Source organism: Pseudomonas sp. R43(2017) (genome assembly GCF_002112345.1).
Taxonomy (GTDB): Bacteria; Pseudomonadota; Gammaproteobacteria; order Pseudomonadales; family Pseudomonadaceae; genus Aquipseudomonas; species Aquipseudomonas kribbensis.
In genome coordinates, this window is the sequence record NZ_NEHJ01000002.1 from 57,672 (window position 1) to 115,342 (window position 57,671).

The following is a 57,671-nucleotide window of genomic DNA, read 5'->3' on the forward strand; positions in this document are numbered from 1 at the left end:
CTGCAACGCTTGCAGGCTGGCAGCATACGCAACCTGGAGATGCCCTTTCGTCGCAGCAACGGCCAGGTGTTCACCGGGCTGATTTCCGCCGAACCGTTCGAACTCGACACCACACCGGCGCTGGTCGTGGTGGTGCGCGACATTACCCAACTCAAGGAAACCCAACAGCAGTTGCAAACCTCCGAAGAAAAGTTCGCCAAGGCCTTCCACGCCTCGCCGGACGGCCTGCTCTTGTCGCGTCAGAGCGATGGCCTGCTGCTGGAGGTCAACGAAGGTTTCAGCCGCATCACCGGTTTCAACAGCGCCATGTCGGTGGACCGTTCGGCACTGGATCTGGGGATCTGGGTCAATCTCAACGAACGCAAACAGATGCTCGACCTGCTGCACCGTGACGGTTTCGTTCGCGACTTCACCTGCCACATCCGCCGCAGCGACGGGCAAATCCGCCTCTGCGAAGTGTCCAGCCGTCCGCTGCCGATCGGTGAAGAAGACTGCATGCTGACCATCGCCCGGGACATCACCGAACGCCACCTGATGCAGGAAAAACTGCAACAGGCCGCAACGGTGTTCGAGAGCACCGCCGAAGGTGTCTTGATCACCGATACGCAACAGCACATCAGTGCCGTGAACCGCGCCTTTACCGAAATAACCGGATACAGCGAAAGCGAGGCGCTCGGCCATACCCCGCGCCTGCTGGCTTCCGGCCTGCACGACAGCGCATTCTATGCAGCGATGTGGCATCAATTGACGGACGAAGGCCACTGGCAGGGCGAAATTTCCAACCGGCGCAAAAATGGCGAGCTGTACCCGAGCTGGCTGACCATCAGTGCCGTGCGCAACCGCGACCGGTTCATTACCCACTTCGTCGCGGTGTTTGCCGATATCTCCAGCCTCAAGCACGCCCAGGCCAAACTCGATTACCAGGCCCACCATGATCCGCTGACCGGCCTGCCGAATCGCACACTGTTCGAAAGCCGTCTGCTGACGGCGTTGAACGGTCAGCAAGAAAACGGCGGTCTGGGCGCGGTGCTGTTCCTCGACCTCGATCGCTTCAAACACATCAACGACAGCCTCGGCCATCCGGTTGGCGATTTGCTGCTCAAGGGCATCGCCGTACGCCTCAAGGAACAGTTACGCGATATCGATACCGTGGCGCGACTGGGTGGCGACGAATTCATCATCCTGCTGCCGGGGCTGCAACAGGCCGGAGATGCCGACAACATTGCCACCAAACTGCTGAACTGTTTCGGCGCACCGTTTCAGGCTGGCGAACACGAGTTTTTTATCAGTGCCAGCATCGGCACCAGCCTCTACCCGCGTGACGGTTGCGACGTCGCCACCCTGATCAAGAACGCCGACGCGGCGATGTACCGTTCCAAGGCCAAGGGCCGCAACCGTGTCGAAAGCTACACCCGCGACCTCACTGCCCAGGCCAGTGAACGAGTGGCGCTGGAGCATGAACTGCGCCGGGCCATCGAGCGCGAAGAGCTGTACCTCTACTACCAACCGAAAATCAGCCTCGACGATCACAGCCTGGTCGGGGCCGAAGCCCTGATCCGCTGGCGCCACCCGACCTTCGGCGAGGTGCCTCCGGAGCATTTCATTCCACTGGCGGAAGAGAACGGGATGATTCTGCAAATCGGCGACTGGGTGCTGGAAACCGCGTGCCGGCAGATGTTTGAGTGGGGCCAGATATACGAATCCCTGGGCCCGCTCTCGGTCAACCTCGCCGGCGCACAATTGCGCCAGCCGAACCTGTTGGGGCGCATCGAACAACTGCTCAAAGACAACCGCCTCAGGCCGGATTTACTGCAACTGGAAATTACCGAAAACTTCATCATGAGCCAGGCCGAAGAGGCGCTGGCCGTGTTGCACCAACTCAAACACCTCGGCGTGCAACTGGCCATCGACGACTTCGGCACCGGTTATTCCTCGCTGAGTTACCTCAAGCGCCTGCCGCTGGACATCCTCAAGATCGACCAGTCTTTTGTCCGCGGCCTGCCCGACGACCCCCACGACGCGGCGATTGTCCGCGCCATCATTGCCCTGGGCCGCAGCATGCAATTCACCGTGATCGCAGAAGGCGTGGAAACCCAGGCCCAACAACAATTCCTCGCCGCCGAAGGCTGCGAGCAGATCCAGGGCTACATCGTCAGCCTGCCGCTGCCACCCGAGGAATTCGCCGCGACGTTTCTTCGCATAGCCGTATCAGATTTTTCGGATAGCACAGCCGAGAAACCGTCGCTATAATCCGCGGCCTACTGAGGGCCTATAGCTCAGTTGGTTAGAGCAGAGGACTCATAATCCTTTGGTCCACGGTTCAAGTCCGTGTGGGCCCACCAAACATGAAAAAGCCGCGCTTATGTGCGGCTTTTTCGTACCTGCGTGGAGAAGTCCCTTGCCCGACATCCGCCCACCCGTGCTCGATGAAATCGACCGCCAGTTGATCGCTGCCCTGCAAATCAACGCCCGCGAGAGCGTGGCGATGCTGGCCCGGCAACTGGGGATCGCCCGTACGACCGTGACTTCGCGACTGGCGCGGCTGGAAAAGGCCAAAGTCATCACCGGCTACGGCGTGCGCCTGGGCCAACGCGTGGTGGATGGCGGGTTGCAGGCGTATGTCGGGATCAAGGTGCAGCCGCGCTCCGGCAAAGAGGTGTTGCGCCGGTTGAGTGCGATGGCCCAGGTGCAGCAATTGTGCGCGGTGAGTGGCGAATTCGATTATGTGGCGTGGCTGCGAACCGATTCGCCGGAACAGCTCGATCAACTTCTGGATCAGATCGGCAGCGTAGACGGCGTCGAGAAGACCACGACCTCGATCATCCTCAGCAGCAAGATTGATCGCGGACATCCAGTCTGATCATTACATTCGTCAGATTGCAGCATCAACGCTCAAAACGACGACACTTTGCGTCTTATTAACGTGTTCTACGCTCCCTAGAATGGCTGGCATCTTTTCCTATACTCAGACGCGCATCCGGCGTCGGGTCGCCAGCAAGGTCAGCCATGAACAAGAACAATCGCCATCCTGCAGACGGTAAAAAACCGATCACCATTTTCGGACCGGACTTTCCGTTCGCCTTCGACGACTGGATCGAACACCCCGCCGGTCTGGGCAGCATTCCCGAGCACAACCACGGTGCCGAAGTGGCGATTGTTGGCGCCGGCATCGCAGGTCTGGTGGCCGCTTACGAGCTGATGAAACTCGGCCTGAAACCCGTCGTCTACGAGGCCTCGAAGCTTGGCGGCCGTCTGCGTTCCCAGGCCTTCAACGGCACTGACGGCATCGTCGCCGAGCTTGGTGGCATGCGTTTCCCGGTGTCCTCCACCGCGTTCTATCACTACGTCGACAAACTCGGTCTGGAGACCAAGCCCTTCCCCAACCCGCTGACGCCAGCCTCCGGCAGCACCGTGATCGACCTGGAAGGCAAAACCCATTACGCACAGAGCCTGAAGGATCTTCCTGCACTGTTCCAGGAAGTAGCGGACGCCTGGGCCGATGCTCTGGAGGCCGGCTCGCAGTTCGCCGACATCCAGCAAGCCATCCGCGACCGTGACGTGCCACGCCTCAAGGAACTGTGGAACACATTGGTGCCGCTGTGGGACGACCGCACGTTCTACGACTTCGTCGCCACGTCGAAAGCCTTCGCCAAGCTGTCGTTCCATCACCGCGAAGTGTTCGGCCAGGTCGGTTTCGGTACCGGCGGCTGGGACTCGGACTTCCCCAACTCGATGCTGGAAATCTTCCGCGTGGTGATGACCAACTGCGACGATCATCAGCACCTGGTGGTCGGCGGTGTGGAACAAGTGCCGCAAGGCATCTGGCGTCATGCGCCGGAGCGCTGCGTACACTGGCCGCAAGGCACCAGCCTGAAATCGCTGCACCATGGCGCGCCGCGCTCCGGAGTGAAGAAAATCGCCCACGCGCCTGACGGACGTTTCGCGGTTACCGACAACAACGGCGACACTCGCGAATACGCCGCCGTACTGACCACCTGCCAGAGCTGGCTGCTGACCACCCAGATCGAATGCGACGAAACCCTGTTCTCGCAAAAGATGTGGATGGCCCTCGACCGTACGCGCTACATGCAATCGTCGAAGACCTTCGTGATGGTCGACCGCCCGTTCTGGAAGGACAAGGACCCGGAAACCGGCCGCGACCTGATGAGCATGACCCTCACCGATCGCCTGACCCGTGGCACCTACCTGTTCGACAACGGCGACGATAAACCGGGCGTGATCTGCCTGTCGTACTCATGGATGAGCGACGCGCTGAAGATGCTCCCGCATCCAGTGGAAAAACGCGTGAAACTGGCGCTGGATGCGTTGAAGAAGATCTACCCGAAAGTCGACATCGCCGCGCGGATCATCGGCGATCCGATCACCGTGTCGTGGGAAGCCGACCCGCATTTCCTCGGTGCGTTCAAGGGTGCCCTGCCCGGTCACTATCGCTACAACCAGCGCATGTACGCGCACTTCATGCAGGACGACATGCCGCCGGAGCAGCGCGGGATTTTCATCGCCGGCGATGACGTGTCGTGGACGCCGGCCTGGGTCGAGGGCGCGGTGCAGACATCGCTCAACGCGGTGTGGGGAATCATGAAGCACTTTGGCGGGTCCACACATAAAGAGAACCCCGGCCCGGGTGATGTGTTCAACGACATCGGCCCGATCGCCCTGCCCGAGTAAGAGGAATTCCCGATGCGTGTAGCCCTTTACCAATGCCCACCGCTGCCACTGGAACCGGCCGCCAACCTCCAGCGCCTGCATCAACTGGCGATGGAGGCCAAAGGTGCCGATTTGCTGGTGGTGCCGGAGATGTTCCTGACCGGCTACAACATCGGTAAGGAGGCGGTCGCGACATTGGCCGAGGTCTACAACGGTGAATGGGCGCAGCAAGTCGGACGGATCGCCAAGGCTGCCGGCCTGGCGATTCTCTACGGTTACCCGGAGCGTACCGCCGAAGGGCAGATCTACAACGCCGTACAGTTGATCGACTCGAACGGCGAGCGCCTGTGCAATTACCGCAAGACGCACCTGTTTGGTGATCTGGATCGTTCGATGTTCAGCCCCGGCGATGGCGAGTTCCCCATCGTCGAGCTCAACGGCTGGAAGCTTGGTTTCCTGATCTGCTACGACCTGGAGTTCCCGGAAAACGCGCGGCGCCTGGCCCTTGAAGGTGCCGAGCTTATTCTGGTGCCGACAGCGAACATGATTCCTTTCGATTTCATTGCCGACGTCTCGGTGCGCTCCCGCGCCTTTGAAAACCAGTGCTACGTGGCTTACGCCAACTACTGCGGCCACGAAGGCGACATCCATTACTGCGGGCAAAGCAGCATTGCCGCGCCTGATGGCAGCCGTATCGCCCAGGCCGGACTGGACGAAGCCTTGATCGTCGGTGAGCTGGATCGCCAGTTGATGGTCGACTCCCGCAGCGCCAACCGCTACTTCAACGACCGCCGCCCCGAACTTTACGACGCGCTCAACAAGCGCTAATCCGCTAGCATTGGCACTTCACTGTTCTGGAAGTGCCCATGTCTGCGCCGACTCATCCCCGTCCCCACACCGAAACCCTGGCCAACGGCTTGCGTGTAACCCTGCGTCACGTGCCCGGCCTGAAGCGCAGCGCCGCCGCGTTGCGGGTGGCTGCCGGCAGTCATGATGTGCCGTTGGCATGGCCGGGACTGGCGCACTTCCTTGAGCATCTACTGTTCCTCGGTACCGAGCGTTTTCCTGCACAGCAAGGGCTGATGGCCTACGTACAAGGTCACGGCGGCCAGGTGAATGCCAGCACTCGCGAGCGCACCACCGATTTCTTCTTTGAGTTGCCGCCAGCGTCCTTCAGCGACGGGCTTGAGCGTCTGTCAGACATGCTCGCCCATCCGCGTATGAATCCGGACGATCAATTGCGGGAAAGGGAAGTGCTGCAGGCAGAGTTTGTCGCATGGTCACAGGACACCGCTGCTCAGCAGAAAGAAGCGCTGTTCGAAGGGCTGTCAGCAGCGCATCCGTTGCGCGGCTTTCATGCCGGGAACCGCGACAGCCTGCCAGTAGAGCAGGCGGAGTTTCAGCAAGCGTTGAAAGACTTCCACCAGCAGTTTTATCGCACCGGGCAGATGACACTGAGCCTGGTCGGGCCGCAGAACATTGAAGAGCTGCGAACGCTGGCCGAGCAGTTTGCCGCTGTGCTGACACCTGGGGATAAAACTGCACAGGCAGCCCCCGTTCGCTTGATGGATAACCCACAGGCAAGTTATCAACAGGTTGGCGAGCGGCACGGCAATCTGCTGTTTGCACTGGAAGACCTGCCGAAGTCATCGGCCGAAGCGCTGGCGTTTCTCTGTCACTGGTTGAACAACGCCAAACCCGGTGGGTTGCTCGCGCATTTGCAGCAGCAGGGTCTGGCGCAAGGGTTACAGGCGTCTTTGCTCTATCAGTTTGCCGGGCAGGCTTTGCTGCACCTTCAATTCACTGCGGCATCCGGGTCACTCGATGCCATCCGTGCACAATCTCTAGACTGGCTGAGCTTCTTCGCAGCGCAGCAGGACTGGCCGTCATTGCGTGCGGAATACGCGGAACTGCTTCAGCGTCAGCAGCAAGTCAGCGGTGCACTGCAACTGGCGCGGCTCGACAGCGAACAACTCGAAAGCGGCCTTTCCGAATCGGCCGTTACGGCGCTCAAAGCGGTTCTCGGCAAAATCGGCACTGTGGATAACTTCAGCCCCCATTGGCGTCTGCCGAGCGCCAACCCGTTCCTGCGCACAGCCGAACCGCTGGCCAACGCCGGCCTGATCCGTGGCCAGACCAGCGCTCACCGGGGCCTGCGCACGTTTGCTCAGGATCGCTCGCGCAGCCGCCGTGAACGCTCGCCGATGCAGTTCAGTCAGGCGCTGCCGGATAACAGCGACGTAGGCGCGGTCTATGTGCGCTGGCAAACGAAAGCAGCGGCCACGGTCGAGCTGCAGGCGAAACTGCAACGCAGTCTGCAGGAAGTGTCTGGCGACGCACGTCAGGCCGGGGTCGAGTTGTCGTTCAGCACCACGGGGAATCAGTGGCTACTGAAAATGACCGGTCTGCAGGATACGCTGCCTGTTGTGCTGGAGCATGCGCTGAAATCTCTGACGCAAGTGGGCGCCAATTCCGCAAAGGAAGAGCCGCAACCACCGTTGATACCAATTCGCCAACTACTCAAGACATTGTCCGAACACTGCCTGCCAGCATTGAGCGAATCCGATGATGCCGCGCACCTGTGGACAACTTCCCGTTGGGATGGCTTGGCATTGGGCCTCAACCCACAGACCCAATCCGCCATGGGCCTGGCCCTGAGTCGCATCCCCGGCACACCGGACAATCAATTGCCCGCACCGTCGGCAATCAACGCCGGCTACCTGTGGCGCCAGATCGAAAGTGCGTCCAGCGAACACGCCTTGTTGCTGTTCTGCCCGACCGCCAGCCACGAAATCGCTGACGAAGCCGCGTGCCGCCTGCTTGCACACTTGTGCCAGACGCCGTTCTACCAACGCCTGCGAGTCGAGCTGCAACTGGGTTATGCGGTGTTCAGCGGGTTGCGTCAGATCCATGGCCGGAACGGATTGTTGTTCGGTGTGCAATCGCCAACGGCCAGCGCTGCGCAATTGCTCGAGCACATTCAGCAGTTTCTCGATGGCCTGCCGGCCGTTATCGAACAACTCGATGACGCCAGCCTCGACCAGCAACGCCAGACGCTTGCCGATCAGTTCGATGACAGCGTCCTGTCCGGCAAAGAGGCGGCCGAGCTCCTGTGGCAGGCCCGCCTCGCCGGCCACTCGTCGGATTATCTGCTGCAATTGCCTCGCGCCATCGCTCAACTGGGCCGCCCGGCATTGCTGGCCGCCGCACAACGCCTGATCCTCGCCGAAGGCGGCTGGCACGGTCTGTCCAGCGACCCTGCGCCAGGCGCGCCATGGCAAGCGGCAAAATGATCATTACCGGGGCTGCAAGGAGCTTTCTCAAAGATTCACGGGCCAACCCCCTGAAATTTTGAGTAACATAGCCACCTAACTATTTGGAACATCTCAGCGCTGCCGTGGACTATACCTATGGATAGCGCTATCTCACCCACCTGAAGAAGGAGTCACCCGATGGCTTGGACCAAACCTGCTTACACCGACCTGCGTATCGGCTTCGAAGTCACCATGTACTTCGCCAGCCGCTGAGTTCTGCCTCGTCAGAATTGCAGTGCAACGCCTCGGCTCGCCGGGGCGTTTTATTTTCAGCGTTGAAATGATGGAGCGTTCATGTTCGTCCAGATTCTGGGTTCGGCCGCCGGTGGCGGCTTTCCGCAGTGGAACTGCAACTGCGTCAATTGCGCCGGTTTTCGCGACGGCAGCCTGAATGCCAAGGCCCGCACCCAGTCGTCCATCGCGATTTCCGATGACGGCGTGAACTGGGTGCTGTGCAATGCCTCGCCGGACATCCGCGCGCAGCTCCAGAGCTTCGCCCCGATGCAACCGGGCCGCGCCCTGCGCGATACCGGCATCAGCGCGATCATCCTGATGGACAGCCAGATCGACCACACCACCGGCCTGCTCAGCCTGCGCGAAGGCTGCCCGCATCAGGTCTGGTGCACGGACATGGTCCACGAAGACCTGAGCACCGGTTTCCCGCTGTTCACCATGCTCAAGCACTGGAACGGCGGGCTGGACTGGAACCGCATCGAACTCGACCAGAGCTTCACCGTCGCCGCCTGCCCGAACCTGCGCTTCACCCCACTGCCGTTGCGCAGCGCTGCCCCGCCCTACTCGCCGCACCGCTTCGACCCGCATCCGGGCGACAACATCGGCCTGATCGTCGAAGACCTCAGCACCGGCGGCAAACTGTTCTACGCCCCGGGCCTGGGCAAAGTCGACGCGCCGTTGCTGGAAATCATGGCCGGCAGCGACTGCGTGCTGGTGGACGGGACAATGTGGGACGACGATGAAATGCAGCGTCGTGGTGTCGGTACCCGCACCGGTCGCGAAATGGGCCACCTGGCGCAGAACGGCCCCGGCGGCATGCTCGAAGTACTGCAACAGCTTCCCGAGCAGCGCAAGGTGCTTATCCACATCAACAACACCAACCCGATTCTCGACGAAGACTCGCCGGAGCGTGCGGAACTGGTGCGACGCAATGTTGAAGTGGCGTATGACGGCATGAGCATCGTCCTGTAACGAATGGCACGGAGAACTGCAATGACCGATACCCCGCTGTCCCCCGCCGAATTCGAAGCGGCCCTGCGCGCCAAGGGCGCCTACTACCACATCCATCACCCGTATCACGTGGCGATGTATGAAGGCCGGGCTACCCGCGAGCAGATCCAGGGCTGGGTCGCCAACCGTTTCTACTATCAGGTGAACATCCCCCTGAAAGACGCGGCGATCCTCGCCAACTGCCCGGATCGCGAAATCCGCCGCGAGTGGATCCAGCGCCTGCTCGACCACGACGGCGCCCCCGGCGAAGACGGCGGTATCGAAGCCTGGCTGCGTCTCGGCCAGGCCGTCGGCCTCGATCCGGATCAATTGCGCTCCCAGGAACTGGTGCTGCCCGGCGTGCGTTTTGCCGTGGACGCCTACGTCAACTTCGCCCGCCGCGCCAGTTGGCAGGAAGCCGCCAGCAGCTCGTTGACCGAACTGTTCGCGCCGCAGATCCACCAGTCGCGCCTCGACAGCTGGCCGCAGCATTACCCGTGGATCGACCCGGCCGGCTACGAATATTTCCGCACCCGTCTCGGTCAGGCCCGGCGCGATGTCGAGCATGGTCTGGCGATCACGCTGGAGCACTACAAGACGCGCGAAGGCCAGGAGCGCATGCTGGAAATTCTCCAGTTCAAACTGGACATCCTTTGGAGCATGCTCGATGCCATGAGCATGGCCTACGAACTGAACCGCCCGCCGTATCACAGCGTCACCGATCAACGGGTCTGGCATAAAGGAATCGCCTTATGAGTTTCGACCGCAGCAAGACCCCGAACTGGCGTCCCGGCTACCGCTTCCAGTACGAACCTGCCCAGAAAGGCCACGTGCTGCTGTACCCGGAAGGCATGATCAAGCTCAACGATAGTGCCGCACTGATCGGCGGCCTGATCGACGGTGAGCGGGATGTCGCCGCGATCATCGCCGAACTCGACAGACAGTTCCCCGGCGTACCCGAACTCGGTGACGACATCGAGCAATTCATGGAGGTTGCCCGTGCGCAGCACTGGATCGAACTTGCCTGAGTCATCGGTGCAAGTCCCGGCCAAACCGGAAATCGGCCTGCCGCTGTGGCTGCTCGCCGAGCTGACCTACCGCTGCCCGCTGCAATGCCCGTACTGCTCCAATCCGCTGGATTTCGCCGAGCAGGGCAAAGAGCTGAGCACCGAGCAATGGATCAAGGTGTTCCGCGAAGCGCGGGAGATGGGCGCGGCACAACTGGGCTTTTCCGGGGGCGAACCACTGGTGCGCCAGGACCTTGCCGAGCTGATCCGTGAAGCGCGCCAGTTGGGTTTCTACACCAACCTGATCACTTCCGGCATCGGCTTGACCGAACAGAAGATCAGCGACTTCAAGAAGGCCGGGCTCGATCACATCCAGATCAGTTTCCAGGCCAGCGATGAGCAAGTGAATAACCTGCTCGCGGGCTCGAAAAAAGCCTTTGCGCAGAAACTCGAAATGGCCCGCGCCGTGAAGGCCCACGGCTATCCGATGGTGCTGAACTTCGTCACCCATCGGCACAACATCGACAAGATCGACCGCATCATCGAGCTGTGCATCGCGCTGGAGGCCGACTTCGTCGAACTCGCCACCTGCCAGTTCTACGGCTGGGCGCAGCTCAATCGTGTCGGCCTGTTGCCGACCAAAGAGCAACTGGTCCGCGCCGAACGCATCACCAACGAATACCGCGCCAAGCTGGAAGCCGAAGGGCATCCGTGCAAACTGATTTTCGTCACCCCGGACTATTACGAAGAGCGCCCGAAAGCCTGCATGAACGGCTGGGGCAGCCTGTTTCTGACGGTCACCCCGGACGGCACCGCCCTGCCCTGTCATGGCGCCCGACAGCTGCCGGTACAATTTCCCAATGTGCGCGACCACAGCATGCAGCACATCTGGTACGACTCGTTCGGCTTCAACCGCTTTCGCGGTTATGACTGGATGCCCGAGCCGTGTCGCTCCTGTGACGAGAAAGAACAGGACTTCGGCGGCTGCCGCTGCCAGGCCTTCATGCTCACCGGCGATGCCAGCAATGCCGACCCGGTGTGCAGCAAGTCCGAACATCACGGCGTGATCCTCAAGGCCCGCGAAGAAGCCGAGCACGCCACCCAGACCATCGAACAACTGGCCTTTCGCAATGAACGAAACTCGCGCCTCATCGCCAAAGGCTGAGCCTTTCAGCGCCATTGCCGCGGTTGCTGCCGGCGTGGATTTCGCCGAATTGCAGCTCGGCGCACAGGGTCTGTTCTGGAATGAATACCGCCCTGCGGACGCCGCGTGCCGGATCTGGCACTGGCGCGATGGCGTGGCGAAATGTCTGACACCTGCGGGATTCAGCGTGCGCAGCCGGGTGTATGAATATGGCGGTGGGGCGTTTTGTCTGACGCCGGATGGCGTGGTTTTCGTCAACGAGGCGGATCAGCAGCTGTATCGCCAGACGCTGGATGGCGAGCCTGAGGCGTTGACGTCGAGCGAGTGTCGGTATGGCGATCTGCATTTTGCCGGCGGTCAAGTGCTGGCCGTTGAAGAGAACGGTGATCGCCATCATCTGGTGGCCATCGATCTGGTGACTGGCACCCGCCACATGCTGGTTGAAGGCGCAGACTTTTATGCGTCGCCGATCATCAGCCCGAATGGTCAGCGCCTGGCGTGGATCGAGTGGAGCCGCCCGCATCAGCCCTGGACGTCCACCCGTTTGATGCTCGCCGAGCGCACAGGTAATGGACTTTCTGCCCCACGTTGCGTGGCCGGTGACACGCTTGAAGAGTCGATCCAGCAACCGCGCTTCGATGCCAGTGGCCGACTGGGCTGCCTGACTGATCGTGGCGGATATTGGCAGCCGTGGATCGAGTCCGCAGACGGTTTGCGAATGCTGCCCTGTGCCGAAGCCGATCACGCACCAGCGCCGTGGCAACTCGGCGGCTGCACCTGGCTGCCCATCGGCGAAGGCTATTTGGCAAGTTGGAGCGAAGGCGGTTTCGGTCGTCTGGCACTCAACGATGAAGACTTCACCGGCGACTACAGTCGCTTCCGTCATCTGGCGGTCGATGATCAATTCATTTACTGCATCGCCGCTTCACCGATCAGCCCTTCAGCAGTACTCGCCATTGATTGCGAGTCGCGTGAAGTGAAAGTGCTGGCCGGAGGCGTCGCACCGTTGCCCCCCGAGCGCATCAGCCGACCGCAGACCCTGCGTTACCCTAGCGGTTCAGGTGAAGCGCACGGCTTCTTTTACCCGGCCACGAGTGGCGATGAGAAACCGCCTCTGGTGGTGTTCATTCACGGCGGCCCGACTTCAGCGTGCTACCCGATGCTCGACCCGCGCGTCCAGTACTGGACGCAACGCGGCTTCGCTGTCGCCGACCTCAACTACCGCGGCAGCAGCGGCTACGGCCGGGAATATCGGCAGGCGTTGCATCTGAGCTGGGGCGCGGTGGATGTCGAGGATGCCTGTGCGGTCGTCGCTTACCTGAATGATCGCGGCATGATCGATGGAGAGCGTGCGTTTATCCGCGGCGGCAGCGCCGGCGGTTACACGACGCTGTGCGCACTGGCGTTCCATCAAGTGTTCCGCGCCGGCGCCAGCCTGTACGGCGTCAGCGACCCGGTAGCCTTGGGCCGCGCGACACACAAATTCGAAGGCGATTACCTGGACTGGCTGATCGGCGATCCCGAGCAAGACGCCGAACGCTATGCCGCCCGCACACCGTTGCTGCACGCCGGCAACATTCGCGTGCCGGTGATTTTCTTTCAAGGTGAACTGGATGCCGTGGTCGTACCGCAACAGACCCGCGACATGGTCGCGGCCCTGGAGCACAACGGCATCGAGGTCGAGGCGCATTACTACGCCGACGAACGCCACGGCTTCCGCCGGGCCGTCAATCAGGCCCACGCGCTGGAGCAGGAATGGCGCTTCTATCGGCGAGTGATGGGCCTGGCGGATTGAAACTCAGCGCTTGGCGATGATGTACACCGCGTGCACGATCCCCGGGATGTAGCCGCACAGCGTCAGCAGAATATTCAGCCAGAACGCGCCGCCGAACCCGACCTGCAGAAACACACCCAGCGGCGGCAAGATAATGGCGATGATGATGCGGATGAAGTCCATGGGGCTGCTCCTGATTGGGGGCTGGCTCGACTGAGCCATACAAGCTAATCGACCTGTGCCGTTTGTCAGGGTTCAGTGCTATTACACTTAAGCCAGAATTTTCAGACCATGTTTCTGCACGATACTGAGCAGCTTCAAGGCCATGCCGCTTGGGTGCTTTTCTCCTGATTCCCATTGCTTGACGGTCGACGCACTGGTGTTCAAATAACGAGCGAACACTGGCTGACTGACGTTGTTGCGCTCGCGCAGTGCCTTGATCTGTTCCGCCGGGATCGCATCGGGAACCGCTGCAAGACACGACTCATCAAACTCACGCATCGTTGCCTTGCTGATCGCGCCGACTGCATACAGGGCATTGGCCGACTCGTGAACGGATTCAAACACGTCACTTTTGAATTTTTTACTCATGAGTTATCTCCACAAACGCCTTCATGACCAACAAGCCTTGAATCTGCTCTTCGGTAAGTTGCGCATAGGCTTTCGCCAGTTTGCGCAGCTCCTTCAGCTCCGCAGAATTGATGTTGCTCCGATCCTTTTTGGCGAACAGCACCTGATAAACCCAGTAGTGCCCGCCTTTGGCCAAAACAATCGAGCGGTGACGGTTTTCGTTCAGGCGCTTCTTCCAGACTCCGCCTCCCAGATTGACCGCTTGACCATCAAGCATCTCGGCAAAAGCCTCGCGGAGCTCTTCGTCGGTGATCCATGCTTTGCTGGCTTGTATCGCAAAACCTTTTGTCTTGAACAACCTGAACGACATCGGTATCCCTTCCAAAAAACATACCACTCAGTGGTATAGATTACAAAGCCCGTCTTTCGACAATGTTGGTCTGCTGGCCTCGGCAATCCTTGCCGAGGCCCACTAAAGAAACACCGCAGTTGCCAATCCTCAAGCACTAAACCGCGCTCGCAAAACCCGGCCACAAAAAAACGCCCCACGCCAAAAGAATCAGGCGTGGGGCGTGCGTTATACCGCGAGACGGTTCTTGAATTCGGGTGGGAAACTTCAGCTCAGACGGCAATCCCTTTTCGGCATTGCAGTTGCGCCGTGCGTACCCGGGAGAAGGCGCGAGCCAGGCGCAGGAGCATTTCGTCGATGTTGGCCTTGCTGACGGTGAGTGCCGGGGTGAAGCGCAGGCAGTTGGCTTGTGGGGCGTTGAGCAGCAAGCCTTCATGAAGCGCGGCTTTGACGACGGCCTCAGCGGAGTCTTCCGACAGGGTCAGTCCCCAGAACAGTCCTTGCCCCCGTAACTCGCCATGTTCATAACGATGGGCCAGACGGGCGAGCCCTTCGCGCAGATGCTGGCCGTTGTCCCGGATCTGTTCGAGGAATGCGCGGTCCTGCACGCTGTCGAGCACTACCAGGCCGGCGGCGGTCATCAGCGCATTGCCGTGATGAGTGCCGCCCAATTCGCCTGAGTCGAAACAGCAAGCCTTGCCTCGCGCCAGCAGCGCAGCCAGTGGAACGCCACCGCCAAGGCCCTTGCCGAGTACGACGATATCGGCGCGCACGCCGTAGGATTGTTCGGCGAGCAAGGTGCCACAGCGGCCGATGCCGGTCTGCACTTCGTCGAGGATCAACAGAATTCCCAGTTCACGGCACAGGCGCTCGACACCCTTGAGGTAATGCTCGGTCGCTGGAATGACACCGGCATCGCTCTGGATCGGTTCGAGCATGATCGCCACGGTCTGCGCATCGACGGCTGCATGCAGCGCCGGCAGGTCGTTGAATGGCACCAGATCGAAGCCCGGCAGCAGCGGGGCGAAGCGATTGTGCAGGTTGCAACTGTCCGACGCCGAAATCGTCGCCAGACTACGTCCGTGACAGCCTTGTCTGGCGACAATGATCCGCGAGGCGCCGCCGCGATACAGCTGGCCCCATTTGCGCGCCAGTTTGATCGCGGCTTCACAGGCTTCGCTGCCACTGTTGAGCAGATACGCCTGATCGCTGGAAGTGCTGGCACACAAACGCTCGGCGAGGCTGAGCATGCCGCGGTTGTGCAGATTGAATCCGGGATTGATCAGGGCCTGGGCCTGGCTGGCGATGGCTTTGACCAGCGCCGAAGGGCTGTGGCCGAGGCTGTTGGCGCCGCCGGCCTGGGAAAAGTCCAGGTAGGCGCGGTCATTGCTGTCCCACAACCAGGAACCCTGGCCGCGAACGAAAACCTGCTGCGGGCGCTCGACGCTGGGCATCAGCCGCTCGGCATTCAGGTCATCAGCGGCAACCGACTCAGGGGAGCTAAAAGCCAGGTCATCGAGACTCGGCGCCTGGCGCCGCAAGCTGAACAGATTCATTGAAAAAAACCTCGATCGAGATTTTTTGAACTGCCTATGTAAACACTTTCGAAGCAAACGCTGGTCATTGCGCTTTCCGGCCCTGTAAGCCTTGTGAATGCGGTTAGACTAGGCGTCTTCAGGGCGCCGAGCCATTTCGATTTCCCAGCATTTTCGATAAGTATCACTTATGGATTTCAAACAACTGCGTTATTTCGTCGCGGTCTACGAAGAAGGCCATGTCGGGCGTGCCGCCGAGCGCCTGTCGATCTCTCAACCCGCGTTGTCCCAGCAGATCCGCCATCTGGAACAGAACCTCGACGTCACCCTGTTCGAGCGCAGCAGCAAACGCCTGCTGCCGACCCTCGCCGCCCATACGCTGTACAACCACGCGCTGCCATTGCTCGACGGCATGCAGCGCGCCCGCGAGGCGCTGGGCAACTTCAAGGGGCAGGCGCTGCGTACGCTGGCGATCGGCGTACTGCAAACCGTGCACACCAGCCTGGTGCCGCAAATGCTTGAGCGGGTGCGCAAGGCCCAGCCGCATCTGGTGGTACAGATTTATGAACTGACGGGACTGGAGATCGAGCGGCGCCTGCTCAACGGTTCGCTGGACATCGGCATCAGCTATCTGCCGCCCCGCCAGCCGGGGCTGCACGGCGTGATGCTGTACGAAGATGAACTGACACTGGTCATCCCGGCAGATCATCCGTTGCGCGAATTCAAGAAAGTCTCGATGAGCCAGGCTGCAGAATTGCCCATGTTGCTGCTGGGCGAGGAATTTCAGATCCGCCAGATCTGGCAGGCGCAACTGGCGAGCCTCGGGCGCCGCCCGCAAGTACAGGCAGAACTGAACAACATGGTGGGGATTCTCGACAGCCTGCCGCACACACGGCTGGCGACGGTGCTGCCGGGGCGCTCACAGAAGGAGTACGACGATCAGGACTTGCTGTGGAAACCGATCAGTGAGCCCCGGGTGCCGCTAAAGGTGGGTCTGGTGTGTCGCGATGTGCAGCGTCAGCAGGCGTCATTGGCCTTGCTGCGCACGTTGCTGGAGGAAGTGATGCAGCGCGAGGAAAAACCGCTCAAAGCTGCGCCAGGTCTGGATTCGCTGAGCTGAAAACTTTTCTGCGGGCATAAGAAAACCCCGCCGAAGCGGGGCTTTGCAGACTGTTTCCCTGACATCCATTTCACTCCGCCACCCTGGCAGAATCCTTACGTGTCCGTGTTGTTGCTTTGCGCTTCCTGCGCGACGTCCATGGAAAGTAGATTAGCTCTGGATCCAATCTACGCCTATGGGAGAACAGCAGTACGTCATGTAAGAGATCGCTTACATGACGTTACATCATCAGAACTGCGCAGCATCCAGCAGGAACAGCGACTCGCTGCCAGCCTTCACCGACGCGCTCAACGAGTGAATCCGCGGCAGCAGACGGGCGAAGTAGAACCGCGCGGTGCCGAGCTTGCTCGCGTAGAAGTCGTCTTGCGCTTCTTTGCCCAGCGATGCCTTGGCCATCAACGCCCACATGTAGGCGTAAGCGGTGTAGCCGAAGGCTTGCAGATACTCGACCGACGCCGCACCGATTTCGTTCGGGTTGGTTTTCGCCCGGTCCAGCAGCCACGAGGTCAGCTCGTCGAGGTTGTCGACGGCGTCATTCAGCGGCTTGGTGAACTCGCCCAGATCAGCACTGGCAGTCGCGGTGAAATGGCGGATCTCGTCGGCGAACAACTTGTAGAATGCGCCGCCGCTGCCGACGATCTTGCGACCCACCAGGTCCAGCGCCTGGATGCCGTTGGTGCCTTCGTAAATCTGGGTGATGCGCACGTCACGTACCAGTTGCTCCTGGCCCCACTCACGGATGTAGCCGTGACCGCCAAAAATCTGCTGGCCGTGGACCGTGGTTTCCAGACCCAGATCGGTCAGAAACGCCTTGGCTACTGGCGTCAGCAAGGCAACCAGATCTTCCGCACGCTTGCGGGTCGCTGCGTCCTCGCTGAACTTGGCGGTATCGAGCTGCATCGCCACGTAGGTGGAGAACGCACGACCACCTTCGTTCGAGGCTTTCATGGTCAGCAGCATGCGACGCACGTCCGGGTGGACGATGATCGGATCGGCGACCTTGTCCTTGTTCTGCGCGCCGGTCGGCGAACGGCTTTGCAGACGATCGCGGGCGTATTCGAGGGCGTTCTGGTAGGAACGCTCGCCAGTGGCCAGGCCCTGGATACCGACGCCCAGACGCTCGTAGTTCATCATGGTGAACATTGCGGCCAGGCCTTTGTTCGGCTCGCCGACCAGGTAACCCACGGCTTCGTCGAAGTTCATCACGCAGGTGGCCGAAGCCTGGATGCCCATCTTGTGTTCGATCGAACCGCAGTTCGCCGGGTTGCGCGCACCCAGGCTACCATCGGCATTGACCATGAACTTCGGCACCAGGAACAGCGAAATGCCTTTCGGGCCCGCCGGTGCGTCCGGCAGTTTGGCCAGCACCAGGTGGATGATGTTTTCGGTCAGGTCGTGCTCACCGCCGGTGATGAAGATCTTGGTGCCGCTGACCTTGTAGGAACCGTCGGCCTGAGGCTCGGCCTTGGTGCGGATGATGCCCAGGTCGGTGCCGGCATGCGGTTCGGTCAGGCACATGGAACCGGCCCAGACGCCGGCGTACATGTTCGGCAGGTACGCGGCTTTCAGCTCTTCGCTGGCGTGGGCGTTGATCGACAGGCAGGCGCCGGCGGTCAGCATCGGGTACAGACCGAAGGACAGGCTGGCGGAGTTGACCATTTCCTCGACTTGAGCCGACACGGCTTTGGGCATGCCCATGCCGCCGTATTCCGGATCACCGCCAACCCCGACCCAGCCGCCTTCGGCATAAGTCTGATAGGCCTGTGGGAAACCGGCCGGGGTGGTGACGGCACCGTCGGCCCAGTGGCAGCCTTCTTCGTCGGCCGCACGGCTCAGGGGCGCGATGCTTTTGCTGGTGACCTTGCCGGCCTCTTCGAGAATGGCTTCAACGGTTTCCGCGTCGACGGTCTCGGCCAGGGCCGGCAGTTCGGCCCAGAGTTTGGCGACTTCGAACACTTCATTGAGGACGAAGCGCATATCGCGCAGCGGCGCTTTGTAGTCAGCCATGGCAAACCTCGCAAAGATCTAAACAGGTGATTCGTGGAAGGGTGATTTCGTTGAGCTGAGTGTAACCCAACAACTTTTGCGACACATAGGGTCAGGCCATGACTGCTTTGTTATTTTTAGTCACCGACTTGTACCCAAAAAGAAGCCCGCAATCAGCGGGCTCTTTTGTTTAACAGTGGCGTGTTACATCGAGAACAATTGCGCCGGCAGTTTCATCAGGCAATCACTGCCTGCCTCGATCGCCGCACGGTGCGCAGCAGTACGTGGCAACAACCGTTTGAAGTAGAACTCGCACGTCGCCAGTTTGCCCTGGCAGAAATCGCCATCACCCTCGCCCGACTCCAACTGCGCCTGGGCGACCAGCGCCATACGCAGCCACAAATAGCCGAGGACGATGTAACCGCTGTACATCAGGTAATCCACCGACGCGGCGCCGACTTCATCCGGATTCTTCATCGCTGCCATGCCGACCTGCATGGTCAGTTCGCCCCACTGCTGATTGAGGCCATCGAGCTGCGCCACAAACCCGCCCAATTGCGCATGCCCGGCGTTGGCGGCGCAGAACTTGTGGACGATCTTGGTGAAGTTGCGCAGCAGCTTGCCCTGGCTGCCAAGGACTTTGCGCCCCAGCAGATCCAGCGCCTGAATGCCGTTGGTACCCTCGTAGATTGGCGCAATGCGGCAGTCGCGAACCAGTTGTTCCATACCCCACTCACGGATGAAACCGTGGCCACCGAACACCTGCATGCCGTGGTTGGTCACCTCCAGCCCGGTGTCGGTCATGAACGCCTTGCAGATCGGCGTCAAAAACGCCAACAGGTCTTCGGCCTCCTGACGCGCCTCGGCGTCCGGGCTCAGGTGCGCGACATCGAGCATCTGCGCGGTGAAGTAAGTCAGTGCGCGGTTGCCCTCGTTGAACGCTTTCATGGTCAGCAGCATGCGCCGCACGTCCGGGTGGACGATGATCGGATCCGCCGGTTTGTCCGGAGCTTTGGCGCCGGTCAGGGCGCGCATCTGCAAGCGGTCGTTGGCATATTTGATTGCGCCCTGGAAACTCGCCTCGCCCAGACACAGACCCTGCATCCCGGTGCCGAGGCGCGCGTGGTTCATCATGGTGAACATGCAGTTGAGGCCCTTGTTCGGTTCGCCGATCAGGAAGCCTTTGGCGTCATCGAAGTTCAGCACGCAGGTGGCCGAGGCCTTGATGCCCATCTTGTGTTCGATAGAACCGCAGGAAACGCCGTTGCGCTCGCCTGCCTCGCCGGCTGCATCGGGCAGGAATTTCGGCACGATGAACAGCGATATCCCCTTGGTCCCGGCCGGGGCGTCCGGCAGTTTGGCCAGCACCAGATGAATGATGTTGTCGCTCATGTCGTGCTCGCCGGCGGAGATGAAAATCTTGCTGCCGGTGACTGCATAACTGCCGTCGGCCCGGGGCACGGCGCGGGTCTTGATGATGCCCAGATCGGTGCCGCAATGGGCTTCGGTCAGGCACATGGTGCCGGTCCACTGACCGGCGGTGAGTTTGCGCAGATAGGTGTTTTTCTGTTCCTCGGTGCCGTGGGCGTGGATCGCCGACATGGCGCCGTGGGTCAGGCCCGGGTACATGCCCCAGGAGGTGTTGCTGGACGCGACCATTTCGCTGATCACCAGCCCCAGCGAACTCGGCAGGCCCTGGCCGCCGTAGGCAGGATCTGCCGCCAGACCGTGCCAGCCGCCTTCCACGTATTGTGCGAAGGCTTGCTTGAAGCCTGTAGGCGTTGTCACCACGCCGTTGTCGAAATGGCAGCCTTCTTCGTCGCCGCTGCGATTGAGCGGTGCCAGAACGTTCTCACAGAACTTCGCGCCCTCGTCGAGGATCGCGTTGACCATGTCCGGGCTGGCGTCGTGGGCGCCGAGGGCCGCGTACTGGGTGTGGAAGTCGAAGACGTGGTCGATCAGAAAGCGCATGTCGCGCAGGGGAGCTTTGTACTCGGGCATGGTGGCTTCTCCGTCAGCAGATCGTTTCAACCTACTGCCGGCCACCCTGCCCCACAATCACTGTCCAGACGCTGAATGCGCCGTCATCACTCAACCTGCGGCGCTGTCCGTGCGCACTGCGCCACGGCGGTTCTGACCGAACGCCATCACGCAGTTGCGGCCCGCGCCCTTGGCGGCGTAGAGCGCCTCGTCGGCGGACTTGAGAACCTGCTCCGGGTTGCGCTGCTCCACTCGCTCGGCGACACCGATACTGACGGTGACCGACACGCTGGATGCACCGGAGCCACTGCGACGCTGACGCCCCTGTTGATCATCCTGCGGGCGGTTTTCCTGATTGCGCAGCTGGATGTTGTAGGACGCAATCGACTCGCGGATGACTTCCAGGTGCGGCATGCACTCTTCAAGGGTCTTGCCTGCAAACACCAGGGCGAATTCCTCGCCACCGTAGCGATACGCCCTACCGCCACCGCTGATTTTGGACAGCTTGCTGGCGACCAGTCGCAAGACCTGGTCACCCACGTCGTGACCATGGGTGTCGTTGAATTTCTTGAAGTGATCGACGTCGCTCATCGCCAGCACGTAGTTGCGACCCAGCCGCTGCATCCGTTCGTTGAGTGCGCGACGGCCCGGCAGACCGGTGAGCTCGTCACGGAAGGCCATTTGATAAGCCTCGTGCGCTACCGCAGCAGCGATCATCAACATCACCTGGCTGCACATGATGTTCAGGGTGAACGGCAGGATGAAGGTTTTCGGCAACATCCAGAACACCCCGAGCAACCCCACCAGTTGCGCCGCGTGCAGCGGACGCGGGTTGCGCCAATACTGCCAGGCCAGCAACAGAAACGCCGAGAGGAACACCGGATAGGACATCTGGATCAGGCTCATCCACGCGCCGTGCAAGGCCGGCCAGCGGATCTCCGAGAGCCACATCAGCAACGCCTGGGGATAACTTTGCTCAAGCCCCAGCGCCACGCTGCCAAACGCCAGCAGCACGGCGAACCGCGCCACCATGTCCTGAAACAGATGCGTGCGCTCCTGCCACGCCGCAAACAGACCGAACAACAAAGGCAGCAGCAGACACACCAGATGGAACACCACGGCCGCGTCTTCGCGGACCTTGCCATTGTCGCGGTAGTAGTCGGTCTGGGTGTCGAGCAGGAAGTAGGCGATGTACACCGTGACCATCAGAAACAGTTCGCGCTGGCGTCGGTAAACCGCGCAATACGAGCCGCCGAGCAACAGCACCAGGGTTGGCAACACGTTGAACAGCGAGGTGAAGAACACGTTGAGGTCTTTGACGTACGCAGCCGCCAACCCCGCAAGCAACAACAGCAGTGAAGGTATGAAATGACTGAAACGTACAGCGGAAGAACGCGGCAAGGGTAAAGCTCCGACCGTCTTGGCAAAGAGATGGCATTGTGCCTGCAATGTGGCCAGTTAAGCACACACAATGTGATCCAGATCACAGGTTGTCTCTTTAACGGCCGAAACCCTCGGTTTCTGAGCCTTCAATCAAGGTTTTTTCCTTGGCGGGCATGAAACTTTCGTCATGGCCACCATGCGTGATGGCCATGACGATCATTTCCACTCAAAGATCGTTGTAGAACGGCTGCAACGGTCCCTCCGCCGCCGGCCGGCCTTCAGCGCCATAAGGCTTGAGATTGAGCACTGCATCCGTTGCCTGGCGGGTCGTGACTTTCGGACTGGCCGGGCGCTGGGTCACGGCATTTTCATCACCGACATGACCCTGCGGAATCACCAGCGACGGATGATCGAAAGGCGCCCGTTCCCAGGCGACGCGCGGATCGGTCAGGCCGACCTCCATGAATTTCACCAGCGCGTCGATTTCGTCAGGCGTCAGGTTCAGCGCCGTCATGTCCGGATCGAGGTTGGAGGTGTTGTGCTGATTCACCGCCGGGTGCTCGAAGCCGCTGGTATTGTTGGCATCCTCACCGCGCCGGTCGCCGCCACGGTTGTAGAATTCCATGACCTGCTTGAGCGTGGCGCGACTGCCATTGTGGAAGTACGGGCCGGTCAGGGCAATGTTGCGCAGGGTCGGGGTCTTGAATGCGCCGTCGACTGAATCGCGGAACCCGACATTCGGCTTGAGCGTGGCATCGCACGGAATCGCTGCACTCAGCGGCGCTTCGAAGGTGCACACGTCGACATCCAGCGGATCGACGGATTTTCCGCCCTGCAACACCGTGTTGTACTGGCGGGTAAACGACCACGGATTACCCCAGGCATCCGCGCCACCGAGAGCCAGATCTTCCGAAGTCGGCCGGACGCCGGTGTTGTAGAAGCCGTTGTCGTAGAGCGTGGTCAGATTATCAGCCATCACCATCCGTTCGATGCGCTCGCGAGGGTGCATCAGCAAACGGCTGGCGGCATTGGTCAGCTCAGCGCCGCCGTGGCAATTGACGCATTTGCCCTTGCCGAGGAACAGGTTCATGCCCTCGACCTGTTGCGCGTTCATTGCAGTGTGGTCGCCTTGCAGGTAGGCATCGATCGGCGCCTGATCGGAGATCAGCGTGGCTTCGTACATCTGGATCGCCAGGCCGAAGAACAGCGGGAAGTTGGCTTCCATCTGGGTGTACGGCGCGCCGCCCACCAACACGTTTTGCGTGGCGTTCCACAACCGGGGCTGGAAGGCATTCTTGATCAGTTCGCGATAGGTCGGACGCCGCGCACCGGACACTGGGCCGAGCACTGAATCGCTGGACGAAATCCGCTGCTGCTTGAGCATCAGCGTGTCGAGCATCCGGCGACCGATGTCGGCAAAAGTACGGCCACCGCAGGACATTTCCACCGGGCTGCCGGGCGGGCCGACGGCTTGCGAGGCGGCGGAAGCATCGTTGAGCGCCAGCCTTACTTTGGTCGCGACCGTGCTGCGTTCGCTGGTCACGTAGATCCCCGCATCCGGGTCGCGATTGCCGAACGGCGAAAACCCGTTGAACACGTTGTTGGCCCGGCCGTCCCAGAAGTTGCGCACGTTGAATGCGGCGTTGATCACCGACGGCGCATTGCGTCCGGTGCTGCGGCGAACGTTTATGCCGCCGACCTGAAACAGGCCGTCCGGCTGTTGGGTGCATTTGTCGAAACGCGGCTGGTTGGGTTTGACGAAGTTGGCATCGAACACGCCTTGGGAACCGACCACATCGTCAGTCGAGAAAACGATCGGTGAGTTGCGCTCCAGCGGATTGCTCAGCACATGAGTCGGAAAGTCGGTTTTCTTCAGCGTGTAGTTCGGCCCGCCCTTGCCACCGGACAACGTTGAGTAGGTCGCCACATCACCGGGAATGTCGGAGGCCGCAAACGGCTTGTTGAAAATCGACGCGACGTTGGCGTTGGTGTTGGCCTGGCCGGGGTTGATCTGGTTGGTGATGCGGTGATCGACGCCGGCATGGTAGTGGCAGGAGGCGCATGCAGTCGCGCCGTCGCTGCCGATCTCCATGTCCCAGAACAACGCCTTGCCCAACAGGATTGCGGCAGAGCGGTTGAGCACGTAGTCGGTCATCAGATCGACCTTGCGTCCGCCTTCGGTCCCGGACGGATCGGGCGGCACCATCCCGCGCAACGACTGCAGCGACGGAACCTCCGGCACGGGAGGATCGACTTCGGCGGGGTCGGCGGCCCATGCGCTGTGGACTGACAGCGCGACGGGTAACCAGAAGGTCAAACGAGCGAGTCGACTGATGTTCATAGGCTTCACCCTGACTGTTGTTGTTAAGTCCCGGGCGTCATGCTTCTTTGAGCAGGCAGTTCTGGTCAGCACCGGTAATTCGGGCAGTGCAATTAATTGGCCATTCCTCCTGGAAACATCTTGAATCAATCAGGACAGGGGATCGGCTAAGCAAAGCCGTCATCAGTGCTGGGGTATCAGCCCCGGGATTGGGGAAATCCGGGCACAAAAAAACCGCTGCCCCCGAAGGAGCAGCGGTTTTCAGAACGACCGCGTTAAGGCTTAGTAGCCCAGCGAGAAGTTCTCTTCCTTCATGTCCATCAGGTTGTTGGCACCCGACAGCATGGTTGCCACGTGCGTACGGGTACGCGGCAGGATGCGCTGGAAGTAGAAGCGCGCGGTTTGCAGCTTGGCGGTGTAGAACGCCTCGTCGGTGGTGCCGGCAGCCAGTTTTTCAGCAGCCAGACGCGCCATGTCGGCCCAGAAGTAGGCCAGGCAGGCGTAACCGGAGTACATCAGGTAGTCCACGGAGGCCGCGCCGACTTCTTCGCGGTCTTTCATGGCGGCCATACCGACCTTCATGGTCAGTTCGCCCCACTCTTTGTTCAGTGCAGCCAACGGGGCGACGAATTCCTTGACGGCTTCGTTGCCTTCGTTGTTCTGGCAGAACTTGTGGACGATCTTGGTGAAGCCTTTCAGAGCCTCGCCTTGAGTCATCAGCACTTTACGGCCCAGCAGGTCGAGTGCCTGGATGCCGGTGGTGCCTTCGTACAGCATCGAGATGCGGCTGTCGCGAACGTTCTGCTCCATGCCCCACTCGGCGATGAAACCGTGGCCGCCGTAGATCTGCACGCCGTGGTTGGCGGATTCGAAACCGACTTCGGTCATGAACGCCTTGGCGATCGGAGTCATGAAGGCCAGCAGAGCGTCGGCTTTCTTCTTCTCTTCTTCGTCCACGCCGTATTTGACGATGTCGACCTGTTTGGCGGTGAAGTACACCATCGCGCGGTTGCCTTCGGCGAATGCCTTCATGGTCAACAGCATGCGGCGCACGTCTGGGTGCACGATGATCGGGTCAGCGGCTTTGTCCGGCGCTTTCGGGCCAGTCAGGGAGCGCATTTGCAGACGATCGCGAGCGTATTTCAGGCCACCCTGGAAGCCGATTTCGGCGTGGGCCAGACCTTGCAGCGCGGTACCCAGACGTGCGGTGTTCATGAAGGTGAACATGCAGTTCAGGCCTTTGTTCGCCGGGCCGATCAGGAAACCGGTCGCGCCGTCGAAGTTCATCACGCAAGTGGCGTTGCCGTGGATGCCCATCTTGTGTTCCAGCGAACCGCAGCTCACCGCGTTACGTGCGCCAACGGTGCCGTCGGCGTTCGGCAGGAACTTCGGAACGATGAACAGGGAAATGCCTTTGGTGCCGGCCGGTGCGTCCGGCAGGCGGGCCAGTACGATGTGGACGATGTTGTCGGCCATGTCGTGTTCACCGGCCGAGATGAAGATCTTGGTGCCGGAAACTTTGTAGGAACCGTCGGCCTGAGGTTCAGCCTTGGTGCGCAGCATGCCCAGGTCGGTGCCGCAGTGCGGCTCGGTCAGGCACATGGTGCCGGTCCATTCGCCGGAGACCAGTTTGGTCAGATAGGCTTCCTGCTGCTCTGGGGTGCCGTGCTCGGAGATGGTGTTCATCGCGCCGTGCGACAGGCCCGGGTACATGCCCCACGACCAGTTGGCTTCGCCGACCATTTCGCTTACAGCCAGGCCCAGCGACTCAGGCAGGCCTTGACCGCCGTGCTCCACGTCATGGGCCAGGCTTGGCCAGCCGCCTTCGACGAATTGCTTGTAGGCCTCTTTGAAGCCAGTCGGGGTTTTCACGCCGGACTCGCTCCAGGTGCAACCTTCGATGTCGCCCACGCGGTTCAGCGGTGCCAGCACCTGCTCACAAAACTTGGCGCCCTCTTCGAGAATGGCGTCAACCATGTCCGGCGTTGCCTCTGCGCACGCTGGAAGGCTCTGATAGTGCGCTTCGTAGCCGAGCAGTTCGTCACGAACGAAGCGAATATCACGCAAGGGGGCCTTGTAGTCAGGCATAGCGATAAACCTCTGCTGATGTAACCGGGAATGAACGACCGCATTGATTTGTTGTGACGGTCAAACAGTTGTTTGAAACATACGTTTACGCCGAAATCTTGTCAAGCGTCGATCTTTTGCCGTTCGTCATCACATTTTTCAAACGCCGGACACAGCACCGCGACATGCGCCCGAACGAGCCACGCGCAATAAAAAAGATTAGTTGAGGGAGAAGGACTTACAACGAAAAACGCCGCGAACAGTCGCGGCGTCTGGGAAAGCACAGATCAGAAAATCAGGCGAACGTATCGATGATCGTACCGAGCATTTCATCGGATGCCTTGGCGACTTTTGTGCCCAGCTCCACTTGAAACTTGCCCTGGGCCATCTCGGCCATGGCGCTGCCCGGATCCATTTGCTGGCTGCGATCGATACCGCGCAGGCGATCGATCTGGGCCTCGGAAGACTGGCTGGTGACCGAACGCTCGATGGTGTTGTTGGCGATCTGGCTGGCGGCCTGATCGACGCGGTTCTGCCCGGTCTGAATGGTGCTCAGACCTGCATAAAATGCTGTGTTTCCGGAGATTTCCATGGGAGCTCTCATCCTTGGGAAGGATCAATGGGTGCCATTGAACCAGAGGCGTCAGAAAAACACCCGTCAAAAACACTAATGGCACAGTGCCTTGTCATAGCCAAAATCATTCGAGCAGATCCAGTTGCAAATGCTCAGCGACCGCCTCGGCGCTGACAGCCTTGAGTTTCGGCACTCGCCCAAGGCACGGCGCCGGAATCCGTTCGGCCAGCGTCGCGAGGTTTTCCTCCAGCCGCGAAGTCTTAGGATCAATGATGTTCGCCACCCAACCGGCCAGTTGCAGCCCGTCACGGGCAATCGCTTCAGCAGTCAGCAATGCATGACTGATACACCCCAGACGAACGCCCACCACCAGAATCACCGGCAGCTGCAACGCAATGGCCAGGTCCGAAAGATTGTCCTGATCCGCCAACGGCACCCGCCAGCCACCCGCGCCTTCAATCAACGTGAAGTCGGCGTTCATGGCCAGAATCTCGCGCATCGGCCCCAGCAGCGATTGCACGGTGAGCGCCACACCTGCCTCTCGCGCCGCCAGATGCGGTGCGATCGCCGGCTCGAACGCTACCGGATTGACCTGTTGATAAGTCAGCGGCAAAGAGCACTCGGCCTGCAATGCCAGAGCATCGGAGTTGCGCAGGCCTTTGGGTGTCACGACACAACCGGACGCCACCGGTTTACCCGCCGCCGTACTCAACCCTGCCGATCTTGCGGCATGCAGCAACCCGGCGGCGACAGTCGTCTTGCCGACGTCAGTGTCGGTTCCGGTGATGAAATAGGCTGCGCTCATAAGGGTTTCTCCAACACGGCGTAGACCACCTGATAAGTCGCCGGCAAGCCTTGTTGCTGACGGAACTGCTCGTAAGCCTCGACCAGCCCCAGAATCCGCGCCCGCCCGGTCAGCCCCCCCGGTCGGCCAGGGTTCAGGTTATGCGCGCCCAAGGCCTTGAGTTCATGAGTCAGGCTGCGCACATCCGGGTAATGCAGCACATGCGGCCGATTCTCCAGACTGACCGTGCGCAAACCACTGGCCGCGCACAATTGTTCGTAGCGGGCGAACTCGCGGAAGCGGTTGACGTGCACCAGGCCATCGACCTGACGCCAGCTGTCGCGCAATTCATACAGCGTCCCTACACAAAGACTAGCAAACGCGAAAATCCCCCCCGGTTTCAGCACCCGAAAGACTTCGCCGAGCACCGATTCGAAGTCTGCACACCACTGCACGGCGAGGCTGGAGAAGATCAGATCGCAGGTCGAATCCTGCAACGGCAAGCGTTCGGCATCGCCGGCAATAAAGTGCGTGGCCCCGCCCAACGGCCGGGCGTGATTGAGCATGCCTTCGGCGATGTCCAGCGCCAGCCCTTCGTTACCCGCAAAACGTTCGGCCAGCGCCCGGGTGAAATAGCCGGTGCCGCAACCCAGATCCAGCCAGCGCGACGGCAAAAAGTCCACCGGCAAGCGATTCAACAACTGCGTACCAACATCACGCTGCAACTCGGCGACGCTGTCGTAGCTGGCCGCTGCGCGAGAAAAGGAAGCCGCTACCTGGCGCTTGTCAGGCAAGCCGCCAGGCAGCGCAGCAAGAGACAAATCAGTCATCACCACACTCACTTAAAAACGCCTGGATAGCACCGGCCACACCGTGGGGGTCTTCCAGAAGAAACGCATGACTGGCCTGCTCGATCAGCCCGACCTCGACATCCGCCAGCAACGCGAACAGCTCGCCCGCAGCCTCCGCCGGCACCAGCCCGTCCAGCCCGGCAAACAGATGCAATTGCGGACCTCGAAACACCTGCAAGGCATTGCGCGTATCGATCTGCGCCAACAACTCCAGCCCCGCCATCAGCGCCGCCGGCGAAGTGTTCGGCGCGCCGCCGAGCAACAGCCGCGACACGCCGCGCGGGTCTTGCGCACCTTGAGCACACAGCAGAGAAAAACGTTTGAGGGTCTGGCGCGGGTCAGCACTGCAACCGGCCAGAAACGCATCGAAGGTTTCCGCCGGCATCGCGCTCGGCCATTGTTCATGGGCAACAAAAGAAGGATTGCTCGCCAGCGTCAGCAAGCCGCAGCAATGTTCGCCACGCCGCGCCGCCAGCTCAGTGGCCAGCATCCCGCCCAGCGACCAGCCACCGAGCCAGGCGTCCTGGGGAATGCGCTCATCGAGTTCGTCGAGCCAGTCAGCGGGATCGCTGGACTCCAGCTCCGGCAACGGTTCGATTTCCACCGTCAGGTGTTCGTCGAGCCCGTGCAGCGCCGCCGCCAGCGGCTCCAGTGGGGAAACCCCCAGGCCCCAGCCGGGGAGCAGAATCAGTCGATCACGCATGGCTTGGCTCCGACTTCAGTTGGGCAAAGCAATCGGCCAGTCCTTCTAACAATAGTTGCACCTGCGCCTCGCTGTGAGCGGCGGTCAGGGTGACCCGCAGCCGCGCACTGCCGGCAGGCACGGTCGGCGGACGGATCGCGGTGACCATCAGCCCACGCTCGCGCAGCATCTGCGACAAGCGCACGGCGCGGCCGGCATCGCCAATCATGATCGGCTGGATAGGCGTAAAGCTGTCCATCAGTTCCAGTCCGATCTGCTCGGCACCGTGGCGGAACTGGCGGATCAACGTCTGCAAATGTTCGCGACGCCAGTGTTCGCTGCGCAGCAACTCGAGGCTCTTCAGGGTCGCGCAGGCCAGCGCCGGCGGCTGGCTGGTGGTGTAGATGTACGGGCGGGCGAACTGAATCAGGCTTTCGATCAACTCTTCACTGCCGGCAACAAACGCGCCCGCCGTGCCGAACGCTTTGCCAAGAGTGCCGACCAGCACCGGCACATCCTCCTGGCTCAAACCGAAATGCTCGACGATCCCGCCACCGTTCGCTCCCAGCGGGCCGAAACCGTGGGCGTCATCGACCATCAACCAAGCGCCTTTGGCCTTGGCTTCCCGGGCCAGCGCCGGCAGGTCGGCGAGATCGCCGTCCATGCTAAACACACCGTCAGTGACCACCAGCGTATTGCCGGTGGCTTTCTCCAGACGCTTGGCGAGGCTATCGGCGTCGTTGTGCAGATAGCGATTGAAGCGCGCACCGGACAACAATCCGGCATCCAGCAACGACGCGTGATTGAGCCGGTCCTCCAGCACCGTGTCGCCCTGCCCGACCAGCGCCGTGACCGCGCCGAGGTTGGCCATGTAGCCGGTGGTGAACAACAGCGCGCGGGGCCGTCCGGTAAGGTCGGCCAGGGCTTCCTCCAACTCATGATGCGGGCCACTGTGGCCGATCACCAGATGCGAAGCTCCGCCGCCGACGCCCCACTTCGAAGCACCGGCGCGCCAGGCTTCGATCACTTGCGGGTGGTTGGCCAGGCCCAGGTAATCGTTGTTGCAGAACGCCAGCAACGGCTGACCGTCGACCACCACTTCTGGCCCTTGTGGGCTTTCAAGCAGCGGTCGCTGGCGATAGAGATTTTCGGCACGACGGGCAGCAAGGCGTGCGGCGAGATCGAAAGACATGCAAGCCTCACGGGTGGCAAATGAATCAGCAGGCGCCGCCCGAGGCAGCGCCTGAGAAGAACGGGCGGTCAGACAGCGGCGTTGTAGAACTGCTCGCTGCTCTTCTGCTCCACCAGCGCCTGCTCGATGGCGGCCTGATGCACTTCGTCGGCATGTTCTTCACGGGCTTCCGGTTGAATGCCCAGACGTGCAAACAGCTGCATGTCCTTGTCGGCCTGCGGGTTGGCGGTGGTCAGCAGTTTGTCGCCGTAGAAAATCGAGTTGGCGCCGGCGAAGAACGCCAGGGCCTGCATCTGCTCGTTCATCGCCTCGCGGCCGGCGGACAGGCGCACGTGGGATTGCGGCATGAGGATGCGCGCCACGGCGAGCATGCGGATGAAGTCGAACGGATCGACGTCGTCAGCGTTTTCCAGCGGCGTGCCGGCCACTTTCACCAGCATGTTGATCGGCACCGATTCCGGATGCTCCGGCAGATTGGCCAGCTGGATCAGCAGGTTCGCGCGGTCATCGAGGGACTCACCCATGCCGAGGATGCCGCCGGAGCAGATTTTCATGCCCGCATCACGCACGTAGGCCAGAGTCTGCAGACGCTCGCTGTAGGTGCGAGTGGTGATGATGCTGCCGTAGAACTCCGGCGAGGTGTCGAGGTTGTGGTTGTAGTAGTCGAGGCCGGCCTTGGCCAGCGCCTCGGTTTGATCCTGATCGAGACGACCGAGGGTCATGCAGGTTTCCAGGCCCATGGCCTTCACGCCTTCGACCATCTTCAACACGTACGGCATGTCCTTGGCCGACGGGTGCTTCCACGCCGCGCCCATGCAGAAACGGGTCGAGCCGATGGCCTTGGCGCGGGCAGCCTCTTCGAGGACTTTCTGCACTTCCATCAGCTTTTCTTTTTCCAGGCCGGTGTTGTAGTGACCGGACTGCGGACAATATTTGCAATCTTCCGGGCAGGCGCCGGTCTTGATCGACAGCAGGGTGGAAACCTGGACGCGATTGGCGTCGAAATGCGCGCGGTGCACCGTCTGCGCCTGGAACAGCAAATCGTTGAATGGCTGAACGAAGAGTGCTTTGACTTCGGCCAAAGTCCAGTCGTGACGCAGGGTGGCAGTGGTGCTGGCGCTCATGGGCGATTCCTTGGTTATGCTTGGCTTGCGCCTGTGGAAACGGAATACCCACAGGCACGACACGGATGTTCGGCATATTTAAGGAAGAGTCATGCACTGTCAACCACATCAAGATAGACCGGTTTACATCTGGTTAAATAATAACCATCGCTGTTTGATTTGCGATGAGCCGGCGGAAACTGAAACGCCGCTCTGCGTAGCCTGCGAAACCGACCTGCCCTGGCTTGGTGATCAATGCATGACTTGCGCATTGCCGCTGCCCGCAGCAAGCCTGACATGCGGTGATTGCCTGAAAGATCCGCCCGCCTTCGAACAGGTGGTAGTGCCGTGGTCCTACGGCTTCCCGGTGGACAGCCTGATCACCCGGTTCAAGCACAATGCAAAATGGCCGTTTGGTCGCCTGTTGGGCGAGGTTCTCGGGCAATTCCTGCAACATCGCTTCGACGAAGGCCTGCCCCGCCCGGACGCCTTGTTACCGGTGCCGTTGGCGAACAAGCGTCTGCGGCAGCGCGGATTCAATCAGGCAGCCATGCTGGCGCGGTGGCTCGGCAAGCAACTGGATCTGCCCTGCGAAGAACATGTCCTGCGCCGTATTCAGGACACCAGCGCCCAGCAGGCACTCGACGCCAAGGCGCGCAAACGCAATCTGCGCAATGCCTTCGAACTTTTGCCAGACGCTCACATACAAGGTCGGCATCTGGCCTTGGTAGATGATGTGCTGACCACCGGCGCCACCGCCCAGGCGCTGGCCCGGCTGCTGGTGGACGCTGGCGCCATGCGGGTCGACGTCTACTGCCTGGCCCGAACACCGAAACCTGGCGACGCGGCTTGACTCACACGCGCCAAGCGGCCAACTTCCTCCTCCATCAACCCAGCACAAAGCACCCGACATGTCCTTGCCTTCCCTGTTGTCCCAGCACATCGTCCGCCGCCCGCAGCGCATCGCCCTGCTGCAACACATTGCCGAACAGGGCTCGATCACCCGCGCCGCGAAAAGCGCGGGCCTGAGTTACAAGGCGGCGTGGGATGCCATCGATGAGTTGAACAATCTGGCGCAGAAACCCTTGGTCGAACGGGCTGTCGGCGGCAAGGGCGGCGGTGGCGCGAAACTGTCCAGCGAAGGCGAACGGGTGCTGCGTCTTTACCAGAAGCTGCAAGCCTTGCAGGCGCAGGTGCTGGAAGCTGCCGAAGACGCCAGCGATCTGGATCTGCTGGGGCGTTTGATGCTCCGGACCAGCGCCCGCAATCAGTTGCACGGCAAAGTCATCAGCATCGAGCCTCAGGGCCGCAATGACCTGATCCGTCTCGAACTCGCCGAAGGCCTGTGCATCGATGCACAGATCACCCACGACAGCACCGTGCATCTGGAACTGCAACCGGGCACCGAAGTGGTGGCACTGATCAAGGCGGGTTGGCTCGAATTGCTGGGTCGCGATCAGCCTGCAACATCCGGTCACAATCTTCTGAGCGGTACCCTCGAAGCCATTCTCGATGCCGAAGACGGCCCCAGCGAAGTGCGCATCGCCCTGCCCAATGGCCAGACACTCTGCGCCCTGGCTGAGCCGCTGCACCTGCGCACCCATAAACTGACCGTCGACCAACCGGTACAAGTGCAGTTCTCGCCGTCCAATGTGCTGATCGGCACACCGCTCTAGCCCGGATCCCTGCAACAAAAGCTTCATCGCCTCTCATTAAGGTGGCTGCCAAAACCAAGCAGGGAGCCTGATGTGAGCCTATTAGAAGAAAACCAATCCACTGACCTGGAAAAAATGGTCGGCATGAGCCGTCGTGGTTTCATCGGTGCCGGCGCACTGTGCGGCGCGGCGATGTTTCTCGGTGGCAGTCTGTTGAGCCGCAGCGCCCTGGCCACCGGTGTCAGCGCCGGCAACAGCCGCCTGCTGGGCTTCGACAGTATTCCGGCCGCCACGACCGACGTCATCAGCTTGCCCAAGGGCTACAAGTCGTCGGTGCTGATCAGCTGGGGCCAGCCCCTGCACAAGAACGGCCCGGCCTTCGACCCGAGCGGCAACGGCACCGCGGCTGCACAGGAAGTGCAGTTCGGCGACAACAACGACGGCATGAGCCTGTTCGCCTTCCCGGATGACAAAAATCGCGCGCTGATGGCGATCAACAACGAATACACCAACTACCGCTACCTCTACCCCCACGGCGGCCTGCCACAGTCGGCGGAAGACGTGCGCAAGGCCCTGGCCTGCGAAGGTGTGTCGGTGATCGAAGTGGCACGCAAGAACGGTCAGTGGCAGTTCGTCCAGGGCTCGCGCTACAACCGGCGCATCCACGGCAACTCGCCGCTGCGCATCAGCGGTCCGGCGGCTGGTCATGAATTGATGAAAACCAGCGCCGACAAGCACGGCAAGAAAGTCCTCGGCACCTTCCAGAACTGCGCCAACGGCAAGACCCCGTGGGGCACTTACCTGACCTGCGAAGAGAACTTCACCGACTGCTTCGGCAGCAGCAACGCCCAGCAGCAGTTCGACTCGGCGCAGAAACGCTACGGCGTGACAGCCGCCAGCCGCGAGATCAACTGGCATCCGTTCGATCCGCGCTTCGACATGGCGAAGAACCCGAACGAGCTGAACCGTCACGGCTGGGTGGTGGAGATCGACCCGTTCGACCCACAATCGACGCCGGTCAAACGCACCGCCCTCGGTCGCTTCAAACATGAAAACGCCGCCCTGGCCGAAACCGACGACGGTCGCGCCGTGGTGTACATGGGCGACGACGAACGTGGCGAGTTCATTTACAAATTCGTCAGCCGCGATCGCATCAACCACCGCAACGCCAAAGCCAACCGCGACATCCTCGATCACGGCACCCTGTACGTGGCGAAGTTCGACGCTGGCGACGGCAATCCCGACCACCCGAAAGGTCAGGGCCAGTGGATCGAACTGACCCACGGCAAAAACGGTATCGACGCCAGCAGCGGTTTTGCCGATCAGGCTGAAGTGCTGATTCATGCGCGACTCGCCGCCAGTGTGGTCGGCGCCACGCGCATGGACCGCCCGGAATGGATCGTGGTCAGCCCGAAGGACGGCCAGGTCTATTGCACCCTGACCAACAACGCCAAGCGCGGTGAAGACGGTCAACCGGTGGGCGGGCCGAACCCGCGCGAGAAGAACGTCTACGGGCAGATTCTGCGCTGGCGTACCGACCGCGACGATCACGGTTCGAAGACTTTCGGCTGGGATCTGTTCGTGGTGGCCGGCAACCCGAGCGTACACGCCGGGACGCCGAAGGGCGGCTCGTCGAACATCACTCCGCAGAACATGTTCAACAGCCCGGACGGCCTCGGTTTCGACAAGGCCGGACGGTTGTGGATTCTCACCGACGGTGATTCGAGCAACGCCGGAGACTTTGCCGGGATGGGCAACAACCAGATGCTCTGCGCCGACCCCAAGACCGGCGAGATTCGCCGCTTCATGGTCGGGCCGATCGGCTGTGAAGTCACCGGGATCAGTTTCTCGCCGGACCAGAAAACCCTGTTCGTCGGGATTCAGCACCCGGGCGAGAACGGCGGTTCGACCTTCCCCGAGCATTTGCCAAACGGCAAGCCGCGCTCTTCGGTGATGGCGATTACCCGTGAGGATGGCGGGATCGTCGGCGCCTGATTGGGCCTCATCGCGAGCAAGCTCGCTCCCACAGGGGATTGCATTCCAAATGTGGGAGCGAGCCTGCTCGCGAAGACCCGATCAGACACCGACCAACTAACCCGCTGCCATCTGCGCTACCATGCTGGGCCGGACGCGGCAGCCTGCCGCGCGCAGGAGTCAGCATGGCCCACCCGTTTGAAACCCTCACCCCAGACCTCGTGCTCGATGCCGTCGAAAGCATCGGATTTCTGAGCGACGCGCGCATTCTGGCGCTCAACAGCTACGAAAACCGCGTCTATCAGGTCGGCATCGAAGACTCCGAGCCGCTGATCGCCAAGTTCTATCGCCCGCAGCGCTGGACCAACGAAGCAATTCTCGAAGAACACCAGTTCACCTTCGAACTGGCCGACGTCGAGATCCCGGTGGTGGCGCCACTGGTCCACAACGGCCAGACCCTGCACGAACACGCCGGTTTCCGTTTCACCCTGTTTCCCCGTCGCGGTGGCCGGGCGCCGGAGCCGGGCAATCTCGATCAGTTGTATCGCCTCGGCCAGTTGCTCGGGCGCATGCACGCGGTTGGCGAAACCAAACCATTCGAACACCGCGAAGCGCTGGCCGTGCAGAACTTCGGCCACGCGTCGCTGACCACTCTGCTGGAAGGCAACTTCATTCCGAAAAGTCTGCTGCCGGCCTACGAGTCTGTCGCCCGCGACCTGCTCAAGCGTGTGGAAGACGTTTACGCCGCCACGCCGCACCAGAACATTCGCATGCACGGCGACTGCCACCCCGGCAACATGATGTGCCGCGACGAGATGTTCCACATCGTCGACCTCGACGACTGCCGCATGGGCCCGGCGGTGCAGGACATCTGGATGATGCTCGCCGGCGACCGTCAGGATTGTCTCGGACAACTGTCGGAATTGATGGACGGCTACAACGAATTCCACGATTTCGACCCGCGGGAGCTGGCGCTGATCGAACCGCTGCGCGCCCTGCGCCTGATGCACTACAGCGCCTGGCTGGCGCGACGCTGGGACGATCCGGCGTTTCCTCGCAGTTTTCCGTGGTTCGGCAGCGAACGGTATTGGGGCGATCAGGTGCTGGCGTTGCGTGAGCAACTGTCGGCGTTGAATGAAGAGCCGTTGAAGCTTTTCTGACACGACACGTCTATACAACTGCCCGTACAATCGCTGCTTTGTTAGCTGCCTAAGCAAGGATTCTGCATGCATGCCGCCAACCCGCGTCGCGGGTACATTCTGGGCCTGAGTGCCTACATCATCTGGGGACTGTTCCCGCTCTACTTCAAAGCCATCGCCGAAGTCCCGGCGGTGGAGATCATCATCCACCGGGTGCTGTGGTCGGCACTGTTCGGCGGGCTGCTGTTGCTGGTCTGGAAGCATCCGGGCTGGTGGCAGGAGCTGCGCGACAATCCAAAACGCCTGGCGATTCTTGCCCTGAGCGGTACCTTGATCGCGGCCAACTGGCTGACTTACGTCTGGTCGGTGAACAACGGGCGGATGCTGGAAGCGAGCCTCGGTTACTACATCAACCCGCTGGTGAACGTGCTGCTGGGCATGCTGATCCTCGGCGAACGCCTGCGCCGCATGCAGTGGCTGGCGGTCGGTCTGGCAGCGGTTGGTGTGGCGCAGCAGGTGTGGCAGGTCGGCAGTCTGCCGTGGGTGTCGCTGGTGCTGGCACTGACCTTCGGTTTCTACGGGCTGATCCGCAAGCAGGCGCCGGTCAAGGCATTGCCGGGGCTGGTGGTGGAAACCTGGATGCTGGTGCCGATCGCCCTCGCGTGGCTGCTGTTCAATCCGACCGCCACCAGTGCACAGGCCGCGTTCTGGACCACCTCCGAAGCCTGGTGGCTGGTGGCGGCCGGTCCGGTGACGCTGGTGCCGCTAGTGTGCTTCAACGCGGCGGCCCGACACCTGCCTTACACCACCCTCGGTTTCCTGCAATACCTGGCGCCGACCCTGGTGCTGCTGCAAGCCGTGCTGCTGTTCGGCGAGCATTTGTCGTCCAGCACGCTGATCGCCTTCATGTTTATCTGGGCTGGTCTGGCGGTGTACAGCGTCGATGCGTGGATAAGTCTGCGTCGGCGCAGCTGATCAAAAAACGCACAAACCTCCACAGGCCACGGTTCTCGTGGCCTGTATCGTTCCTTCCCAAGGTTATCCACAGCGTGATCCCCGCCGTTTGTGCGCAAGTCACTGAATGCTGGCGGTTTTTTGATCAATCCACGCAAAGTCACGGCGGACGTGGCCTGGAAGGCAGTCTCTACAGGTTATCCACAGGCAGGTGCACGTTTAAACTGGATAACCCGATCCGTCTTCACAGGTCGGTGCGCAGCACCAGCTCCACCATCAAGTCATCGGCCAGGGTTTCCAGGCGCGATTGCAGCACGTCCAGTGAAAGAGTCAGGGGCACCGCCAGAATGGCTTCGGCGTGGAACAGCGGCTCGCTGCTCATCGGCGCAGGACGCACCTCGGTCACCAGCCGTTCGAGGTTGACGCCCTGCTCGCTCAGCAACCGGGTGATGTCGCGCACGATGCCCGGACGATCATTCCCCACCAGTTCCATGGCAATCGGCTTCCAGGTGCACGCCTGCTCGATGCCGCTTTCGGCCACCAGCACGCGGATACCCTGCGCCGACAGCGCTTGTAAGGCATCGACTAATTCGTCGTAAGCCTCCGCCGGCACACCGACTCGCAGAATCCCGGCGAACTGCCCGGCCATTCGCGACATGCGGCTTTCCAGCCAGTTGCCGCCGTGCTCGGCGATGCATTGGGCGATGCGCTCGACCTGCCCGGGCTTGTCCGGCGCGAAGACGGTGAGTACGAGGTGATCCATGGCGCAGCCCTCTTGTCATGACTTTTGTTATAGAAAAGCAAGTATAGGCAAGCCGGCCGGCACTGCCGTGATGACGGCAAACGAGGGGCCATAGCAGACACATAGTATTTATGTGTACAACTTTTGATATTTAGCTGGAACAATCCATTGGTTTTTTGAGAACATCCCGTTCCGCGCCGTGACCGCAATGCGTCATGGGGTCGCAGAACGACGTAATTAGTCTGATTTTCACAACCGCAAGTCATCATGTAGTATGCCGCAGCGCGCACTACATAACGTTGGATCGATGTCTGCCCAAGGCACGTTCGCAACCCTGAAAGCCCCGTCAGCAAGGCCCCCAAGCCGTTGATTGGTCCCAGCCCAGCCGCCAGCGATGGCATGTACTGGTCGAGGGGTTTGTGGTTTAAATGGCCAGAGGCTTCATTGTTAAATTGAAGAGCTGAAAAGCGAAATAGCTGAGCAGAGTGAGGCAAGCAATGACTGAACACGTTCAAGTCGGTGGCCTGCAGGTCGCCAAAGTCCTGTTCGACTTCGTGAACAACGAAGCCATTCCCGGTACCGGCCTCACCGCCGACAAATTCTGGGAAGGTGCCGACAAGGTCATTCACGACCTGGCGCCGAAGAACAAAGCCCTACTCGCCAAACGCGATGACTTCCAGGCCCGTATCGATGGCTGGCACCAGACCCGTGCCGGTCAGCCGCACGACGCCGTGGCCTACAAAGCCTTCCTGCAAGAGATCGGTTATCTGCTGCCAGAAGCGGCTGATTTCCAGGCAACGACGCAAAACGTCGATGACGAAATCGCCCGTACCGCCGGCCCGCAACTCGTGGTTCCGGTGATGAACGCCCGCTTCGCCCTCAACGCCTCGAACGCCCGCTGGGGTTCGCTGTACGACGCCCTGTATGGCACCGACGCCATCAGCGAAGCCGGCGGCGCGGAAAAAGGCAAAGGCTACAACAAGGTGCGCGGCGACAAAGTCATCGCCTTCGCCCGTGCATTCCTCGACGAAGCAGCGCCACTGGCGGCCGGCTCCCACGTCGACTCTACCGGCTACAAGATCGCTGACGGCAAACTGGTCGTCACCCTCAAGGGTGGCAGCAACAGCGGCCTGCGCAACGATGCACAACTGATCGGTTTCCAGGGCGACGCCAATGCGCCGATCGCGATCCTGCTGAAGAACAACGGTCTGCATTTCGAAATCCAGATCGACGCCAGCACCCCGGTCGGCCAGACCGACGCAGCCGGCGTCAAAGACATCCTGATGGAAGCGGCGCTGACCACCATCATGGACTGCGAAGACTCCGTGGCCGCCGTCGATGCCGACGACAAGGTTGTGATCTACCGCAACTGGCTGGGCCTGATGAAAGGCGACCTGGCGGAATCCGTTTCCAAGGGCGGCCAGACCTTCACCCGCACCATGAACCCGGACCGCACCTACACCAAGGTCGACGGCAGCGAACTGACTCTGCACGGCCGCTCGCTGCTGTTCGTGCGTAACGTCGGTCACCTGATGACTATCGATGCGATCCTCGACAAGCATGGCAACGAAGTGCCGGAAGGCATCCTCGACGGTCTGGTGACTTGCCTCGCGGCGATGCACAACCTGAGCGGCAACACCTCGCGCAAGAACACCCGCACCGGTTCGGTCTACATCGTCAAACCGAAGATGCACGGCCCGGAAGAAGCGGCGTTCACCAACGAACTGTTCGGTCGCATCGAAGACGTGCTGGGCCTCAAGCGCAACACCCTGAAAGTCGGGATCATGGACGAGGAACGCCGCACCACGGTCAACCTCAAGGCCTGCATCCAGGCGGCCAGCGAGCGCGTGGTGTTCATCAACACCGGTTTCCTCGACCGCACCGGCGACGAAATCCACACCTCCATGGAAGCCGGCCCGATGGTGCGCAAGGCTGACATGAAGGCCGAGAAGTGGATTGGCGCCTACGAGAACTGGAACGTCGATATCGGTCTGAGCACCGGCCTGCAGGGTCGTGCGCAAATCGGTAAAGGCATGTGGGCGATGCCCGACCTGATGGCGGCGATGCTCGAACAGAAAATCGCTCACCCGCTGGCCGGTGCCAACACCGCATGGGTTCCATCGCCGACCGCCGCTGCGCTGCACGCGCTGCACTACCACAAGGTCGACGTGTTCGCCCGTCAGGCCGAGCTGGCCAAACGTGCCCGTGCTTCGGTCGATGACATTCTGACCATCCCGCTGGCGGTCAACCCGAACTGGACGCCGGAGCAAATCAAGAACGAACTGGACAACAACGCCCAGGGCATTCTCGGTTACGTGGTGCGCTGGATCGACCAGGGCGTGGGTTGCTCGAAAGTGCCGGACATCAACGACGTCGGCCTGATGGAAGACCGTGCAACGCTGCGTATCTCCAGCCAGCACATCGCCAACTGGCTGCGCCACGGCATCGTGACCGAAGCGCAAGTGATGGAAAGCCTCAAGCGCATGGCGCCGGTGGTGGACCGTCAGAACGCCAACGACCCGCTGTACCGTCCGCTGGCACCGAACTTCGACAGCAACATCGCCTTCCAGGCGGCGGTCGAACTGGTGATCGAAGGCACCAAGCAGCCGAACGGCTACACCGAGCCGGTCCTGCACCGTCGTCGTCGCGAGTTCAAGGCTGCCAACGGCCTGTAACCTGCGCGAATGCCGGACATGAAAAAGCCCTGATCTTTTGATCAGGGCTTTTTATTAAGCGAAATATTGCTAGGGAAACGTGTAAGAAAAACGGCCTTCCAAATCGAGATCTTTTATACCGTTGCTCAGCTTACCTTTAATGATCGTCCCAGTAATTACGTAATACTCATTATCGACCACTTCTACTTCGAGTTCCAAATCGCCTGATTGGGCGATTCTGTATTCATCACGAATGGTAAAAGCAAACAGAACGCCTGGAAGATTCTTCAAAGGGTAAGTATTTTTACCCTTGGGCACTTTGTCCGTAGGGAATTGGAAGGAGACAGTCTTGGGCTGAGGTTCCTCAGAAAAAACCAACACATATTGTGTTGAACCTGAGACTCTTTTTGTGGAGAACGAGTGTTTTGTGCCATCCAGGGTGTAACTAATATTTGCTCCGACCTGATTCTTAGCATTACTCATGGTGCCTCCCTGTTCATAGGTGCTGGAACGCCAACCACACGCCAGCGCTCTCAAAACCAGTGAACACTCCTTACCTGATCTCGCCTACTGTCAGATCTGACAGTTCGGGCTAAAAGCAGACAAACGGACATTACGCTTCAATCCCCAACTCATGCCTGACCAGTCCAAGCAATTTGGCGGTATCAATCGGCTTGAGCAAAAAGTCCACCACGCTCAAATGCATTGCCGCAATCGCATCCTTCACATCGGCATCGCCGGACACAATGATGATCGGCATCGCCGCCCGCGCCGACTCTCGCACCTGACGAATCAGGTCCAGCCCGTCGACATGCCCCATCCGCAGATCGGTGATCACCAGGCCGATGGAAGGTTTTTCCTCGATCATCTTCAGCGCGGACTCGCCACTGGCCGCGGTCATGCAACGAATGCCATCCAGCCCGAGGATCTCCGACAGCAACTCGCGGGCGTCCTTGTCGTCATCAACGATCAGTACCCGCTGCGGCGGCAGGTCGGGTTCCAGCATGACGGCGCTGAGCGCTTCCCGCTCGGCGTCGCTCAAAATATCGTGGTCGGACATGGCGTTCTCTACGTTTTCAAAATCGATCCCCTGGCACAGTGGTCAGACATCGCTGGGCAGAGCTTCAATGTGCACTTCGTCGGATTTTTTTCCAAGGGGCGAACCCGAGAATTTCCGACTGTTTGTGTAGGGCATATCCGAAAACTACCCAACGGCATGCCAAACCTAGACTTACGTCCAATGGGCACCCTGCGCGCCGGGGTCGACCATGGCTGCAACGATCCAATAACAACAATTCGAAAAAGACTGCGGTAATGGTTATGAGTAAAGCGGACGCCTTCACCCAGGCAGGGAAAACCGCGGTGTTGCAGAACATTCAGGGCACATTGCAATTCCTCCAGCGCTTCCCCCCTTTCAATCAGATGGAACACGCCCACCTCGCCTATCTGGTGGAGCAATGCCAGCTGCGTTTCTACGGTCAGGGCGAGAGCATCATCAAACCCGCCGACGGGCCGGTCGAACACTTCTATATCGTCAAGCAGGGCCGAGTGGTCGGCGAGCGCCCGCATACGGCCAAGGGCGGCACCGAAACCACGTTTGAAATCACCACCGGCGAGTGCTTCCCCCTTGCCGCGCTGCTTGGCGAACGGGCGACCCGCACCGAACACCTGGCCGGCGAAGACACCTTCTGCCTGCAACTGAACAAACTGGCGTTCATCAAGCTGTTCGCCCTCTCCAACACCTTCCGCGACTTCGCCCTGCGCGGGGTCAGCAGCCTGCTCGATCAGGTCAACCAGCAAGTCCAGCAGAAAGCCGTGGAAACCCTCGGCACCCAATATTCGCTGAACACCCGCCTCGGCGAATTGGCCATGCGCCATCCGGTAACCTGCAGCCCGAACACGCCGTTGCGCGAAGCGGTGAAGCTGATGCACGAACAACAGGTCGGCAGCATCGTCGCAGTGGATGAACACAAGGCGCCGCTGGGGATTTTCACCCTGCGCGACCTGCGGCATGTGGTGGCGGAAGGTGTCGGCGATTTCAACGAACCCATCGAACGCCACATGACGCCCTCACCGTTTTATCTGTCGCCGGATCACAGCGCCTTCGACGCGGCGATCGCCATGACCGAGCGGCATATCGCCCACGTCTGCCTGGTCAAAGATCAGCGCTTGTGCGGCGTGGTTTCCGAGCGTGATCTGTTCTCGCTGCAACGGGTCGATCTGGTGCACCTGGCGCGGACCATCCGCAGCGCCCAGCGGGTTGAACAACTGGTGACCCTGCGCGGCGAGATCGGCCAACTGGTGGAGCGCATGCTTGCTCACGGCGCCTCTTCGACACAGATCACTCACATCATCACCCTGCTCAACGATCACACCGTGTGCCGGGTGATCGAACTGACCCTCGCCGAGAAAGGCGACCCCGGTGTGCCGTTCAGTTGGCTGTGCTTCGGCAGCGAAGGCCGGCGCGAGCAGACCCTGCACACCGATCAGGACAACGGCATTCTGTTCGAAGCCCGGGATGCGGCCCATGCCGCCGAGATTCGCGGCAAGTTGCTGCCCATCGCCCAGCAGATCAATAACAGCCTGGCGCAATGCGGCTTCACCCTGTGCAAGGGCAACGTCATGGCCGGCAATCCGCAGCTGTGTTTGTCCCGTGCAGAATGGGCCCGGCGCTTTGCCGCGTTCATTCGCGAGGCAACGCCGGAGAACCTGCTGGGCTCCAGCATCTATTTCGACCTGCGGGTGGTCTGGGGCGATGAACAGGGTTGCGAGCAATTGCGCCGGGGCATTCTCGATCAGGTCGGCGACAATCGACTGTTCCAGCGGATGATGGCCGAGAACGCCCTGCGCAACCGCCCTCCGGTGGGGCGTTTCCGTGAATTTGTGCTGACGAAAAAGAACGGCGAGAAAGCCACGCTGGACCTGAAGATCCAGGGCCTGACGCCGTTTGTCGATGGCGCACGTCTGTTGGCACTGGCCAACGGCATCGATGCGAACAACACCCTCGAACGTTTCCGCCAGTTGGTGGAGAAAGAAGTCATCGACCGACTGGACGGCGCTGCATACGAAGAGGCTTATCACTTTATCCAGCAGACGCGCATGCAGCAGCATCAGCTCCAGACCCGGGAAAACCTGCCGTATTCCAACCGGGTCGATCCCGACAGCCTCAATCATCTGGACCGGCGCATCCTGCGTGAATCCCTGCGCCAGGCCCAACGCCTGCAAAGCAGCCTGACCCTGCGGTATCAGCTATGAGCCTGTTCTCGTGGCTGCGTCCGGCCAGCCCGGTATTGCCGGACGATCTGCAACAACGCCTGACGAAACTGCCGGCAATCGGCGAACTGAGCGAATGCAGCCTGCGTGAACAGCGCTGGGTGGTGCTGGATCTGGAAACTACCGGGCTCAACCTGAACAAGGATCGGGTGCTGTCGATTGGCGCGGTGGTGATCGAGGACGGCGCCATCGACTTCAGCCAGCAGTTCGAGCGCACGCTGCAATGTCGTGAACTCAAGGTCAGCCCCAGCGTGTTGATCCATGGCTTGGGGCCGAATGCGATTGCCGCCGGCAGCGAGCCGGCCGAGGCATTGCTCGAACTGCTGGAGTTTATTGGCGACAGTCCGGTGCTGGCATTCCACGCGCCGTTCGATCAACACATGCTGGGCCGGGCCGTGAAGGAACACTTGGGCCACAAGTTGCAGCAGGTGTTTCTCGATGTCGCCGACATTGCACCGCTGGTTTGCCCGCAGGCTCACATTCGCGAGGCGGGTCTGGATGAGTGGATCAACTGGTTCAGGCTCGAAGTGTTCGAGCGCCACCACGCCAGCGCCGACGCACTGGCCACGGCAGAGCTGGCGTTGATTCTGTTCAGCCGGGCACGGCAGCAGCAGATTCACAGCCCACTGAATTTGCAACAACGCCTGAGCCAGTGGAAGCGCCGCCAGCAGACACATTCGTTCTGAGCCCCGGGTTGTCGCCCGACAACCCGACCGGTGGCCAATTGCTAACCATTCCCACCTCTGCCACAATCGCGAACAATTCTCGTTGGTTAACATTTCCCAGTCGGTGTCTTCGTGTCGTCAGCCCAAAGCCCTCACAGTGAGCTCGTCGGTGCGTTGTATCGCGACCATCGCGGCTGGCTGCTGGCCTGGCTGCGGCGCAACGTGGCCTGCCCGCAACGCGCCGAAGACCTGAGCCAGGACACTTTCGTGCGCCTGCTCGGCCGCGAGGAACTGCTGACACCTCGCGAACCCCGGGCCTTTCTGGTGGCCATCGCCAAGGGTCTGCTGTTCGACTACTTCCGTCGCGCCGCGCTGGAGCAGGCCTATCTCGCCGAACTGATGCTGATTCCCGAAGGCGAACAGCCGTCGGTCGAAGAGCAGCAACTGATTCTCGAAGACCTCAAAGCCATCGACCGCCTGCTCGGCAAGCTGTCGACCAAGGCCCGCGCCGCTTTCCTCTATAACCGTCTCGATGGCCTGACCCATGCCGAGATCGCCGACAAACTCGGCGTGTCGGTGCCGCGGGTGCGCCAGTATCTGGCTCAGGGTATTCGCCAGTGCTACATCGCCTTGTACGGTGAACCAACATGAATCCGGCCAGTTCCAGACCGGTGCCGGCTCATGTGCTGGACGCGGCAATTGCATGGCAATTGACCCTCGATTCCAGCACGCCACTGGAGCGCGAAGAATTCGCCAAATGGCACGCCGCCAACGAAGAACACGCTCGCGCCTGGCGCCAGTTGGGCATGCTCGACCAGCGTTTCAGCGTGGCCAGCGGTCCGGCCCGCGCCGCGTTGCTGCAATCGCGCGAAGGCATTCGCCGGCGTGTACGCAAGCTTGGCAGTGGTCTGGCCAGTGTTGTCGCGGTGATCGGCCTGTCGCTGTTTGCCGCAGAACACTATCTGCCGCTGGATTACTGGCTCGCCGACCAACGTACCGCTACCGGTGAACAACGCACCGTGCGGCTGGCAGACGGCACCGTGGTCAATCTCAACACCCACAGCGCCATGGATGTGCGGTTCGATGAAAAGCAGCGCCTGGTGGTGTTGCAGGAAGGCGAAATCCTTATCGAGACCGGCCATGGCGATGCGCGACCGTTCATCGTCGAAACCCGCGAAGGCCGCATGCGTGCGCTGGGTACGCGGTTTCTGGTCAAACGCGAAGAACAGGGCACGCGCCTGAGCGTGCTGCAGTCTGCCGTCGCGGCGCATCCGCAATCCGATCCGCAGGAACAGATCCTGCGTGAAGGCCAGCAAGTGCTGATCCGCAACAACGGTCTGGATTCGGTGGTGGCGCTCAACCCCGGCGCCGATGCCTGGACGCGCGGCATGCTGGTGGTGGACAACGCGCGTCTGGAAGACCTGGTGCACGAACTCGGCCGCTATCGTCGCGGCCACCTGGGCATTGCGCCGGAAGTGGCCGACCTGCGCATCACCGGCAGCTTCCCGCTGCACGATACCGACAAAGCGTTGAGCGCCCTGCTCCCGACCCTGCCGGTGCAGATCGAGCAGCACACGCCGTGGTGGGTCACCGTGGCCAAGGCCGATCCGAAGCCCTGACACAACGCGTTACCTGCTCGCCCCCCATGAAAACGGACTTTCAGCTGACTTCAGCCGCCATGCCGTCCGTTAATCGAAATTATTTTCATCCAGCCCTATCACTTTTCGAATCTCGTCCGGCACACAGGCAATTGAGAAATATTTCCATTCAGGAGCCGCCGTATGTCCCGTTCGCTAGACACCTTGTTGCGCCCCAGTTTGCTGGCGGTCGCCATTGCCCTCTGCACCCCGCTGGCCAGCAGCCAGTTGATCGCCGCTGAACAGGCGTCGAGCGTACGCGCCTACAACCTGCCGGCCGCGCCGCTGTCCACCACCCTGAACCAGATCGCCAGCCAGGGCGGTCTCACGCTGTCGCTGAATCCGTCGCTGGCAGCCGGCAAGACCTCGGCACCGGTCAACGGCCAATATGATGCAGCGGGTGCACTGAGCGCTGCCCTGCGTGGCACCGGCCTGCAACTGGAGCAGAGCAGCACCGGCACTTACACCCTGGTCGCCGTGCCGGAGGGCGTGATGGCCCTGCCGGAGACTTCGGTGATCGGTGTGGAAAACACTGAAAGTGCCTGGGGTCCGGTCGAAGGCTACACCGCCACCCGCACCGCCGCCGGCACCAAGACCGACACCGCGCTGGTCGAAGCGCCGCGCTCGATCTCCGTCGCCACCCGCCAGCAGATGGACGACCGCAGCGTGCACAGCCTCGATGATGCCGTGCGCTACATGCCGGGCATCACCGCCAGCAGCTACGGCAGCGACACCCGCGCCGACTGGCTGCGCGTGCGTGGCTTCGAACCGACCCAATTCCTCGACGGCCTGCCGCTGCCAAAAGGCGTGTACGCCAACCCGAAACAGGAAACCTGGAACCTCGACCGCCTCGCCCTGCTGCGCGGGCCGGCCTCGTCGGTTTACGGCCAGACCCCGCCGGGCGGCCTGCTGGACATGGTCAGCCGTCGCCCGAGCGATGTGCAGAGCAGTGAAATCCAGCTGCAATACGGCAGCGACAACCACCGTCAGATCAACTTCGCCAGCACCGGCAAGATCGACGACGCCGGCCAGTTCCTCTACGGCCTCAGCGGCGTGGTGCGTGACAGCGGCACGCAGGTCGATCACGTCGACAACAAGCGCTACAACATCGCGCCGAGCCTGACCTGGAACATCGACGACGACACCAAATTCACCCTGCTGACCCAGTTCACCCGCGACGATACCGGCATCACCAGCCAGTTCCTGCCGGTGCAGGGCACCAAGATCGACATGCCGTTCGGCAAGGTTTCCCATCACAAGAACCTCGGCGATCCGGACTGGGAATACTACGACCGCACCTACTACGCGCTCGGTTATGCCTTCGAACATCGCCTGAACGATGTGTGGCAGTTCAAGCAGAATCTGCGCTACACCAAGTCGGAGCTGTCGTTCCAGAGCCTGACCCCGGGTTCGTATCCGTACACCCAGGTGGACAACGCCGGCAACGTCGGCCGCACTAGCACCAGTGTCAATGAGGACATCAGCCAGTTCGCCGTGGACAACAACTTCCAGGCCGACTTTGCCACCGGCGACATCCGCCACACCCTGCTGCTGGGTCTGGATCACCAGCGCAGCAACAACAACTACACCTCGATCTTCGGTGACGGCCTGACCACCAACGTGCTCAACCCGATCTACGGTCAGCCGATCGTGCGCCCGGCGCGCTCCACCGCCTTCTACGACTATGAGCAGAAGACCAACCAGACCGGCCTGTACGTGCAGGACCAGATGGCCCTCGACCAATGGCGCCTGACCCTCGGTGGCCGTGAAGACTGGGTGCACACCGGTACGAAGTTCATCAACAAGGCCGACGCGACCAACACCGACCGCGACAAGGCCTTCAGCGGCAACGCGGCACTGAGCTACGTGTTCGACTCGGGTTTCGTGCCGTACATTTCCTACGCCGAATCCTTCCAGCCCACCAGTGGCGCCGACGCCTCCTCCACGGAGTCGCTCAAGCCGACCGAAGGCAAGCAGTGGGAGCTGGGCATCAAGTACCAGCCGCCCGGCAGCAAGACCCTGCTGTCCGCCGCCGTGTATGACCTGACCCAGAAAAACGTTTCGGTAAGCTCCTTCGTCAACGGCGTATCGATCACCAGCCAGACCGGCGAAGTGAAAGTCAAAGGTCTGGAGCTGGAAGCCACGTCCGACGTCACCGAAAACCTGAAAGTCATCGCCGCCTACACCCTGGCCAAGTCCGAAGTGCAGAACGGCGTCGACAAGGGCAACCGCCTGCAACTGATGCCGAACCAGCAAGCCTCGCTGTGGACCGACTACACCTGGCACAGCGGCGTGCTCGACGGCTTCGGTATCGGCGGCGGTGTGCGCTACACCGGCAACACCTACGGCGACAAGGCCAACACCTGGCTGGGCAAGGCCGACGCCTACACCGTGTTCGATGCCAGCGTGCATTACGACCTCGGTCGCCTGGACAACAGCTTGAAGGGCGCATCGCTGGCCCTCAACGCCACCAACCTGTTCGACAAGGACTACATTTCCACCTGCGACAGCTTCTACTGCTACTACGGCGACCAGCGCAGTGTCGTCGCCAGCGCCACCTACAAGTGGTAATTGCTTGAGCTGAAACAGGCCCTGCAACCAAGCCGTCCCTCGTGGACGGCTTTGGTGTTTTTGAAGGTCATGAAATGAAAAGTAAAACAATCCGTCGCTGGTCGTTCATCCACACCTGGACCAGCCTGATCTGCACCGTGTTTTTGCTGCTGTTGGCCCTGACCGGCCTGCCGCTGATCTTTCATCACGAAATCGAGCATCTGCTCGGTGACGCTCCGGTAGTGCGAGAGATGCCGGCCGACACGCCGCACCTGAATCTGGCGCAACTGGTGCAAGCCGCCGAGGCCCATCGCCCCGGTGAAGTCGTGCAGTACTTCGGTTTCGAAGACGACGAGCCGAACACCGTGCTGACGATCATGGCGAAGACCGCCGGCACCGAGCCGAACTCCTCGCACACCTTCATGCTCGACGCGCGCACCGGCGAAGCCCTGGAAACCCCGTCGGCCAATGGCGGCCTGATGCTGTTCATCCTGCGCCTGCACGTCGACATGTTTGCCGGCCTGCCGGGCAAGTTGCTGCTGGCGTTCATGGGTGTGCTGTTCGTGGTGGCGATCGTCTCCGGGACGGTGTTGTACCTGCCGTTCATGCGTCGCCTGGACTTCGGCACCGTGCGCCGGGACAAATCCACCCGTCTGCGCTGGCTCGACCTGCACAACCTGATCGGCGTGGTTACCCTGACCTGGGCACTGGTGGTCGGTGTCACTGGAGTGATCAGCGCCTGTGCCGATCTGATCATCGCGGCCTGGCGCAACGATTCGCTCAACGCCATGATTGCTCCCTACCGCGATGCGCCGCCACTGACTCATCTCGCCCCGGCCACCCGCCTGCTGGATATCGCCGGCGAAGTCGCTCCGGGGATGAAACCGGACTTCATCGCCTTTCCCGGCACGCGGTTTTCCAGCGAGCATCATTACTCGGTGTTCATGAAGGGCGGCACCCACCTGACCTCGCATCTGCTGACGCCGGTGCTGATCGACGCCAGCACCCTGCAGGTCACGGCAGTCGCTGAACGGCCGTGGTACATGGACGCCATGGGCATGTCGCAGCCGCTGCACTTTGGCGACTACGGCGGCATGCCGATGAAAATCCTCTGGGCCACGCTGGACGTGCTGACCATCATCGTCCTCGGCAGCGGCGTGTACTTGTGGATCGTGCGGCGCAAAGCGGCGAAGCCGGTACTGGAAACAGCGGAGGCTTCGACATGAAACCGCGTCAGTCGAACTTCTGGAAAGTCTTCAGTACGCCGCTGGTGATCGCGTTGCTCAGTGCGGCGGGGCTGTTCGCCGCGCTGCTGGGCGACGGGATCTGGGACGGCTTGAGCTGGATCGGTCTGGGTGTGCCGGCCGCCCTCGCCTTGCGTGGTCTGTTGCAACGGCGCTGATTGGCTTGAGCCTGACGGGCAACGCGCTATGCTGCCCGTTCATTGCCCTTGACCGAGACCCTGCCGATGTCCGCTCCCAGCATGACCCTGTTCCACAACACCCTGTCCCCGTTCGTGCGCAAAGTCATGGTGCTGCTGCACGAGACCGGCCAGCAGGATCGCGTTGCCTTGCAGGACTGCGTCCTGACACCGGTCAGTCCCAACGCCGCGCTGAACGAAGACAACCCGCTGGGCAAGATCCCGGCCCTGCGCCTGGCCGACGGCAACGTCATCCATGACAGCCGGGTGATCCTCGATTACCTCGACCACCAGCACGTCGGCAACCCGCTGATCCCTCGCGACGGCTCGGCCCGCTGGCGGCGCCTGACCCTGGCCTCGATGGCCGACGGGATCATGGACGCCTCGGTGATGGTGCGTTACGAGCAAGTGCTGCGCGCCCCGGAGAAGCACTGGGACGAGTGGCTCGAGGCCCAGCGCGACAAGATCCGCCGCACCCTGGCGTTGCTGGAGCACGACGCCATTGCCGAACTGACCAGCCATTTCGACGTGGCCGCGATCAGCGTGGCCTGTGCGCTGGGCTATCTGGATCTGCGCTTCCCCGATCTGGGCTGGCGTGAAGCCAACCCGCAACTGGCCAACTGGTTCTTTGAGGTGAGCCAGCGGCCGTCGATGATTGCGACCATGCCGAAAGTCTAGACCGACTGTTCCGGCCCCTTCGCGAGCAAGCTCGCTCCCACACTGGAACGCGTGCACCTGTGGGAGCGAGCTTGCTCGCGAATGCACCAGCGCGGTTCAACTGGCAGAAACCCCATAATCAGCGTCATCAATACCTCGGCCTCCCGCTGTTCCTCACGCAACCCCACAAACCGGCTCATTGCACCGCTCCGAGATCAAACTCCAGGGGTTTGGCCGGTTTCTGCCCGACGCCGTACCAGTCCAGGTTACGGGTCAGCACCATGAACACGCCCAACAGGCCGAACAGCAACAGCGAGCCCATCAGCAACGCGTAATCCTCGGCGCTCAGCAAGCCGAAGAGCAGGCCATACAACGCCGCCAGCCCCGCGGAAAAACTCAAGCCGTGACGCACACTGCGCAACACATGACAGACATAAAAACCAATCAGCAACACACAACCACTGGCCGACAGCAGATACGCCAGGGCAAACCCGATGTGTTCCGACAGTGACAGCAACAACAGGTAGAAGAACGCCAGCGCCACACCCACCAACGCGTATTGCACCGGGTGCACCGCCAGGCTTTTCAGCACTTCGAACAGGAAGAAACCGGCGAACGTCAGGACAATGAACAACAGCGCATATTTGATCGCCCGGTCACTCTTCAGGTACTGATCCACCGGATCGATGAAGCTCACCCCGAAACTGCGCCCGTTGAATGCCTCGCAATCATTGCCCGACGCGCAGCGGCTCATGGCCTCTTGCAGGTTGGTGGAGAAAAACGAGGTCTGCCAATCGGCGGTGAAGCCCTGATCGGTGACTTCTCGTTTGGCCGGCAGGAAGTTGCCGATGAAGCTCGGATGCGGCCAGTTGGCGGCCAGGTTCACGCGGCTGGTCTTGCCCACGGGCAGCACCTGCAACGAGCCGGTGCCCTGCAAGCGCAGGTCGAAACCGAAGGCCAGTTCCGTGGCCTGAGTTGTATCGAGTGCCGGCAGCGTCGCCCGAACACCTTCGCCGAGCCAGCCCACTTGCGTGCCGGGCACGAAGTCCAGGCGTTGCGAACCGAGTTCCAGTTTCAGGGCATTTTCGATCCCGCGAATGTCGCTGATGCCGATCGCCAGAAACGGTGCTTCGAAGTGGTAATCGGTGAAGTCCTCGGTGATGCCCAACTGCGCCGGCAGCGAGAAATGCCCGCTGATGCGGTTTTCTGCATGGAACAGCCGCGCCTCGTAGATGCCCCGGGCACGCAGCTCGGTCTGCACCTGGCCGTCGAGTTCGAAGCGCTCCGGCAGGAAGTACAGGCGACCCCGTTCTTCGCTGAGTTCCAGATATTGCTCGCCGTTTTTTTCCCGGGTCTTCCAGGTACGTATCACTTTGCGGTACGGCACCACCATCACCGGCCCGCTGATCTGCTGGCTGTAGCTTGAGCTGCGGGCAATGTCTTCGAGTACACCGTCGCGCCGTTGCTGGCGATCGTCGATGATGCCATCGATCATCAGCAGCGGAATCAGCAACAGCAGGATCAGCAGGGCAATCGCCCCGAGCTTCATGGTCAGATTTTTGTTCATGGGGACTCTCCCTGTTTCGATGGGCAGAGTCTGCGAGGCCGGTGTAGGGGGAATATGGGAGGAATGTGGAGTTTGTGTGGAGACTACAGGTGCAGGATGACTTCCACCCCGCCTTCGACGTTGCCGATGCGCATCGAACCGCCGTGCAGTTTGACCACTTCTTCGACGAAGTTAAGCCCCAGACCCGTGCTTTTACGTCCGCTGTCAGGGCGTGGCAACGAGTAGAATCGCTCACTCAAACGCGGCAAGGCGTAGTCGGGAATCGGGGTGGTCTCGTTGAACAGACGAATCTCGATCTGCTCGCCGATCCGCTCGGCACTGAAGCGCAGCAGACCGTTTGGCGGTGTGAAATCCAGGGCATTTTCCAGCAGATTGCCCAGTGCCTGACGCAGCAGGAACGGCTCACCGACCAACGAAAGGTCTACCGAAACGCTTTGCTCGACCCGCAGTTGCCGGCTTTCGATGCGCGCCATCTGTGCCTGCAGCAACTGATCGAGCAATGCCGCCAATGGCACCGTGACGCGCTCTTCAAGGCCCTGGCGCTGCTCCACTTGCGCCAGATTCAGCAAGCGCTCGATCAACTGCTGCATGCGCGCACTTTCGCTGTCGATGTTGCCGACGAAACGCTGGCGTTGCGCCAATGGCATTTCGCTCTGCAGCAACTCGGCGGCGCCGCGAATCGCCGCCAGCGGGCTCTTCAGTTCATGGGTCAAGGTGTGGACGTAACGTTCGACGTAGGCCTTGCCTTCAAGCTGGGTACGCATCTGTTCCACGGCGCTCGCCAGTTGTTCCAGCTCGCCACCGCGATAGTGCGGCACTTCCACCCGGCGCCCCTCGCTCACGGCCTGAGCGTAACCGGTCAGACGGTGCAGCGCGCGGCTCAACCACCACGACAGTAACGCACCGAACAGCAGACCCAGCGCGATCAACCCGGCGCCATAAGCCAGCAAGCGGCGCTCGGTACGGTCGACATAGGGTTGCAGCGAGCTGTTGGGCTTGGCCACGGTGACCACGCCGATGATCCGGCCATCGTCGCGGATCGGCGCACCGACGTGCATGACCGAAGAATTCGGATCATTCGGGTCACTGCGGCTGGAGCGTGCGCCGTATTCGCCGCGCAGAGTCAGGTAGACGTCGTTCCAGCGCGAGTAGTCCTGACCGACCGCCAGACCGCTGGAATCCAGCACCACGATGCCCTTGGCGTCGGTGACATAGATGCGGTGGTTGACCTGGTTTTTCGGCAAGCCCCAGATCGTCGCTTTCGGCTGGCGCTCGCCATAGGCGCGGAGCAGTTCCGGCCAGCGATTCTGGCTGAGGGTGCCGGCCTTGAAATCATCCTTGAGGATTTCCGCCATCAGGTTGGCCGTGTCGACCAGGGTTTCCTCGGTGGACTGGCGCACACCGGGGCGGATTTCTTCCATCACGGTGTTGAGCACGAAATAACCGGTGAGGCCGATAAACAGCACGTACACCAGGAAAATCCGCAACCCCAGTGACATCAGCTGTGTCCCGGACTGTAGCTGTAGCCGAGGCCGCGATGAGTCTGGATCGGCTCGGCCTCGGCACGAATCAGGCGCAACTTGGCGCGCACGCTCTTGATGTGGCTGTCGATGCTGCGCTCGTAGCCGGCATCGGCTGCCACACCCAGCGCATCGAGCAGTTGCTCGCGGCTGAACACCCGCTCGGGTTGTTCGAGCAGGCATTGCAGCAGGCGGAATTCGTGGCGAGTCAGGCTCAGGGCCTGGCCGCGATAGCTGATCTGCACGCGTTCGGGATCAATGCGAAACACCCCCGACCAGGCTTCGGCCGGCGGGCGCGGCGCCATGCGCTTGAGAATCGCCCGGACCCGCGCCGCCACTTCCCGTGGACTGAACGGTTTGACCACGTAATCGTCGGCGCCGATTTCCAGGCCCACCACCCGGTCGATCTCGGCATCCCGGGCGCTGAGGAACAGCACCGGCACTTCGCTGAACCGGCGCAGTTGCTTGCAGGTTTCGAAGCCGCTGATGTCCGGCAGGCCGATGTCGAGGATGATCAGATCCGCCGGTGTCTGGCGCTGATGCTCCAGCGCTTGCGCGCCGAGGCTCAGCCAGGTCGTGGTGAAGCCCTCGCCCTGCAAGGCAAAAATCAGCGTGTCGGCAATCGCCGCTTCGTCTTCGACAATCAGGATATGAGGCATGGCGTCCGAGCCTGTGGAATGAGTGCGCGAACGGTGCCCCAAGCCTGACGTTACGTCAATGAGACCACTTGTTTCAGCAGTCCGGTTTATCCGCAGTAAAACGACGCGCCGGGTTTACCGCTGCGCCGAACTCACGCAAGGCCTTGGCACCGATCAGCAACGGGTAGTTGAAATGGCTGCGGTCGGTCAGGTTGACCTCGACGGTACGCTTGACGTTGCCCAGGCACAGTTCCAGATCGACCACCGGACGCTTGGCAACTTCCGTGGTGTCGCGATCCTCGTCGTCCTCGTCGGAGCGGCTCTTGATCTTGCTGATCCGCGCAATCTTGTGTTCGAACACCTTGTTGCTGGCGTCCTTGGTGGCGAGGCGGAAACGCACCCAGTCTTCGCCGTCGCGGGTGAAGGTCTCGATGTCCTTGGCCGACAGCGAGGCGGTCAGTGCGCCGGTGTCCATTTTCGCCTTGAGCACTTGGCCGCCGATTTCCGGCAGCGCGATGTATTCGTAGCGCCCGTACAGGGTCGGCTCGGCGGCCAGCACCGGCAGGGCAACGAGGGAAAGCAATGCAAGGAGGGATTTCACGTAATGGGCTTCCTTGGGAAATGGGGGCGTCTGACGCGAGATTTTAGACCGCTGTTCGCTTGATCGTTCCCGCAAGGCTAACGCGCCAAAGGTGAAACATTCGTAACCCATGATTTGGCCTGTCGCCCGAAGCCACTTATCATGGCGCGCCCATCCGCTTTCAAGAGTTGCTTATGCGCCGCCTGCTCACCGGCTGTCTCGTCACCCTGCTGCTGTTGCTCAACACCCTGGTGCTGTTTGGCCCGCTGATGGTGTTCGCCCTGCTCAAGCTGATCCTGCCGGGGCGCTTTCGCGATTACGCCTCGTGGGCGGTGATGTGGATCGCCGAGACCTGGGCGGAAATCGACAAACTGATCTTCCGCCTGTGCATCCCGACGCAATGGGACATCCGGGGCGGCGATGATCTGCGTGGCGACACGTCGTATCTGGTGATCAGCAACCATCAGTCCTGGGTCGACATCCCGGCGCTGATCCAGACCCTCAACCGGCGCACGCCGTTCTTCAAGTTCTTCCTGAAGAAGGAATTGATCTGGGTACCGTTCCTCGGCCTGGCCTGGTGGGCGCTGGATTACCCGTTCATGAAGCGCTACACCAAGGCGTTCCTGGCGAAACACCCGGAACTGGCGGGCAAGGATCTGGAAATCACCAAAGCCGCGTGCGAGCTGTTTAAGCGTCAGCCGGTGACGGTGGTGAATTATCTGGAAGGCACCCGCTACACCGCGGACAAAAGCACGCAGCAACAGTCACCGTTCAGCCACTTGCTCAAGCCCAAGGCCGGCGGCGTGGCGTTCGTACTGGCGGCGATGGGTGAACAGCTGGACGCGATTCTCGATGTGACCGTGGTTTATCCACAGCCGAAGATTCCGGGGTTCTGGGACCTGATCAGCGGCAACGTACCGCGGGTGATCATCGATATCCGCACCCGTGAACTCGACCCGGCGCTGTGGCAGGGCGATTACGAAAACGATCCGGTGTTTCGCGAGAAGGTCCAGAGCTGGGTCAACCAGCTCTGGACCGAGAAAGACCAGCGCATCGCCGAACTGCGCGGCGAGCGCGGCTGATCAATGGGGGTCGGTCAACCGCCGACGCCCCAGACGCCGCCAAGGGTTTTCAGCAGCGAACCGCCGACGCCCTGGTCACCGAGGTATTTAAGAATGACCGGGGCGAACTGGCCGACCATGCTGTCGTTCATGCCCAGAGCGCCGAACGCGCTGTTCAGGTCACTGGTGCTCTTCACATTGCCCAGCGCATTATCCAGACCCGCCGACTTGCCGGAGGAACCGAGCACACTGCTCAGCGCGCCCAACTGCCCGGCACCGCCCGACAGCTTGTCGAGCCCCGGCACGCTTTTGGCCAGTTCCGAATAGTCGCTGCCGCTGAGCTTGTTCTTCGCCAGGCCGAACATTGCACTGGTGCCACCGACGGCTTGTTGCGGTGTAACCCCCAGACCGGTGACCGCCTGCAGCAGACCGGCCGTTTCCGACGTCGGCGCGGCGGCGGTGGCTGCGTTGCCGCCCTGCATGCTTGAGGCTGCCTTGGTCACGTCATCCAGGCTGAAACCTGCGAAAACCGGGCTCGCCACAACCGTCATCAGCGAAGCCAGTGCGAAACCGCGTGAAATCTTCATCCAGACATCCTCTTTCGTCATGAAAAACCGCCCGTCACGGGTGGCAAAACTGTCGGTTTGACCGGCAATTCGCCCGACTGTTCCGAGCGTAGTGCATCCATCTTGAGCCGGCTCGCGTATAGGAAATGTGAAACCCCGGAAATCGAACCATGAATGGCACGAGCGCTGTCGCTGAACTAGCCTGTGAACTACCCGAAACCAGCGACCGCCCTGTCTGGAGACTCGTCATTACCCTCGCCGACACCGATCAGCTCCGGCAATTGCTGGCCCAGTGCTCACTGGGCGACCGCCGTGCCTTCGAAACCCTGTACCGCAGCGTGGGCCCGCGCCTGCACGGCGTGGCCCTGCGGTTCATGGGCCGCCCGGACCTGGCCGAAGAGGTGTTGCAGGAGAGCTTCGTGCGCATCTGGAACAACGCCTCGCGCTACGAATCGCACCTGTCGGCACCGATGACCTGGATGATCAACATCACCCGCAATCAGGCCATCGACCAGTTGCGCAAACACCGGGACAGGCCGTTGACTGATTTCGAGCAGGAAGCCCTGGTGGATGAAAATCCCTCGGCCCATGACCTGTTGAACAGCGCCCGCGAAGCCACAGCCCTGAACCGCTGCCTGGAAACCCTTGAAGGCATGCAGCGCCGGTCGATCACCGTGGCCTACTTTCAGGGTTTGTCCTGCTCGGAACTGGCCGAGCATCTGGCGGCGCCGCTGGGCTCGGTCAAGTCGTGGATTCGCCGGGGCATGGAACGCCTGCGCCGGTGCCTTGAAT

The 57,671-nt window shown here is 61.2% G+C and carries 51 protein-coding genes and 1 tRNA gene (2 of these 52 cut by a window edge); 29 read left to right on the forward strand and 23 right to left on the reverse strand.

Going from position 1 to position 57,671, the window contains the following annotated elements; translation table 11 throughout:
* The 12 genes from CAG02_RS04810 to CAG02_RS04865 all read left to right on the forward strand — a co-directional run.
* Nucleotides 1-2,250 carry the 3' portion of a bifunctional diguanylate cyclase/phosphodiesterase gene (locus CAG02_RS04810; protein ID WP_085709207.1) on the forward strand. Its footprint begins 1,497 nt before the window's first position, so 2,250 of the gene's 3,747 nt are visible here — the last part of the coding sequence; its start codon lies beyond the left edge, outside the window; its stop codon occupies nt 2,248-2,250.
* Between the two features lie 15 nt (nt 2,251-2,265).
* A tRNA-Ile gene (locus tag CAG02_RS04815) sits at nt 2,266-2,342 on the forward strand.
* A 56-nt stretch (nt 2,343-2,398) separates the two neighbouring features.
* Nucleotides 2,399-2,860, forward strand: a complete 462-nt coding sequence (locus tag CAG02_RS04820; RefSeq protein WP_007959884.1) for an Lrp/AsnC family transcriptional regulator — start codon at nt 2,399-2,401, stop codon at nt 2,858-2,860.
* Nucleotides 2,861-3,006: 146 nt separating this feature from the next.
* The gene (locus tag CAG02_RS04825; protein WP_085709206.1) at nt 3,007-4,689 is read left to right on the forward strand and encodes an NAD(P)/FAD-dependent oxidoreductase; all 1,683 of its coding nucleotides are present in this window, start codon (nt 3,007-3,009) and stop codon (nt 4,687-4,689) included.
* Between the two features lie 12 nt (nt 4,690-4,701).
* Complete coding sequence (locus CAG02_RS04830) at nt 4,702-5,496, forward strand: carbon-nitrogen hydrolase family protein (protein WP_007959880.1); 795 nt, start codon at nt 4,702-4,704, stop codon at nt 5,494-5,496.
* Between the two features lie 38 nt (nt 5,497-5,534).
* Nucleotides 5,535-7,961, forward strand: coding sequence for a pyrroloquinoline quinone biosynthesis protein PqqF (gene pqqF, locus CAG02_RS04835; protein WP_085709205.1), 2,427 nt, complete (start codon nt 5,535-5,537; stop codon nt 7,959-7,961).
* Between the two features lie 159 nt (nt 7,962-8,120).
* Nucleotides 8,121-8,195, forward strand: coding sequence for a pyrroloquinoline quinone precursor peptide PqqA (pqqA, locus tag CAG02_RS04840; protein ID WP_003444522.1), 75 nt, complete (start codon nt 8,121-8,123; stop codon nt 8,193-8,195).
* Nucleotides 8,196-8,276: 81 nt separating this feature from the next.
* Nucleotides 8,277-9,188, forward strand: a complete 912-nt coding sequence (gene pqqB, locus CAG02_RS04845; protein ID WP_085709204.1) for a pyrroloquinoline quinone biosynthesis protein PqqB — start codon at nt 8,277-8,279, stop codon at nt 9,186-9,188.
* Between the two features lie 21 nt (nt 9,189-9,209).
* On the forward strand, nt 9,210-9,962 hold the full coding sequence (pqqC, locus tag CAG02_RS04850; protein ID WP_011336228.1) for a pyrroloquinoline-quinone synthase PqqC: 753 nt from the start codon (nt 9,210-9,212) through the stop codon (nt 9,960-9,962).
* On the forward strand, nt 9,959-10,234 hold the full coding sequence (gene pqqD, locus CAG02_RS04855; protein WP_085709203.1) for a pyrroloquinoline quinone biosynthesis peptide chaperone PqqD: 276 nt from the start codon (nt 9,959-9,961) through the stop codon (nt 10,232-10,234). The genes pqqC and pqqD overlap by 4 nt, the downstream gene beginning before the upstream one ends.
* A gap of 7 nt (nt 10,235-10,241) precedes the next feature.
* Entirely contained in the window at nt 10,242-11,378 is a 1,137-nt protein-coding gene (gene pqqE / locus CAG02_RS04860) for a pyrroloquinoline quinone biosynthesis protein PqqE (protein WP_371807421.1), read from the forward strand.
* Nucleotides 11,344-13,152 (forward strand): S9 family peptidase, encoded by a 1,809-nt coding sequence (locus CAG02_RS04865; protein ID WP_085709202.1) that lies wholly within the window; start codon nt 11,344-11,346, stop codon nt 13,150-13,152. Before pqqE ends, CAG02_RS04865 begins: the two co-directional genes overlap by 35 nt.
* A gap of 3 nt (nt 13,153-13,155) precedes the next feature.
* Here CAG02_RS04865 and CAG02_RS04870 read toward each other — a convergent pair whose 3' ends face one another.
* The 4 genes from CAG02_RS04870 to CAG02_RS04885 all read right to left on the reverse strand — a co-directional run bounded on the left by CAG02_RS04870 (nt 13,156) and on the right by CAG02_RS04885 (nt 15,606).
* A complete protein-coding gene (locus CAG02_RS04870) occupies nt 13,156-13,314 on the reverse strand; it encodes a YqaE/Pmp3 family membrane protein (RefSeq protein ID WP_065259115.1) in 159 nt (52 codons plus the stop codon).
* An 87-nt stretch (nt 13,315-13,401) separates the two neighbouring features.
* The gene (locus CAG02_RS04875; protein WP_085709201.1) at nt 13,402-13,722 is read right to left on the reverse strand and encodes a DNA-binding transcriptional regulator; all 321 of its coding nucleotides are present in this window, start codon (nt 13,720-13,722) and stop codon (nt 13,402-13,404) included.
* The gene (locus tag CAG02_RS04880; RefSeq protein WP_085709200.1) at nt 13,715-14,071 is read right to left on the reverse strand and encodes a type II toxin-antitoxin system RelE/ParE family toxin; all 357 of its coding nucleotides are present in this window, start codon (nt 14,069-14,071) and stop codon (nt 13,715-13,717) included. Before CAG02_RS04880 ends, CAG02_RS04875 begins: the two co-directional genes overlap by 8 nt.
* A gap of 251 nt (nt 14,072-14,322) precedes the next feature.
* Entirely contained in the window at nt 14,323-15,606 is a 1,284-nt protein-coding gene (locus CAG02_RS04885; protein ID WP_085709199.1) for an aspartate aminotransferase family protein, read from the reverse strand.
* A 169-nt stretch (nt 15,607-15,775) separates the two neighbouring features.
* On the opposite strand from CAG02_RS04885, the gene CAG02_RS04890 reads away from it, so the two are divergent.
* A complete protein-coding gene (locus tag CAG02_RS04890) occupies nt 15,776-16,705 on the forward strand; it encodes a LysR family transcriptional regulator (RefSeq protein WP_085709198.1) in 930 nt (309 codons plus the stop codon).
* Between the two features lie 228 nt (nt 16,706-16,933).
* Here the strand turns inward: CAG02_RS04890 and CAG02_RS04895 are convergent, their stop codons facing one another.
* From CAG02_RS04895 to bioB, 11 genes are all read right to left on the reverse strand, one after another.
* Nucleotides 16,934-18,712, reverse strand: a complete 1,779-nt coding sequence (locus CAG02_RS04895; protein WP_085709197.1) for an acyl-CoA dehydrogenase C-terminal domain-containing protein — start codon at nt 18,710-18,712, stop codon at nt 16,934-16,936.
* Between the two features lie 183 nt (nt 18,713-18,895).
* Nucleotides 18,896-20,692 carry an acyl-CoA dehydrogenase C-terminal domain-containing protein gene (locus CAG02_RS04900; protein ID WP_085709196.1) on the reverse strand — a complete coding sequence of 599 codons (1,797 nt, stop codon included), beginning with the start codon at nt 20,690-20,692 and terminating at the stop codon, nt 18,896-18,898.
* Nucleotides 20,693-20,782: 90 nt separating this feature from the next.
* A complete protein-coding gene (locus CAG02_RS04905) occupies nt 20,783-22,072 on the reverse strand; it encodes a GGDEF domain-containing protein (RefSeq protein WP_085709195.1) in 1,290 nt (429 codons plus the stop codon).
* A gap of 208 nt (nt 22,073-22,280) precedes the next feature.
* Nucleotides 22,281-24,395 (reverse strand): cytochrome-c peroxidase, encoded by a 2,115-nt coding sequence (locus tag CAG02_RS04910; RefSeq protein ID WP_085709194.1) that lies wholly within the window; start codon nt 24,393-24,395, stop codon nt 22,281-22,283.
* Nucleotides 24,396-24,656: 261 nt separating this feature from the next.
* Nucleotides 24,657-26,462, reverse strand: coding sequence for a phenylacyl-CoA dehydrogenase (locus tag CAG02_RS04915; protein WP_085709193.1), 1,806 nt, complete (start codon nt 26,460-26,462; stop codon nt 24,657-24,659).
* Between the two features lie 274 nt (nt 26,463-26,736).
* Entirely contained in the window at nt 26,737-27,033 is a 297-nt protein-coding gene (locus CAG02_RS04920) for a pyrroloquinoline quinone biosynthesis protein PqqE (RefSeq protein ID WP_085709192.1), read from the reverse strand.
* Between the two features lie 106 nt (nt 27,034-27,139).
* Nucleotides 27,140-27,820, reverse strand: a complete 681-nt coding sequence (bioD, locus tag CAG02_RS04925) for a dethiobiotin synthase (protein ID WP_085709191.1) — start codon at nt 27,818-27,820, stop codon at nt 27,140-27,142.
* Nucleotides 27,817-28,629 carry a malonyl-ACP O-methyltransferase BioC gene (bioC, locus tag CAG02_RS04930; RefSeq protein ID WP_085709190.1) on the reverse strand — a complete coding sequence of 271 codons (813 nt, stop codon included), beginning with the start codon at nt 28,627-28,629 and terminating at the stop codon, nt 27,817-27,819. Before bioC ends, bioD begins: the two co-directional genes overlap by 4 nt.
* On the reverse strand, nt 28,622-29,353 hold the full coding sequence (locus tag CAG02_RS04935) for an alpha/beta fold hydrolase (RefSeq protein WP_085709189.1): 732 nt from the start codon (nt 29,351-29,353) through the stop codon (nt 28,622-28,624). The genes bioC and CAG02_RS04935 overlap by 8 nt, the downstream gene beginning before the upstream one ends.
* Nucleotides 29,346-30,524, reverse strand: a complete 1,179-nt coding sequence (bioF, locus tag CAG02_RS04940; RefSeq protein WP_085709188.1) for an 8-amino-7-oxononanoate synthase — start codon at nt 30,522-30,524, stop codon at nt 29,346-29,348. Before bioF ends, CAG02_RS04935 begins: the two co-directional genes overlap by 8 nt.
* A 68-nt stretch (nt 30,525-30,592) precedes the next feature.
* Complete coding sequence (bioB, locus tag CAG02_RS04945; RefSeq protein WP_007959840.1) at nt 30,593-31,648, reverse strand: biotin synthase BioB; 1,056 nt, start codon at nt 31,646-31,648, stop codon at nt 30,593-30,595.
* A gap of 91 nt (nt 31,649-31,739) precedes the next feature.
* Between bioB and CAG02_RS04950 the strand changes: the two genes are divergently transcribed.
* The 5 genes from CAG02_RS04950 to rarD all read left to right on the forward strand — a co-directional run bounded on the left by CAG02_RS04950 (nt 31,740) and on the right by rarD (nt 37,370).
* Nucleotides 31,740-32,480 (forward strand): ComF family protein, encoded by a 741-nt coding sequence (locus tag CAG02_RS04950; RefSeq protein WP_085709187.1) that lies wholly within the window; start codon nt 31,740-31,742, stop codon nt 32,478-32,480.
* A gap of 58 nt (nt 32,481-32,538) precedes the next feature.
* Nucleotides 32,539-33,303 (forward strand): TOBE domain-containing protein, encoded by a 765-nt coding sequence (locus CAG02_RS04955; protein ID WP_085709186.1) that lies wholly within the window; start codon nt 32,539-32,541, stop codon nt 33,301-33,303.
* Nucleotides 33,304-33,375: 72 nt separating this feature from the next.
* Nucleotides 33,376-35,277 carry a PhoX family phosphatase gene (locus CAG02_RS04960; protein WP_085709185.1) on the forward strand — a complete coding sequence of 634 codons (1,902 nt, stop codon included), beginning with the start codon at nt 33,376-33,378 and terminating at the stop codon, nt 35,275-35,277.
* Nucleotides 35,278-35,441: 164 nt separating this feature from the next.
* Complete coding sequence (locus CAG02_RS04965) at nt 35,442-36,416, forward strand: serine/threonine protein kinase (RefSeq protein WP_085709184.1); 975 nt, start codon at nt 35,442-35,444, stop codon at nt 36,414-36,416.
* A 66-nt stretch (nt 36,417-36,482) separates the two neighbouring features.
* Nucleotides 36,483-37,370 carry an EamA family transporter RarD gene (rarD, locus tag CAG02_RS04970; RefSeq protein WP_085709183.1) on the forward strand — a complete coding sequence of 296 codons (888 nt, stop codon included), beginning with the start codon at nt 36,483-36,485 and terminating at the stop codon, nt 37,368-37,370.
* Between the two features lie 223 nt (nt 37,371-37,593).
* On the opposite strand, the gene CAG02_RS04975 is transcribed toward rarD, so the two are convergent.
* Complete coding sequence (locus tag CAG02_RS04975) at nt 37,594-38,112, reverse strand: glycine cleavage system protein R (protein ID WP_011336250.1); 519 nt, start codon at nt 38,110-38,112, stop codon at nt 37,594-37,596.
* A 476-nt stretch (nt 38,113-38,588) separates the two neighbouring features.
* Here CAG02_RS04975 and CAG02_RS04980 point away from each other — a divergent pair, with 476 nt between their 5' ends.
* On the forward strand, nt 38,589-40,766 hold the full coding sequence (locus CAG02_RS04980) for a malate synthase G (RefSeq protein ID WP_085709182.1): 2,178 nt from the start codon (nt 38,589-38,591) through the stop codon (nt 40,764-40,766).
* A 69-nt stretch (nt 40,767-40,835) separates the two neighbouring features.
* On the opposite strand, the gene CAG02_RS04985 is transcribed toward CAG02_RS04980, so the two are convergent.
* A complete protein-coding gene (locus tag CAG02_RS04985) occupies nt 40,836-41,228 on the reverse strand; it encodes a hypothetical protein (RefSeq protein ID WP_085709181.1) in 393 nt (130 codons plus the stop codon).
* A gap of 130 nt (nt 41,229-41,358) precedes the next feature.
* On the reverse strand, nt 41,359-41,805 hold the full coding sequence (locus CAG02_RS04990) for a response regulator (RefSeq protein ID WP_085709180.1): 447 nt from the start codon (nt 41,803-41,805) through the stop codon (nt 41,359-41,361).
* 254 nt (nt 41,806-42,059) lie between these two features.
* Here CAG02_RS04990 and CAG02_RS04995 point away from each other — a divergent pair, with 254 nt between their 5' ends.
* The 8 genes from CAG02_RS04995 (at nt 42,060) to CAG02_RS05030 (ending at nt 50,968) form a co-directional block, all read left to right on the forward strand.
* Nucleotides 42,060-44,000, forward strand: coding sequence for a putative nucleotidyltransferase substrate binding domain-containing protein (locus tag CAG02_RS04995; RefSeq protein ID WP_085709179.1), 1,941 nt, complete (start codon nt 42,060-42,062; stop codon nt 43,998-44,000).
* A complete protein-coding gene (locus CAG02_RS05000) occupies nt 43,997-44,704 on the forward strand; it encodes a PolC-type DNA polymerase III (protein WP_085709178.1) in 708 nt (235 codons plus the stop codon). The genes CAG02_RS04995 and CAG02_RS05000 overlap by 4 nt, the downstream gene beginning before the upstream one ends.
* Before the next feature lie 111 nt (nt 44,705-44,815).
* Nucleotides 44,816-45,334 carry an RNA polymerase sigma factor gene (locus CAG02_RS05005; RefSeq protein WP_085709177.1) on the forward strand — a complete coding sequence of 173 codons (519 nt, stop codon included), beginning with the start codon at nt 44,816-44,818 and terminating at the stop codon, nt 45,332-45,334.
* Entirely contained in the window at nt 45,331-46,302 is a 972-nt protein-coding gene (locus tag CAG02_RS05010) for a FecR family protein (RefSeq protein ID WP_085709176.1), read from the forward strand. The genes CAG02_RS05005 and CAG02_RS05010 overlap by 4 nt, the downstream gene beginning before the upstream one ends.
* A 162-nt stretch (nt 46,303-46,464) precedes the next feature.
* On the forward strand, nt 46,465-48,891 hold the full coding sequence (locus tag CAG02_RS05015) for a TonB-dependent siderophore receptor (RefSeq protein ID WP_085709175.1): 2,427 nt from the start codon (nt 46,465-46,467) through the stop codon (nt 48,889-48,891).
* 74 nt (nt 48,892-48,965) lie between these two features.
* A complete protein-coding gene (locus CAG02_RS05020) occupies nt 48,966-50,096 on the forward strand; it encodes a PepSY domain-containing protein (RefSeq protein ID WP_085709258.1) in 1,131 nt (376 codons plus the stop codon).
* Nucleotides 50,093-50,272, forward strand: coding sequence for a hypothetical protein (locus CAG02_RS05025; protein ID WP_085709174.1), 180 nt, complete (start codon nt 50,093-50,095; stop codon nt 50,270-50,272). Before CAG02_RS05020 ends, CAG02_RS05025 begins: the two co-directional genes overlap by 4 nt.
* 66 nt (nt 50,273-50,338) lie before the next feature.
* Nucleotides 50,339-50,968, forward strand: coding sequence for a glutathione S-transferase (locus CAG02_RS05030; protein WP_085709173.1), 630 nt, complete (start codon nt 50,339-50,341; stop codon nt 50,966-50,968).
* A gap of 175 nt (nt 50,969-51,143) precedes the next feature.
* Here the strand turns inward: CAG02_RS05030 and creD are convergent, their stop codons facing one another.
* The 4 genes from creD to CAG02_RS05055 all read right to left on the reverse strand — a co-directional run bounded on the left by creD (nt 51,144) and on the right by CAG02_RS05055 (nt 55,273).
* Nucleotides 51,144-52,514, reverse strand: coding sequence for a cell envelope integrity protein CreD (gene creD, locus CAG02_RS05040; protein ID WP_085709171.1), 1,371 nt, complete (start codon nt 52,512-52,514; stop codon nt 51,144-51,146).
* An 83-nt stretch (nt 52,515-52,597) separates the two neighbouring features.
* Nucleotides 52,598-54,013 (reverse strand): two-component system sensor histidine kinase CreC, encoded by a 1,416-nt coding sequence (creC, locus tag CAG02_RS05045; RefSeq protein WP_085709170.1) that lies wholly within the window; start codon nt 54,011-54,013, stop codon nt 52,598-52,600.
* The gene (gene creB, locus CAG02_RS05050; RefSeq protein WP_085709169.1) at nt 54,013-54,693 is read right to left on the reverse strand and encodes a two-component system response regulator CreB; all 681 of its coding nucleotides are present in this window, start codon (nt 54,691-54,693) and stop codon (nt 54,013-54,015) included. Before creB ends, creC begins: the two co-directional genes overlap by 1 nt.
* 73 nt (nt 54,694-54,766) lie before the next feature.
* Entirely contained in the window at nt 54,767-55,273 is a 507-nt protein-coding gene (locus tag CAG02_RS05055; RefSeq protein WP_085709168.1) for an ATP-dependent zinc protease, read from the reverse strand.
* Nucleotides 55,274-55,446: 173 nt separating this feature from the next.
* Here CAG02_RS05055 and CAG02_RS05060 point away from each other — a divergent pair, with 173 nt between their 5' ends.
* Complete coding sequence (locus CAG02_RS05060; protein ID WP_085709167.1) at nt 55,447-56,334, forward strand: acyltransferase; 888 nt, start codon at nt 55,447-55,449, stop codon at nt 56,332-56,334.
* Nucleotides 56,335-56,348: 14 nt separating this feature from the next.
* Here the strand turns inward: CAG02_RS05060 and CAG02_RS05065 are convergent, their stop codons facing one another.
* The gene (locus CAG02_RS05065; protein ID WP_085709166.1) at nt 56,349-56,900 is read right to left on the reverse strand and encodes a DUF2780 domain-containing protein; all 552 of its coding nucleotides are present in this window, start codon (nt 56,898-56,900) and stop codon (nt 56,349-56,351) included.
* 149 nt (nt 56,901-57,049) lie between these two features.
* Here CAG02_RS05065 and CAG02_RS05070 point away from each other — a divergent pair, with 149 nt between their 5' ends.
* Nucleotides 57,050-57,671 carry the 5' portion of a sigma-70 family RNA polymerase sigma factor gene (locus CAG02_RS05070; protein WP_085709165.1) on the forward strand. The gene runs 5 nt beyond the window's last position, so 622 of the gene's 627 nt are visible here — the first part of the coding sequence; it begins with the start codon at nt 57,050-57,052; its stop codon lies off the right edge, out of view.

What these genes read in the sequence shown, in the direction of transcription:
- CAG02_RS05010 (WP_085709176.1), top strand. Translation starts at nt 45,331, where the DNA reads ATGAATCCGGCCAGTTCCAGACCGGTGCCGGCTCATGTGCTGGACGCG.
- CAG02_RS04920 (WP_085709192.1), bottom strand. Translation starts at nt 27,033, where the DNA reads ATGGAAATCTCCGGAAACACAGCATTTTATGCAGGTCTGAGCACCATT.
- CAG02_RS04830 (WP_007959880.1), top strand. Translation starts at nt 4,702, where the DNA reads ATGCGTGTAGCCCTTTACCAATGCCCACCGCTGCCACTGGAACCGGCC.
- CAG02_RS04910 (WP_085709194.1), bottom strand. Translation starts at nt 24,395, where the DNA reads ATGAACATCAGTCGACTCGCTCGTTTGACCTTCTGGTTACCCGTCGCG.
- creD (WP_085709171.1), bottom strand. Translation starts at nt 52,514, where the DNA reads ATGAACAAAAATCTGACCATGAAGCTCGGGGCGATTGCCCTGCTGATC.
- CAG02_RS04915 (WP_085709193.1), bottom strand. Translation starts at nt 26,462, where the DNA reads ATGCCTGACTACAAGGCCCCCTTGCGTGATATTCGCTTCGTTCGTGAC.
- pqqB (WP_085709204.1), top strand. Translation starts at nt 8,277, where the DNA reads ATGTTCGTCCAGATTCTGGGTTCGGCCGCCGGTGGCGGCTTTCCGCAG.
- CAG02_RS04985 (WP_085709181.1), bottom strand. Translation starts at nt 41,228, where the DNA reads ATGAGTAATGCTAAGAATCAGGTCGGAGCAAATATTAGTTACACCCTG.
- CAG02_RS04975 (WP_011336250.1), bottom strand. Translation starts at nt 38,112, where the DNA reads ATGGATCACCTCGTACTCACCGTCTTCGCGCCGGACAAGCCCGGGCAG.
- CAG02_RS04895 (WP_085709197.1), bottom strand. Translation starts at nt 18,712, where the DNA reads ATGGCTGACTACAAAGCGCCGCTGCGCGATATGCGCTTCGTCCTCAAT.
- CAG02_RS04995 (WP_085709179.1), top strand. Translation starts at nt 42,060, where the DNA reads ATGGTTATGAGTAAAGCGGACGCCTTCACCCAGGCAGGGAAAACCGCG.
- CAG02_RS05020 (WP_085709258.1), top strand. Translation starts at nt 48,966, where the DNA reads ATGAAAAGTAAAACAATCCGTCGCTGGTCGTTCATCCACACCTGGACC.
- bioD (WP_085709191.1), bottom strand. Translation starts at nt 27,820, where the DNA reads ATGAGCGCAGCCTATTTCATCACCGGAACCGACACTGACGTCGGCAAG.
- creC (WP_085709170.1), bottom strand. Translation starts at nt 54,013, where the DNA reads ATGTCACTGGGGTTGCGGATTTTCCTGGTGTACGTGCTGTTTATCGGC.
- CAG02_RS04890 (WP_085709198.1), top strand. Translation starts at nt 15,776, where the DNA reads ATGGATTTCAAACAACTGCGTTATTTCGTCGCGGTCTACGAAGAAGGC.
- CAG02_RS04990 (WP_085709180.1), bottom strand. Translation starts at nt 41,805, where the DNA reads ATGTCCGACCACGATATTTTGAGCGACGCCGAGCGGGAAGCGCTCAGC.
- CAG02_RS05000 (WP_085709178.1), top strand. Translation starts at nt 43,997, where the DNA reads ATGAGCCTGTTCTCGTGGCTGCGTCCGGCCAGCCCGGTATTGCCGGAC.
- CAG02_RS05025 (WP_085709174.1), top strand. Translation starts at nt 50,093, where the DNA reads ATGAAACCGCGTCAGTCGAACTTCTGGAAAGTCTTCAGTACGCCGCTG.
- creB (WP_085709169.1), bottom strand. Translation starts at nt 54,693, where the DNA reads ATGCCTCATATCCTGATTGTCGAAGACGAAGCGGCGATTGCCGACACG.
- CAG02_RS04950 (WP_085709187.1), top strand. Translation starts at nt 31,740, where the DNA reads ATGCACTGTCAACCACATCAAGATAGACCGGTTTACATCTGGTTAAAT.
- pqqC (WP_011336228.1), top strand. Translation starts at nt 9,210, where the DNA reads ATGACCGATACCCCGCTGTCCCCCGCCGAATTCGAAGCGGCCCTGCGC.
- CAG02_RS04900 (WP_085709196.1), bottom strand. Translation starts at nt 20,692, where the DNA reads ATGCCCGAGTACAAAGCTCCCCTGCGCGACATGCGCTTTCTGATCGAC.
- CAG02_RS04980 (WP_085709182.1), top strand. Translation starts at nt 38,589, where the DNA reads ATGACTGAACACGTTCAAGTCGGTGGCCTGCAGGTCGCCAAAGTCCTG.
- CAG02_RS05065 (WP_085709166.1), bottom strand. Translation starts at nt 56,900, where the DNA reads ATGAAGATTTCACGCGGTTTCGCACTGGCTTCGCTGATGACGGTTGTG.
- CAG02_RS05030 (WP_085709173.1), top strand. Translation starts at nt 50,339, where the DNA reads ATGTCCGCTCCCAGCATGACCCTGTTCCACAACACCCTGTCCCCGTTC.
- CAG02_RS05015 (WP_085709175.1), top strand. Translation starts at nt 46,465, where the DNA reads ATGTCCCGTTCGCTAGACACCTTGTTGCGCCCCAGTTTGCTGGCGGTC.
- CAG02_RS04965 (WP_085709184.1), top strand. Translation starts at nt 35,442, where the DNA reads ATGGCCCACCCGTTTGAAACCCTCACCCCAGACCTCGTGCTCGATGCC.
- CAG02_RS05060 (WP_085709167.1), top strand. Translation starts at nt 55,447, where the DNA reads ATGCGCCGCCTGCTCACCGGCTGTCTCGTCACCCTGCTGCTGTTGCTC.
- CAG02_RS04880 (WP_085709200.1), bottom strand. Translation starts at nt 14,071, where the DNA reads ATGTCGTTCAGGTTGTTCAAGACAAAAGGTTTTGCGATACAAGCCAGC.
- CAG02_RS04885 (WP_085709199.1), bottom strand. Translation starts at nt 15,606, where the DNA reads ATGAATCTGTTCAGCTTGCGGCGCCAGGCGCCGAGTCTCGATGACCTG.
- pqqF (WP_085709205.1), top strand. Translation starts at nt 5,535, where the DNA reads ATGTCTGCGCCGACTCATCCCCGTCCCCACACCGAAACCCTGGCCAAC.
- CAG02_RS04875 (WP_085709201.1), bottom strand. Translation starts at nt 13,722, where the DNA reads ATGAGTAAAAAATTCAAAAGTGACGTGTTTGAATCCGTTCACGAGTCG.
- bioC (WP_085709190.1), bottom strand. Translation starts at nt 28,629, where the DNA reads ATGACTGATTTGTCTCTTGCTGCGCTGCCTGGCGGCTTGCCTGACAAG.
- CAG02_RS04935 (WP_085709189.1), bottom strand. Translation starts at nt 29,353, where the DNA reads ATGCGTGATCGACTGATTCTGCTCCCCGGCTGGGGCCTGGGGGTTTCC.
- CAG02_RS04870 (WP_065259115.1), bottom strand. Translation starts at nt 13,314, where the DNA reads ATGGACTTCATCCGCATCATCATCGCCATTATCTTGCCGCCGCTGGGT.
- CAG02_RS04955 (WP_085709186.1), top strand. Translation starts at nt 32,539, where the DNA reads ATGTCCTTGCCTTCCCTGTTGTCCCAGCACATCGTCCGCCGCCCGCAG.
- bioF (WP_085709188.1), bottom strand. Translation starts at nt 30,524, where the DNA reads ATGTCTTTCGATCTCGCCGCACGCCTTGCTGCCCGTCGTGCCGAAAAT.
- bioB (WP_007959840.1), bottom strand. Translation starts at nt 31,648, where the DNA reads ATGAGCGCCAGCACCACTGCCACCCTGCGTCACGACTGGACTTTGGCC.
- CAG02_RS04825 (WP_085709206.1), top strand. Translation starts at nt 3,007, where the DNA reads ATGAACAAGAACAATCGCCATCCTGCAGACGGTAAAAAACCGATCACC.
- CAG02_RS04865 (WP_085709202.1), top strand. Translation starts at nt 11,344, where the DNA reads ATGAACGAAACTCGCGCCTCATCGCCAAAGGCTGAGCCTTTCAGCGCC.
- pqqD (WP_085709203.1), top strand. Translation starts at nt 9,959, where the DNA reads ATGAGTTTCGACCGCAGCAAGACCCCGAACTGGCGTCCCGGCTACCGC.
- rarD (WP_085709183.1), top strand. Translation starts at nt 36,483, where the DNA reads ATGCATGCCGCCAACCCGCGTCGCGGGTACATTCTGGGCCTGAGTGCC.